The organism is Streptomyces sp. bgisy130, assembly GCF_057708345.1.
Genome location: NZ_JBYISA010000004.1, coordinates 111234 through 168904, shown reverse-complemented (window position 1 = coordinate 168904; position 57671 = coordinate 111234). Strand labels below are relative to the sequence as shown.

General features: G+C 71.7%; 47 protein-coding genes, 1 tRNA gene and 1 pseudogene (2 of these 49 cut by a window edge). 22 read left to right on the top strand and 27 right to left on the bottom strand.

Annotation, left to right across the window (positions count from 1 at the left end):
• On the bottom strand, nt 1-1643 hold the beginning of the coding sequence (gene tmk / locus AC3EUV_RS08130) for a dTMP kinase (protein WP_435602523.1). 1738 nt of this gene lie to the left of the window's left edge; the window shows 1643 of its 3381 coding nt (coding positions 1-1643); it begins with the start codon at nt 1641-1643; its stop codon lies off the left edge, out of view.
• Nucleotides 1644-1774: 131 nt separating this feature from the next.
• Nucleotides 1775-4642 carry a type I DNA topoisomerase gene (gene topA, locus AC3EUV_RS08125; protein ID WP_435602522.1) on the bottom strand — a complete coding sequence of 956 codons (2868 nt, stop codon included), beginning with the start codon at nt 4640-4642 and terminating at the stop codon, nt 1775-1777.
• Between the two features lie 507 nt (nt 4643-5149).
• Between topA and AC3EUV_RS08120 the strand changes: the two genes are divergently transcribed.
• Nucleotides 5150-5785 (top strand): hypothetical protein, encoded by a 636-nt coding sequence (locus AC3EUV_RS08120; RefSeq protein ID WP_435602521.1) that lies wholly within the window; start codon nt 5150-5152, stop codon nt 5783-5785.
• Nucleotides 5782-6222, top strand: coding sequence for a DUF2752 domain-containing protein (locus AC3EUV_RS08115; protein ID WP_435602520.1), 441 nt, complete (start codon nt 5782-5784; stop codon nt 6220-6222). Before AC3EUV_RS08120 ends, AC3EUV_RS08115 begins: the two co-directional genes overlap by 4 nt.
• A 140-nt stretch (nt 6223-6362) precedes the next feature.
• Here AC3EUV_RS08115 and AC3EUV_RS08110 read toward each other — a convergent pair whose 3' ends face one another.
• From AC3EUV_RS08110 to bldG, 7 genes are all read right to left on the bottom strand, one after another.
• Entirely contained in the window at nt 6363-6767 is a 405-nt protein-coding gene (locus AC3EUV_RS08110) for a hypothetical protein (RefSeq protein ID WP_432140296.1), read from the bottom strand.
• Between the two features lie 243 nt (nt 6768-7010).
• The gene (locus tag AC3EUV_RS08105) at nt 7011-7208 is read right to left on the bottom strand and encodes a hypothetical protein (RefSeq protein WP_432140297.1); all 198 of its coding nucleotides are present in this window, start codon (nt 7206-7208) and stop codon (nt 7011-7013) included.
• A gap of 125 nt (nt 7209-7333) precedes the next feature.
• Nucleotides 7334-8881 (bottom strand): DUF7059 domain-containing protein, encoded by a 1548-nt coding sequence (locus tag AC3EUV_RS08100; protein WP_432140463.1) that lies wholly within the window; start codon nt 8879-8881, stop codon nt 7334-7336.
• A 130-nt stretch (nt 8882-9011) separates the two neighbouring features.
• Nucleotides 9012-9596, bottom strand: a complete 585-nt coding sequence (locus AC3EUV_RS08095; protein WP_432140298.1) for a small secreted protein — start codon at nt 9594-9596, stop codon at nt 9012-9014.
• A gap of 218 nt (nt 9597-9814) precedes the next feature.
• The gene (locus AC3EUV_RS08090; RefSeq protein ID WP_432140299.1) at nt 9815-12220 is read right to left on the bottom strand and encodes a sodium-translocating pyrophosphatase; all 2406 of its coding nucleotides are present in this window, start codon (nt 12218-12220) and stop codon (nt 9815-9817) included.
• A gap of 954 nt (nt 12221-13174) precedes the next feature.
• Nucleotides 13175-13612, bottom strand: a complete 438-nt coding sequence (locus AC3EUV_RS08085) for an ATP-binding protein (protein WP_432140300.1) — start codon at nt 13610-13612, stop codon at nt 13175-13177.
• A 109-nt stretch (nt 13613-13721) separates the two neighbouring features.
• A complete protein-coding gene (bldG, locus tag AC3EUV_RS08080) occupies nt 13722-14063 on the bottom strand; it encodes an anti-sigma factor antagonist BldG (RefSeq protein WP_018089983.1) in 342 nt (113 codons plus the stop codon).
• An 81-nt stretch (nt 14064-14144) separates the two neighbouring features.
• Between bldG and AC3EUV_RS08075 the strand changes: the two genes are divergently transcribed.
• Nucleotides 14145-16589: a DEAD/DEAH box helicase gene (locus AC3EUV_RS08075; RefSeq protein WP_435602519.1), complete on the top strand. Its 2445-nt coding sequence runs from the start codon at nt 14145-14147 to the stop codon at nt 16587-16589.
• Between the two features lie 228 nt (nt 16590-16817).
• On the opposite strand, the pseudogene AC3EUV_RS08070 reads toward AC3EUV_RS08075, so the two are convergent.
• The 7 genes and pseudogenes from AC3EUV_RS08070 to ssd all read right to left on the bottom strand — a co-directional run.
• A pseudogene (locus tag AC3EUV_RS08070) lies at nt 16818-17090 on the bottom strand (Rv3654c family TadE-like protein); the annotation flags it as partial.
• The gene (locus AC3EUV_RS08065) at nt 17065-17460 is read right to left on the bottom strand and encodes a TadE family type IV pilus minor pilin (RefSeq protein ID WP_432140302.1); all 396 of its coding nucleotides are present in this window, start codon (nt 17458-17460) and stop codon (nt 17065-17067) included. The pseudogene AC3EUV_RS08070 and the gene AC3EUV_RS08065, both read right to left, overlap by 26 nt.
• Nucleotides 17447-17638: a DUF4244 domain-containing protein gene (locus AC3EUV_RS08060; RefSeq protein ID WP_435602518.1), complete on the bottom strand. Its 192-nt coding sequence runs from the start codon at nt 17636-17638 to the stop codon at nt 17447-17449. Before AC3EUV_RS08060 ends, AC3EUV_RS08065 begins: the two co-directional genes overlap by 14 nt.
• A 137-nt stretch (nt 17639-17775) precedes the next feature.
• Nucleotides 17776-18618, bottom strand: a complete 843-nt coding sequence (locus AC3EUV_RS08055) for a type II secretion system F family protein (RefSeq protein ID WP_435602517.1) — start codon at nt 18616-18618, stop codon at nt 17776-17778.
• Nucleotides 18615-19553, bottom strand: a complete 939-nt coding sequence (locus AC3EUV_RS08050) for a type II secretion system F family protein (RefSeq protein WP_435602516.1) — start codon at nt 19551-19553, stop codon at nt 18615-18617. Before AC3EUV_RS08050 ends, AC3EUV_RS08055 begins: the two co-directional genes overlap by 4 nt.
• The gene (locus AC3EUV_RS08045; RefSeq protein ID WP_432140306.1) at nt 19550-20716 is read right to left on the bottom strand and encodes a TadA family conjugal transfer-associated ATPase; all 1167 of its coding nucleotides are present in this window, start codon (nt 20714-20716) and stop codon (nt 19550-19552) included. The genes AC3EUV_RS08050 and AC3EUV_RS08045 overlap by 4 nt, the downstream gene beginning before the upstream one ends.
• Nucleotides 20713-21960 (bottom strand): septum site-determining protein Ssd, encoded by a 1248-nt coding sequence (gene ssd, locus AC3EUV_RS08040; protein ID WP_435602515.1) that lies wholly within the window; start codon nt 21958-21960, stop codon nt 20713-20715. The genes AC3EUV_RS08045 and ssd overlap by 4 nt, the downstream gene beginning before the upstream one ends.
• Before the next feature lie 470 nt (nt 21961-22430).
• Between ssd and AC3EUV_RS08035 the strand changes: the two genes are divergently transcribed.
• Nucleotides 22431-23339, top strand: a complete 909-nt coding sequence (locus tag AC3EUV_RS08035) for an HAD family hydrolase (protein ID WP_435602514.1) — start codon at nt 22431-22433, stop codon at nt 23337-23339.
• 371 nt (nt 23340-23710) lie between these two features.
• Here AC3EUV_RS08035 and AC3EUV_RS08030 read toward each other — a convergent pair whose 3' ends face one another.
• Complete coding sequence (locus AC3EUV_RS08030; protein WP_432140309.1) at nt 23711-24595, bottom strand: Fic family protein; 885 nt, start codon at nt 24593-24595, stop codon at nt 23711-23713.
• Nucleotides 24596-24696: 101 nt separating this feature from the next.
• Here AC3EUV_RS08030 and AC3EUV_RS08025 point away from each other — a divergent pair, with 101 nt between their 5' ends.
• From AC3EUV_RS08025 to AC3EUV_RS07995, 7 genes are all read left to right on the top strand, one after another.
• Nucleotides 24697-25683 (top strand): ATP-binding protein, encoded by a 987-nt coding sequence (locus AC3EUV_RS08025; protein ID WP_432140310.1) that lies wholly within the window; start codon nt 24697-24699, stop codon nt 25681-25683.
• A 429-nt stretch (nt 25684-26112) separates the two neighbouring features.
• Nucleotides 26113-28443 (top strand): bifunctional SulP family inorganic anion transporter/carbonic anhydrase, encoded by a 2331-nt coding sequence (locus tag AC3EUV_RS08020; protein WP_435602513.1) that lies wholly within the window; start codon nt 26113-26115, stop codon nt 28441-28443.
• 148 nt (nt 28444-28591) lie between these two features.
• Complete coding sequence (gene acs, locus AC3EUV_RS08015; protein ID WP_432140312.1) at nt 28592-30556, top strand: acetate--CoA ligase; 1965 nt, start codon at nt 28592-28594, stop codon at nt 30554-30556.
• A gap of 379 nt (nt 30557-30935) precedes the next feature.
• Nucleotides 30936-32330 carry a Na+/H+ antiporter NhaA gene (gene nhaA, locus AC3EUV_RS08010; protein WP_435602512.1) on the top strand — a complete coding sequence of 465 codons (1395 nt, stop codon included), beginning with the start codon at nt 30936-30938 and terminating at the stop codon, nt 32328-32330.
• A 44-nt stretch (nt 32331-32374) separates the two neighbouring features.
• A complete protein-coding gene (locus tag AC3EUV_RS08005) occupies nt 32375-32833 on the top strand; it encodes a phage holin family protein (RefSeq protein ID WP_018089969.1) in 459 nt (152 codons plus the stop codon).
• On the top strand, nt 32830-33768 hold the full coding sequence (locus AC3EUV_RS08000) for an alpha/beta fold hydrolase (RefSeq protein ID WP_432140314.1): 939 nt from the start codon (nt 32830-32832) through the stop codon (nt 33766-33768). Before AC3EUV_RS08005 ends, AC3EUV_RS08000 begins: the two co-directional genes overlap by 4 nt.
• A 248-nt stretch (nt 33769-34016) precedes the next feature.
• The gene (locus tag AC3EUV_RS07995; RefSeq protein ID WP_388189431.1) at nt 34017-34214 is read left to right on the top strand and encodes a hypothetical protein; all 198 of its coding nucleotides are present in this window, start codon (nt 34017-34019) and stop codon (nt 34212-34214) included.
• A gap of 120 nt (nt 34215-34334) precedes the next feature.
• On the opposite strand, the gene AC3EUV_RS07990 is transcribed toward AC3EUV_RS07995, so the two are convergent.
• From AC3EUV_RS07990 to nth, 3 genes are read right to left on the bottom strand one after another with little or no spacing between them, the layout of a single operon-like run.
• On the bottom strand, nt 34335-35534 hold the full coding sequence (locus AC3EUV_RS07990) for a MarP family serine protease (RefSeq protein WP_432140315.1): 1200 nt from the start codon (nt 35532-35534) through the stop codon (nt 34335-34337).
• 13 nt (nt 35535-35547) lie between these two features.
• A complete protein-coding gene (locus AC3EUV_RS07985) occupies nt 35548-36270 on the bottom strand; it encodes an NUDIX hydrolase (RefSeq protein WP_432140316.1) in 723 nt (240 codons plus the stop codon).
• A 53-nt stretch (nt 36271-36323) separates the two neighbouring features.
• Nucleotides 36324-37358, bottom strand: coding sequence for an endonuclease III (nth, locus tag AC3EUV_RS07980; RefSeq protein WP_435602511.1), 1035 nt, complete (start codon nt 37356-37358; stop codon nt 36324-36326).
• A 443-nt stretch (nt 37359-37801) separates the two neighbouring features.
• Here nth and AC3EUV_RS07975 point away from each other — a divergent pair, with 443 nt between their 5' ends.
• Both AC3EUV_RS07975 and AC3EUV_RS07970 read left to right on the top strand, forming a co-directional pair.
• Nucleotides 37802-38476: a Crp/Fnr family transcriptional regulator gene (locus AC3EUV_RS07975; RefSeq protein ID WP_006604164.1), complete on the top strand. Its 675-nt coding sequence runs from the start codon at nt 37802-37804 to the stop codon at nt 38474-38476.
• Nucleotides 38477-38615: 139 nt separating this feature from the next.
• A complete protein-coding gene (locus AC3EUV_RS07970; RefSeq protein ID WP_432140318.1) occupies nt 38616-39425 on the top strand; it encodes a nucleotidyltransferase in 810 nt (269 codons plus the stop codon).
• Nucleotides 39426-39481: 56 nt separating this feature from the next.
• Here the strand turns inward: AC3EUV_RS07970 and AC3EUV_RS07965 are convergent, their stop codons facing one another.
• The 4 genes from AC3EUV_RS07965 to sp36 all read right to left on the bottom strand — a co-directional run bounded on the left by AC3EUV_RS07965 (nt 39482) and on the right by sp36 (nt 42049).
• Complete coding sequence (locus tag AC3EUV_RS07965) at nt 39482-40318, bottom strand: MBL fold metallo-hydrolase (RefSeq protein ID WP_387239970.1); 837 nt, start codon at nt 40316-40318, stop codon at nt 39482-39484.
• On the bottom strand, nt 40315-41304 hold the full coding sequence (locus tag AC3EUV_RS07960) for an NUDIX hydrolase (protein ID WP_432140319.1): 990 nt from the start codon (nt 41302-41304) through the stop codon (nt 40315-40317). The genes AC3EUV_RS07965 and AC3EUV_RS07960 overlap by 4 nt, the downstream gene beginning before the upstream one ends.
• Nucleotides 41305-41426: 122 nt before the next feature.
• The gene (locus tag AC3EUV_RS07955) at nt 41427-41891 is read right to left on the bottom strand and encodes a RidA family protein (protein WP_432140320.1); all 465 of its coding nucleotides are present in this window, start codon (nt 41889-41891) and stop codon (nt 41427-41429) included.
• On the bottom strand, nt 41888-42049 hold the full coding sequence (sp36, locus tag AC3EUV_RS07950; protein WP_003975360.1) for a Sp36 family protein: 162 nt from the start codon (nt 42047-42049) through the stop codon (nt 41888-41890). The genes AC3EUV_RS07955 and sp36 overlap by 4 nt, the downstream gene beginning before the upstream one ends.
• Before the next feature lie 209 nt (nt 42050-42258).
• On the opposite strand from sp36, the gene bagA reads away from it, so the two are divergent.
• Entirely contained in the window at nt 42259-43317 is a 1059-nt protein-coding gene (gene bagA, locus AC3EUV_RS07945) for an ATPase BagA (RefSeq protein WP_432140321.1), read from the top strand.
• Nucleotides 43314-44717, top strand: a complete 1404-nt coding sequence (gene bagB / locus AC3EUV_RS07940; protein WP_435602510.1) for an ATPase BagB — start codon at nt 43314-43316, stop codon at nt 44715-44717. Before bagA ends, bagB begins: the two co-directional genes overlap by 4 nt.
• A gap of 224 nt (nt 44718-44941) precedes the next feature.
• On the opposite strand, the gene AC3EUV_RS07935 is transcribed toward bagB, so the two are convergent.
• The gene (locus tag AC3EUV_RS07935) at nt 44942-45283 is read right to left on the bottom strand and encodes a WhiB family transcriptional regulator (protein WP_388189456.1); all 342 of its coding nucleotides are present in this window, start codon (nt 45281-45283) and stop codon (nt 44942-44944) included.
• A 382-nt stretch (nt 45284-45665) separates the two neighbouring features.
• On the opposite strand from AC3EUV_RS07935, the gene AC3EUV_RS07930 reads away from it, so the two are divergent.
• Nucleotides 45666-47855 (top strand): transglycosylase domain-containing protein, encoded by a 2190-nt coding sequence (locus AC3EUV_RS07930; RefSeq protein ID WP_432140323.1) that lies wholly within the window; start codon nt 45666-45668, stop codon nt 47853-47855.
• A gap of 89 nt (nt 47856-47944) precedes the next feature.
• Here AC3EUV_RS07930 and AC3EUV_RS07925 read toward each other — a convergent pair whose 3' ends face one another.
• Nucleotides 47945-48409: a GatB/YqeY domain-containing protein gene (locus AC3EUV_RS07925; protein ID WP_432140324.1), complete on the bottom strand. Its 465-nt coding sequence runs from the start codon at nt 48407-48409 to the stop codon at nt 47945-47947.
• A 126-nt stretch (nt 48410-48535) separates the two neighbouring features.
• Here AC3EUV_RS07925 and AC3EUV_RS07920 point away from each other — a divergent pair, with 126 nt between their 5' ends.
• From AC3EUV_RS07920 to AC3EUV_RS07895, 6 genes are all read left to right on the top strand, one after another.
• Nucleotides 48536-49462 (top strand): metallophosphoesterase, encoded by a 927-nt coding sequence (locus AC3EUV_RS07920; RefSeq protein WP_435602509.1) that lies wholly within the window; start codon nt 48536-48538, stop codon nt 49460-49462.
• A gap of 142 nt (nt 49463-49604) precedes the next feature.
• The gene (locus tag AC3EUV_RS07915; RefSeq protein WP_432140326.1) at nt 49605-50333 is read left to right on the top strand and encodes a Pr6Pr family membrane protein; all 729 of its coding nucleotides are present in this window, start codon (nt 49605-49607) and stop codon (nt 50331-50333) included.
• A 12-nt stretch (nt 50334-50345) separates the two neighbouring features.
• Nucleotides 50346-50419, top strand: a tRNA-Pro gene (locus AC3EUV_RS07910).
• A gap of 710 nt (nt 50420-51129) precedes the next feature.
• Entirely contained in the window at nt 51130-55137 is a 4008-nt protein-coding gene (locus AC3EUV_RS07905) for an nSTAND1 domain-containing NTPase (protein WP_432140327.1), read from the top strand.
• A gap of 545 nt (nt 55138-55682) precedes the next feature.
• Nucleotides 55683-56471 carry a GntR family transcriptional regulator gene (locus AC3EUV_RS07900; protein WP_432140328.1) on the top strand — a complete coding sequence of 263 codons (789 nt, stop codon included), beginning with the start codon at nt 55683-55685 and terminating at the stop codon, nt 56469-56471.
• Between the two features lie 5 nt (nt 56472-56476).
• Nucleotides 56477-57235 (top strand): glycosyltransferase family 2 protein, encoded by a 759-nt coding sequence (locus AC3EUV_RS07895; RefSeq protein ID WP_432140329.1) that lies wholly within the window; start codon nt 56477-56479, stop codon nt 57233-57235.
• Nucleotides 57236-57328: 93 nt separating this feature from the next.
• Here AC3EUV_RS07895 and AC3EUV_RS07890 read toward each other — a convergent pair whose 3' ends face one another.
• Nucleotides 57329-57671, bottom strand: the final stretch of a protein-coding gene (locus AC3EUV_RS07890) for an FkbM family methyltransferase (protein ID WP_432140330.1). 605 nt of this gene lie beyond the right edge of the window; only the last 343 of its 948 coding nucleotides appear in the window; the start codon falls outside the window, past its right edge; its stop codon occupies nt 57329-57331.

Here is a 57671-nt window from a genome sequence, read left to right as displayed (position 1 = left end):
ACCTGAGTGGACTTACCGGCGCCGTCGCCGCCTTCCAGGGCGATGAAGAAACCGGTGGGGGCGGGCGCCTGCGCCGGTTCGCCGCCGCGCAGCGCCTCCCACAGATCGCTCCGCAGCGGTACGCCCTGCCGGTCGTCGGCCTTGCCGAGCACCAGCGCGGCGACCGGCAGCAACAGCGCCCCGGCCAGCATCAGGGTGTAGGCGGCGCCGCCGTACGCGAAGTTGAAGGCACCGTCGCCGAGGTGGTGCGGGCCGATGACGGCCGCCAGAAGCGGCGCGACGATGGCGGCCACGGCGATGGAGAGCCGGACGACGGCATGCAGATGCTCGGTCGTACGGGCGGCACGGAATTCCTCGGACTCCTGGTCCAGCAGCACATGCCCCGTATTGGCCGCGATCCCGGCACTGATGCCGGCCAGCAGGGCCAGGACCAGCACCGTCGTCTGGTCCGGGACCAGGCCCATGGCCAGCAGCGCGAGGCCGGTGGCGGCCACCGCGAGGGCGAGCAGCCGGCGCCGGGAGAGCGTGGGCAGCACCCGGTGGGCGCCACGGATGCCGACGGCCGCACCGCCGGTCAGCGCGAGCACCAGCAGCGCGTAGGCGGCCGGGCCGCCGCTCAGGTCGTAGCCGTGCAGGACGGCGAGCGAGACGGCCGCGGCGAGGGCCGCCGCCACCGCGGCGCAGGCGGTCACCAGCAGCGGGATCGCGCCCGTGCGGCCCTTGTCGGCGGCCGGCCGGGCGGGGCCGCCGTCCGCCTTCTCGCCCTGGGCGGGCTGCCCGGCGGCCGCGCCCGCGGCCTTGGGGCGGCGCAGTCCCTCCAGGGGGGAGCGCGGCCGCGGCGTCGGCACACCGGGGAACTCGATGAAGTAGAGGATCGATACGGAGGCGGCGAAGAGCCCGGCGGCGACATAGGAGCCGAGCGCGGCCTGGTGCAGACGGAACCAGTCGATACCGGTGCCCAGCAGCTTGCTGACGAGCGTGCCGACCACCAGGACGGCGGCCGCGACCGGCAGCGAGACGAAGGTGGTGCGCAGCGAGAGGCGGCGCAGGGCGTCCATGTTGTCGGGCAGCGGGCGGACCGCGGCGCCCTCGGGGGGCGGGGTGGGCAGCAGCCCGGGTGCGGCGCTCTCCCGTGCGACGGTCCAGAAGCGTTCGGCGACGCCGGTGACGAAGACCGTGACCAGCAGCCAGGCCAGTGCGTTGTCCGGCGTCCAGTCGATCCAGAGGGGGGCGATGACCAGCAGCGCGAGCCGCAGCACATCCGCGCCGATCATCGTCCAGCGCCGGTCCAGCGGTCCGGCGGGTGCGGTGAGCGCGGACAGCGGGCCCAGCAGGACGGCTCCGAAGAGCAGCATCGCCAGCATCCGGGCCGCGAAGACCACGGTGACCGCGAGGGCGGCTCCCCGATAACCGCCGCCGAAGGCGGCCTCGCCGCCCAGGGGGACGTACAGCGCCGCCTGTAGGGCGAGCAGTACGAGGACAAGCATGGACAGGGCATCGCCGATGCCCCCGACAAATTGGGCGCTCCACAGTCGCTTCAGTGGGGGGAAGCGGAGCAGGGCCCGCACGGCGCGCTCGCGGGAATCCGCCGCTAGGGCGCCTGAAGTGGGGGTCACGACCGTTGGCTGCTCGGCACGCGTCATCTCGCCAGCCTATCGATACGGTGCGGCGCGTCGAGCGCCTGCCCGAACAAATGGGCGGGCACGACGGAATGTGTCCGCCTTGCCCGCCCGTGTCCTGCGGTTTCGCCGACCGGGACCGGCCGGCGGAGGCCTCAGTCCTCGGCCGACACCGCCGTCTTCTTTGCCGCCGCCGTCTTCGCGGTGGCCTTCTTGGCGGTCGTCTTCTTGGCCGTGGTCGTCTTCTTCGCCGCGGTCTTCTTGGCGGCCGTCTTCTTGGCGACCGTCTTCTTCGCGGCGGTCTTCTTGGCCGCCGTCTTCTTGGCCGGCGCCTTCTTGGCCGCCTTCTTCGCGGTCTTCTTCGCCGGCCCCTTGGCGCGCTTCTCCGCCAGCAGCTCGTAGCCCCGCTCGGCGGTGATCGTCTCGACCTCGTCGTCCCGCCGCAGCGTCGCGTTGGTCTCGCCGTCGGTGACATACGCACCGAAGCGGCCGTCCTTGACCACCACCGGCTTACCGCTCACCGGGTCCGTACCCAGCTCCTTCAGCGGCGGCTTGGCGGCGGCCCGCCCGCGCTGCTTGGGCTGGGCGTAGATCGCCAGCGCCTCCTCGACGGTGATCGAGAAGAGCTGCTCCTCGGTCTCCAGGGAGCGCGAGTCGGTGCCCTTCTTCAGATACGGGCCGTAGCGGCCGTTCTGCGCGGTGATCTCCACGCCCTCGGCATCGGTGCCGACGACGCGCGGCAGCGACATCAGCTTGAGCGCGTCCGCCAGCGTCACCGTGTCCAGGGCCATCGACTTGAAGAGCGAGGCGGTACGCGGCTTGACCGCGTTCTTGCCGGTCTTCGGGGTGCCCTCGGGCAGGATCTCGGTGACGTACGGGCCGTAGCGGCCGTCCTTGGCGACGATCTGGTGGCCGCTGTCCGGGTCCATCCCCAGCTCGAAGTCGCCGCTCGGCTTGGCCAGCAGCTCCTCCGCGTAGTCCACGGTCAGCTCGTCGGGCGCCAGGTCGTCGGGGACGTCGGCGCGCTGGTGGCCCTCGGCGTCCTTCTCGCCGCGCTCCACATACGGGCCGTAGCGGCCGACCCGCAGCTTGATGTCGTCGCTGACCGGGAAGGACGAGATCTCCCGGGCGTCGATCGCGCCGAGGTCGGTGACCAGCTCCTTGAGCCCGCCGAGGTGGTCGCCGTCGCCGTTGCCGGCGTCCGCGGCACCGCCCTCGCCGTGGCCCTCGCCGAAGTAGAAGCGCCGCAGCCACGGCACGGACTGCGCCTCACCACGGGCGATGCGGTCGAGGTCGTCCTCCATCTTGGCGGTGAAGCTGTAGTCGACCAGCCGGCCGAAGTGCTTCTCCAGGAGGTTGACCACCGCGAACGACAGGAAGGAGGGGACGAGCGCGGTGCCCTTCTTGAAGACATAGCCGCGGTCGAGGATCGTGCCGATGATCGACGCATAGGTCGACGGTCGCCCGATCTCCCGCTCTTCCAGCTCCTTGACCAGCGTGGCCTCGGTGTAGCGGGCGGGCGGCTTGGTGGCGTGCCCGTCGGCGGTGATCTCCCGCGCGGCCAGCGCATCGCCCTCGGCGACCTGCGGCAGCCGGCGCTCGCGGTCGTCGAGCTCGGCGTTCGGGTCGTCGGCGCCCTCCACGTAGGCCTTCAGGAAGCCGTGGAAGGTGATGGTCTTGCCGGACGCGCTGAACTCGGCGTCCCGGCCGTCGCTGGCTCGGCCACCGATCTTGACCGTGACGGAGTTACCGGTCGCGTCCTTCATCTGGGAGGCGACGGTCCGCTTCCAGATCAGCTCGTAGAGCCTGAACTGGTCGCCGGTCAGCCCCGTCTCCGCCGGGGTGCGGAAGCGGTCGCCGGACGGGCGGATCGCCTCGTGCGCCTCCTGGGCGTTCTTGACCTTGCCGGCGTAGGTGCGCGGCTTGTCCGGCAGGTAGTTCGCGCCGTACAGATGCGTCACCTGCGCCCGGGCCGCGGCGACCGCGGTGTCCGAGAGCGTGGTGGAGTCCGTACGCATATAGGTGATGAAGCCGTTCTCGTACAGCTTCTGCGCCACCTGCATGGTGGCCTTGGCGCCGAAGCCGAGCTTGCGGCTGGCCTCCTGCTGGAGGGTGGTCGTACGGAACGGGGCGTACGGGGAGCGGCGGTAGGGCTTGGACTCGACCGAGCGCACCGCGAAGTCGGTGTTCTCCAGGGCGGCGGCGAGCGCGCGGGCGTTCGCCTCGTCCAGATGGAGCACATCGTTCTTGAGCTGCCCGTTGGAACCGAAGTCACGGCCCTGGGCGATACGGCGGCCGTCGACGGTGTTCAGCCGCGCGGTCAGCGTCGAGGGGTCGCTGGCGTCCCCGGCCCGGCCGGTGGCGAAGGTGCCGGTCAGGTCCCAGTACTCGGCGGAGCGGAAGGCGATGCGCTCGCGCTCCCGCTCGACGACGAGACGGGTCGCGACGGACTGCACCCGGCCGGCCGACAGCCGCGGCATGACCTTCTTCCACAGGACCGGCGAGACCTCGTAGCCGTAGAGGCGGTCGAGGATACGGCGGGTCTCCTGGGCGTCGACCAGCTTCTGGTTCAGATCGCGCGGATTGGCCACGGCCTCGCGGATCGCGTCCTTGGTGATCTCGTGGAAGACCATCCGGTGGACGGGGACCTTGGGCTTGAGGATCTCCTGGAGGTGCCAGGCGATGGCCTCGCCCTCGCGGTCCTCATCTGTGGCGAGATAGAGCTCATCGGACTCGGCCAGCAGCTCCTTGAGCTTCTTGACCTGGTCCTTCTTGTCACTGTTGACGACGTAGATCGGCTGGAACTCGGCGTCGACATTCACGCCGAGGCGGGCCCAGGGCTCGCCCTTGTACTTCGCCGGGACCTCTGCGGCGCCGTTCGGCAGGTCGCGGATGTGTCCGACGCTGGCCTCGACCACGTAGCCAGGGCCGAGGTAGCCCTTGATCGTCTTCGCCTTGGCAGGCGACTCGACGATGACGAGTCGGCGGCCGCCGCCGTCTGTGGTCTCGCTGGTCGGGGACAACTTCGCTCTTCTCTCCGGTCGACGCTGGGACTGCTCCCCGGCCGGACGCCGGGACGCACTGCGGTGACGCTTGACGCTGCGGAGTGTGACGGTACCTCCCGGCCCCGTGTCAAACGGAAAAACCCCGCAACGCCACTCGAACGGTAACCCGACTACATGCCTTCATGCCGCCCGGACCGCATCAGGCGCCCGCCACGGGCCCCGGGGACGGCCCTATGGATCATGACGGGGCCGTTCTGTTCCCCGGTGTCCACGCCGGCCGTTCCCCGCGCGCCGCAGCCCCGGCACCTTCGGTGATTCCACACAGTGACGGACCCCCGACAGTTCCTCGCCCGCCCGGGGCCGCACACCGCGCCGTCCGCCGGCCGGCGACTGTCACAAGGCTTCGCCGGATGCTGTCATTGCCTTGATACAGCACGTGAGCGGGCTGGCAGGATGGACACGGCACGGCTCGCCGTTCGAGCCGGGTACTGCCGTCGTCACGCACACTCGGGGGGAACACCACCCATGGCCAACCAGCACCCCGGACCGCCTCCGGAACAGCCGCCCGGCCAGCCCGGTCAGAACCCTTACGCCACGCCGGAGAGCGGCCGGCCCGCCGACCCCGGTTACGGCTATCCGCAGGGCGGCCGTCCCGGGGAGCCCGGATACGGCTATCCCCAGCCGCCCGCGCCGCCGCAGCCGCAGCCTGGTTACGGCTTTCCGCAGGACGCCGCCCAGCCGGCGCAGCCGCCCGGATTCCCGCCGGGTGTGCCGCCGCAGCCGGCGCCCGGCGGCTTCCAGCCCGGGGCCCAGCCCGGCGGGATGGCGCTGTCGCTCGGCGATATCGCGGTGACCGGCGACACGGTCATGACGCCGGCCGGGCCGATGCCGCTCCGGGGCGCGGTGTGGACGGCGACCGATATGTCGCGGACGGAGGAGAAGATTCCGGCACATGCGGTCGTCCTCGCCATCGTCTTCTTCCTCTTCTGCCTGCTCGGGCTGCTCTTCCTCATGATGAAGGAGCGGGTGACGACCGGGTTCGTACAGGTCACGGTGAACAGCGGCGGCCGGCACCACTCCACGATGATCCCGGTGCAGTCCCGCGAGCAGGTGATGTTCGTGCTCAACCAGGTCAACTACGCCCGCTCGCTGAGCGTGTGAGCACCGGGGAGTCCTGGGGCCCCGCCGAACCCGTGGGCCCCTCCGGGACGGCGGTCCGGACGCGCACCCTCCGCCGGGCCGCGGTCACGCTCGGCATCGGCGCGGCGGCCGCCGTCTATCTCTGGCACACAAATCCGCACCAGCCGGGGCAGCTGCTGATCCCCTGCCCCTTCAAATGGGCCACCGGGCTGCTGTGCCCGCTGTGCGGCGGGACCCGGATGGCGTATGACCTGATGCACGGCGAGGTGGTGACGGCCTTCCACGACAACGCCGTGCTGCTCACGCTGGGCGGGCCGGTGGTGGCCTACGCCGTCGGGCGCTGGCTGGTCGCCGGCCTCCGCGGCCGGGTGTACCGGCCCCGGCTGTCGGGCCGCGGCAACGCCGTGGTGCTCGGCATCGCCGCCGTATGGATGCTCGCCCGCAATCTCGTCGGCTGAGGCTCGAAGGTGACACGCCACAGGGCGGCCTGACGGTCCGGACCGCGGCCGGACCGTCAGGCGCCCGTGCGTCGTGTCAGGGCGTCAGCACCTCGACGCGTCAGTGCCTCGACGCGTCAGCACCTCAACCCGTCAGCGCCTCAGCGCACGGTGACCGTGACCACCGGCGAGACGGTGCTGCCGGTGGCCATGCGGAGCTGGTTGACGCCCTTGATGCCGAGCTTGACCCGCACCGCGTACGCACCGCTGGAGTTGACCGGCGTCTGCGCGGGCAGCGAGACCCACTTCGTGCCCTGCTTCTGCTGGACGGTGAGCTTGGTGCCGGCCTTGATGCCCTTGGCGACGCCGGTGATCCGGAACTGCTCCCAGGCCTTGACCGTGGTCACGCTGGCCTTGGCCGTCAGGCTGGCGGCGGCCGGAGCGGTGGCCACGGTCGGCGCGGACGTGTGCAGGTCCTGCGGTGCGGCGAAGGCCGCGGCGGAGCCGCCGGCGAGCAGGGAGACGGCGATGACGCCGACGGTGGCGAAGCGGAGTGCACGGTTCATTGGGTTCCTCCCCGAGGGGCCGGCCCAGGGGCCGACCGGCCTGTTGGTGACCTTCACTGAGGGAGATGCCCCGATGGCACCGAAAAGTTCCCGCGTACCGGCACACACCGGCCATTTATGACAGAACTGGCCGGAAGTGAACGGAACGCCTTCCGGCGGCAGTTGAGGACGGTCCCGCCACGAGGGTGCCGAAACGGCGGGCGGCAGGCCGACGGGGGATGGGGCGATGGGCAGCGCGGGCGGCTACAACGCCATCAGCAGCCAACAGCCGGTGGCCAGGAACACCACCCCGGACAGCAGCGCCGTCACCGCGGCGACCGGACGGCTGACACCTTCGGCGACCGGGGAACCGGTCCGCGCGCACACGCCCGTCCACACCAGAAGTCCGGCGCCGAACAGCGCGAACGCCACACCGGCGAATGCCTCGGGTCCACTCTCCATGCGGGCAGCGTGGCACCCCGGGGCGGCATCCCGGCGAACGCCGGATGAACGACGCCGGTATGTCGCCCGCCGCTCCCCCGTCCGCATCAGCCGCCCGTATCAGCCGTCCACGTCAGCCACCCGCGTCAGCCGTGCACGGCCACCGGCTCCAGGAACCCCTGCTCGACCAGCATCCGGATCGAGGCCGGGGTACGGTCCCGCAGCAGGACCGGGTCCTCGCCGACGAGTTGGGCAATGGCGTCCAGAATCCGCCCGGCAGGCAGGGTGCCGTCACACACCCCGGCGAAGCCCGCGCCGACCGTGTCGACCTTCGTGGCGCGCCGCATACCGCGGTTCTGACGCAGCACCACATGCTCCGGGTCCTCCGCCCCGGGCAGCCCGACCTGCTCCTGGACCACCTCGTCGGCGAGCCTGAAGTGGCCGGCCAGCAGCGCCGCGTCGTCCGTGGTCCGCAGATAGTCCTGGCGGTCGAAGTGCGCCACGACCGCCTCCCCCAGCGGCTGCTCGACCGGATGCGGCCATTCCTCGACGGTGACGGAGGAGGTCTCCGAACCGGACTTGCGCAGCGTGATCCAGCCGAAGCCGATGGCCTTGGTCCCGCGCGCCTCGAACTCGTCGAGCCAGGCGTCGTAGCGCGCGGCGTATTCCTCCTCGCCCGCCCGGTGGTCGCCCGCGTCGCGCAGCCACAGCTCGGCGTACTGGGTGATGTCCTGCACCTCGCGCTGCACGATCCAGGCATCACAGCCACGCGGCACCCAGGACCGCAGCCGGTCCTGCCACTCCTCGCCGGCCACATGCTGCCAATTGGCCAGCAGCTGGCAGTAGCCGCCGTCGTTGAGATACGCGGCGGACTGCTGGACCAGCGTCCGGCAGAGGTCGTCGCCGCCCATGCCGCCGTCCCGGTAGGTGAGTCGGGCGCCGGGGGAGATCACGAACGGCGGGTTGGACACGATCAGGTCGTACGTCTCGTCACCGACCGGCTCAAACAGCGAGCCCTCCCGCAGGTCCGCCGCCTCCGCCCCGGAGAGCGCCAGCGTCAGCGCGGTGATCCGCAGCGCCCGGGGGTTGAGGTCGGTGGCCGTGACGCGGGTGGCGTACTGGGCGGCGTGCAGCGCCTGGATGCCGGAGCCGGTGCCGAGGTCGAGCGCCCTGCCGACCGGGCGGCGCACGGTGATCCCGGCCAGGGTCGTGGACGCCCCGCCGACGCCGAGCACCAGCTCCGCGCGGTCCGCCTCCCCGACGCCCCGGATACCGCCGGCCCCGCCGACCGCACAGCCCAGGTCGGAGACGATCCACCAGTCCTGCCCCTCGGGGCCGCCGTACGGCCGCACGTCCACACTGGCGCGCAGCTCGTCGCCGTCCTCCACCAGCCAGCCGTCGGCGAGACAGTCCGCGACCGGCAGCGCGGCCTGCGCGCGCCGCCGCTCCACCGGGCGCTGGAGCAGGAACAGCCGCACCAGGGTCTCCAGCGGGCTGTCACCGCGCGTCGCCCGCAGGGCGGGGACGGTCTCGCTGCGGGCCAGCGCGGCATAGGCGGGTGCGCCGAGCAGCTCCAGCAGCCCGTCGGCGGTGAAGGCGGCGGCCAGCAGCGCCTCGCGCAGCCGGGCGGTACGGGCGTTGCTCTCGGGGTCCTGGGCATCTGCGGTGGGGAGGTGCGTACTCACGCCCACCATTGTCGGCCCTGCCACTGACAAACGGCGACGGCCCGGCGCCACGCCCGCTCCGGGCGCGTCGCCGGGCCGTCCGAGCCGTTGCCGGTCCGCGGCCACCGCGGCTGCCCGGCCCGTCCGACTCCCGTGCCCGCTACGACTTCTTGGACTGTGTCGGCGCCGGGGAACCGGACGCGGCGGGGTTCTGACAGCCCTTCTGGGCGGCCATCGCCGTGCCGACCTCACCGGCCTCCAGGTTCTTGAAGGCGGCCTCGCTCTGCTTGTTGAGCTTGTTGATGCCGCTGGACAGGTCGCGCAGACCGTCCGCGAACTTCAGCTTGTCCGAGGTGTCGAGGCTGTCGACCTGCTTCTGGAGGTCCGCGTAGCCCTTGGACAGCGAGTTGAGCTCCTTGACGGCGTTCTGCTGGGCCTGCTTGCCCTGGTCGGTCGGCGGGGGCCCGGCCTTCTCCAGGGACTTGGCCAGCGAGGCGTAGGCGCCGGAAATCTTCTGGAAGGCGGCAGAGTCGGTCTGCTGGACCTTCTTGGAGTCCGTGCTGCCGTTGTCGGCCGTCTGCATGGCGCCGTTGGCATCCTGGATCTTCTTGAACTGGGCCTGCGCAGGGTCGCAGAAACTCTTCGCCCAGTCATTGAGCTTCTTGTTGCTGTCGTCGCTGCAACCGGTCAGCGCGAGCACCAGTGCGGCACCGCCGGACAGTGCAGCCACAAGCTTCTTGTTCACCGGATTGGTCCCTTCCATGGCTCTCGGCCCCGGAACATACACGCCGAAACGGCCTGGCCCACCGGTCGGGCATCCCGCCCTGCCCTCATTGCAGCCATTTGCACCAAGGACCGCAGGGCCACCCGGGCAAGCGGAAGGCGGGTGGCCGGCGTCTGCAAAAAACGCCGTCCACCCGCCCAGTTGAGCGGTCCGCGCGCCCTGTTGGTACTCCTCGGCGGCTAGGACGCCACCGCCGTCTTGGCCGACTTGGCGATGCTTTCCGGATCTTCGGAGTTGTCTTCGTCACCCACGGCGATTCCGCGCCGCTTCGAGACGTAGACCGCGCCGACGATGACGGCGATCGCCAGCAGCGCGACCACGAGCCGGACGCCGGTGCTCTTGTCCTGGCCGTAGGAGAACTTGACCACCGCGGGGGCGATCAGCAGCGCCACCAGGTTCATGACCTTCAGCAGCGGGTTGATGGCCGGGCCCGCGGTGTCCTTGAACGGGTCACCGACCGTGTCACCGATGACCGTCGCGGCATGCGCCTCGCTGCCCTTGCCGCCGTGGTGCCCGTCCTCGACCAGCTTCTTGGCGTTGTCCCACGCGCCACCGGAGTTGGCGAGAAAGACCGCCATCAGGGTGCCGGTGCCGATCGCACCCGCCAGGAACGAGCCGAGCGCGCCGACGCCGAGCGAGAAGCCGACCGCGATCGGGGTGAGCACGGCCAGCAGCCCGGGAGTGGCCAGCTCACGCAGCGCGTCCTTGGTGCAGATGTCCACGACCCGCCCGTACTCGGGCTTCTCGCTGTAGTCCATGATCCCGGGGTGCTCCCGGAACTGCCGGCGCACCTCGAAGACCACCGCTCCCGCAGAGCGCGACACCGCGTTGATCGCCAGCCCGGAGAACAGGAAGACGACCGAGGCGCCGAGGACCAGCCCGACGAGGTTGTTGGGCTGCGAGATGTCCAGGCTGAGCCCCATGCCGGTGGCGGCGCTGCCGACGCCCTGTACGGCGGTGGCGATCGCGTCCCGGTACGAGCCGAAGAGCGCGGCCGCGGCCAGTACGGCCGTCGCGATGGCGATGCCCTTGGTGATGGCCTTGGTCGTGTTGCCGACCGCGTCCAGGTCGGTCAGCACCTGCGCGCCGTCACCGGTGACATCACCGGACATCTCGGCGATGCCCTGCGCGTTGTCGGAGACCGGGCCGAAGGTGTCCATCGCCACGATCACGCCGACAGTGGTCAGCAGGCCGGTGCCGGCCAGCGCCACCGCGAACAGCGCCAGCATGATCGAGGCGCCGCCCAGCAGGAACGCTCCGTAGACGGCCAGCCCGATCAGCACCGCCGAGTAGACGGCCGACTCCAGACCGATCGAGATACCGGAGAGGATGACCGTGGCCGGACCGGTCAGCGAGGTCTTCCCGATGTCCCGCACGGGCCGCCGGGTGGTCTCGGTGAAGTAGCCGGTCAGCTGCTGGATCAGCGCGGCCAGCACGATGCCGATGGCGACCGCCACCAGCGCCAGCATCCGCGGGTCGCCGCTGGTGCTCAGGATCTCGACGTCGGTGACGCCCTTCAGGCCCTGGTAGCTGGACGGCAGGTAGGTGAACACCGCGGCGGCCACCAGAACCAGCGAGATACCCGCGGAGATGAAGAAGCCGCGGTTGATGGCCGTCATGCCGCTGCGGTCACTGCGCCGGGGCGCGACCACGAAGATGCCGATCATCGCGGTGAGCACACCGATGGCCGGGACCAGCAGCGGGAAGGCGAGCCCGGCGTCGCCGAAGGCCGCCATGCCCAGGATGAGCGCGGCGACCAGGGTCACCGCGTACGACTCGAAGAGGTCGGCGGCCATACCGGCGCAGTCACCGACGTTGTCGCCCACGTTGTCCGCGATGGTCGCGGCGTTGCGCGGGTCGTCCTCGGGGATGCCCTGCTCGACCTTCCCGACGAGGTCGGCGCCGACGTCCGCGGCCTTGGTGAAGATGCCGCCGCCGACCCTCATGAACATCGCGATCAGCGCGGCGCCGAGACCGAAGCCCTCCAGCACCTTGGGCGCGTCGACCGCGTACACGAGCACCACGCAGGAGGCACCGAGCAGGCCCAGCCCCACGGTGAACATTCCGACGACGCCACCGGTACGGAAAGCGATCTTCATCGCCTTGTGCGAAACGGCCGTAAGATCCTTTTCCCGGGTTTCACCCTCGGCCGGAGTGGCTTCCCGGGCGGCCGCCGCAACGCGCACATTGCTGCGTACGGCGAGCCACATGCCGATATAGCCGGTGGCCGCCGAGAATCCGGCGCCGATCAAGAAGAAGGCGCTGCGTCCGGCGCGCTGCGTCCAATTGTCCGCAGGCAGCAGCATGAGCAGGAAGAACACCACGACGGCGAATACACCGAGGGTCCGCAACTGCCGGGCCAGGTAGGCATTTGCACCTTCCTGCACGGCCGCCGCGATCTTCTTCATACTGTCGGTTCCCTCACCGGCCGCGAGCACTTGGCGGACCAGCACCGCCGCGACAGCCAGCGCCGCCAGGGCGACCACGGCGATCACCAGCACGATGCCGCGGTTGCCCGCCGTGAGTGACGGCCCGGCCAGAAAAGTGGGGGTGTCAAGCAACTGAGGGGTGTAAGGCCCCGCCATTCGTCCTCCTTGACGTTTGGCACATGGGCGCGCGGAAGCACGCTCAGGCGTCCTGAGCAAGATGTGGACGGATTGTAGGGAGCCGCGGTTGATCAAAACAGTGCGCGTCAAAGGGAATTCGCCGGTAGCGGCGAAGATCAAAAGGCCGACGCGGTACGGAATTCGCCCGGACGAAGGAAAGCCGCGAATTCGCTGACCACTGCCCGATGATCTCTCTGTCGTACTGATCGCTTGCGGATCGCCCACTGATCGCCGCTGCTCAAAGACGCGGCCTCGGCGACTGGGCCGATTGAGGTCCGCGTGACACCGGAGAGAATTGATCCACCCGGCTACGGCCGAACGGGTGACCCGACCCGCGCGACCCCCTCCCCGGCACCCCATGAAGAGCCGTCAGATCGAGTCCGGATCGCAACGCATGAGACGGGAGCGGAGGGCGGGGAGGGGAGGGCCGGGGCGGGGAGGGCCAGGGCGGGGCGGGGAGAGCCGAGGCAGGGCGGGCCGCACGCGGGAGACTGTGGCGGGGGCTGCGGGGCGGCGGGGGCGGTCCGGGGGTGTGTCGGGGGGCGGTCCGGGGCTGGCGCGGGGTCGGCAGCGCCCCGGGACCTCAGGCGTACGGGGCAGAGCCCGCACCGGGCCGGAGCCATAAGGGGACGGCAGAGGACCGGGCGGCATTCAGAGGGCCGGGGGCCTTCATGAGAACCGGAGGCATTCATGAGGCCCCGGCGGCATCATGGGTCAGAGCGCGACAGAAGGCCGTCTGGGCGCCTCTCCGGCGATCTCGTGGCGACGGGGACACCGCCCTCGTGAGCGAGCCCGCCACAGCCGCCGTCTCGCCCTCGGGGCGTCGGCGCGTGGATGAACTGCGGACTGCGGACTGCGGACGTAACGGCTCGTGCCTCGTCACCTACGGACAGCGCGGCTCGGAGACCTCCCGCGGACCGGGCCGCCCAAGCCCTATGGCAGGGCCGCGGTCGTCGTGGTGGGCCAGGTCATGCGGATCAGCCCGCCGTCCTTGCCGGCGGTCACCTCGACATCGTCGACCAGCCCGCTGATCACGGCAAGGCCCATTTCGTCCTCGCCCTCGGCATCGCCCTCCGCGACGCTCTCGGCCTCATCCCCGCCCCGCGCCGTACCGGAGTCGCCGGTCACCCCGTCGCCCACCTCGATCGAGAACTTCTTCTCGTCCTCGATCAGCAGGACCCGCACGGGCGCGGCGATGTCATGGCTCTCGTGCAGGCCCACGGCCCGGCTGCACGCCTCACCGACGGCGAGCCGCACCTCGTCCAGCACGGCCTCGTCCACTCCCGCGCGCCGTGCCACAGCAGCCGCGACCAGACGCGCGGTGCGGACATGCTCGGGAAGGGCGCTGAAGCGAAGTTCGACGGTGGCCATGCCATCCCCCTCGATATGCGGGCGTGCGACGCAGGGGGCCGGACCTCCGTCCGGTACCCCCCACTTCTTCCTCCCCCGCGCCTGGTGGCGCGGGGGACCGGCAAAACCGTCAGTCAGTCGCCGAGACGGCTTCCTCGACCGAGGTGTGAATCGGGAACACCTTGGTCAGTCCGGTGATACGGAAGATCTTGAGAATGCGCTCCTGGTTGCAGACCAGGCGCAGCGAGCCCTCATGGGCACGCACCCGCTTGAGCCCGCCGACCAGCACGCCGAGCCCAGTGGAGTCCAGGAAGTCGACACGTTCCATGTCCACCACGAGGTGGTAGCTTCCGTCGTTCACAAGCTCGACCAGCTGCTCCCGCAGCTTGGGCGCGGTGTATACATCAATCTCGCCACCGACCTCGACGACCGTACGGTCGCCAACGGTCCGGGTCGACAGGGACAGGTCCACGGATCCTCCAGCACCTTGCTATCGAGCGGTCGCCCCCCTGGGGCCTCCCCACCGAAGGTAGGGGCGGATCTGGCAGCCGCCATGGCATTCAATCACTTACCGGCGGGCGTGCACGACGCCCTTTCAGCATTGTCCGTCACTCCGGTGACACACTCGGTGCCGATGGCCTCCAATCCACTCCCGCCGGATGCGGGCGCACGTCCGTCCCCAGGCATGATTCTCGAACGTCTCGCCCGGGGCGCGACCCGCGCTGCGCGCATCACTCATACGGAGCACTTGCCCCCGCGCATCGGCAGCCATGCCGACTGGCCGGAACAGATCCGACCGGAAGTGACCGATGCCATCCGGGCGGCCGGAATCGATCGTCCCTGGGCCCACCAGGCACGGACGTCCGAACACGCACTGCGCGGCGAATCGGTCGTCGTCGCCACCGGCACCGCCTCGGGGAAGTCCCTGGCGTATCTGACGCCGGTCCTCTCCACGCTCCTGGACGGCTCCGAGGCCCCGAACGGGAGAGGGGCCACGGCCCTGTATCTGGCCCCCACGAAGGCGCTGGCAGCCGATCAGCGGCGCGCCGTGCGCGAGCTGGCCGCCCCACTGGGCCCGGCGGTCCGGCCAGCGGTCTACGACGGCGACACCCCCGTCGAGGAGCGCGAATGGGTCCGCCAATACGGCAACTACGTCCTGACCAACCCCGACATGCTGCATCGCGGCATCCTGCCGTCGCACCCCCGCTGGTCCTCCTTCCTGCGGGCGCTGCGCTATGTCGTCATCGATGAATGCCACAGCTACCGCGGCGTCTTCGGCTCCCATGTCGCGCAGGTCGTCCGCCGACTGCGCCGTATCTGCGCCCGTTACGGCTCCGAGCCGGTCTTTCTGCTCGCCTCCGCCACGGCCGCGGAACCGGGCCGGGCCGCGACCCGGCTCACCGGACTGCCCGTAGTGGAAATCACCGAGGACACCTCGCCGCGCGGCGAGTTGGTCTTCGCGCTGTGGGAACCGCCGCTGACCGAACTCCACGGCGAGCAGGGCGCCCCGGTCCGCCGGACCGCCACCGCCGAGAGCGCGGATCTGCTCACCGACCTCGCCGTCCAGGGCGTCCGCACCGTCGCCTTCGTCCGCTCCCGACGCGGCGCCGAACTGATCGCCCTCATCGCCCAGGAACGGCTCGCGGAGGTGGACCGCTCGCTGCCCGGCCGGGTCGCCGCCTACCGGGGCGGCTATCTGCCCGAGGAACGCCGCGCCCTGGAACGCGCCCTGCACAGCGGTGAGCTGCTCGGTCTGGCCGCCACCACCGCGCTCGAACTGGGCGTGGACGTCTCCGGTCTGGATGCCGTGGTCATCGCCGGATATCCGGGGACCCGGGCGTCCTTGTGGCAGCAGGCCGGGCGGGCGGGCCGCTCCGGGCAGGGCGCGCTCGCCGTGCTCGTGGCCCGCGACGACCCGCTGGACACCTATCTCGTCCACCATCCCGAGGCGCTCTTCGACCAGCCCGTCGAGTCCACCGTCCTGGACCCCGACAACCCCTACGTGCTCGCCCCGCACCTGTGCGCGGCCGCCGCCGAACTCCCGCTCACCGAATCCGACTTCCCGCTCTTCGGGCCCGCGGCCGGCGGGCTGATGCCGCAGCTGGAGGCCGCGAGCCTGCTGCGCCGACGGGCCAAAGCCTGGCACTGGACGCGCCGCGAGCGCGCCGCCGACCTCACCGACATCCGCGGGCAGGGCGGCTCGCCGGTGCAGATCGTGGAGGCCGGCACCGGGCGGCTGCTGGGCACCGTGGACGCCGCCGCCGCGCACACCACCGTCCACGACGGCGCGGTGCACCTCCACCAGGGCCGTACCTACGTCGTGCAGCAGCTCGACCTCGCCGACGACGTGGCGCTCGTCGAGGAGGCCAGCCCGCCCTATTCCACGACCGCCCGGGACACCACCGCGATCGCCATTCTCGAGACCGACACCGAGATCCCCTGGGGCGACGCCCGGCTGTGTTTCGGTTCCGTCGAGGTCACCAACCAGGTCGTCTCCTTCCTGCGCCGCAAGCTGATCACCGGCGAGGTCCTGGGCGAGACCAAGCTCGATCTGCCGCCCCGTACGCTGCGCACCCGCGCGGTGTGGTGGACGGTCACCGAGGACCAACTCGACGCCGCCCGCGTCAATCCCGAGCAGCTGGGCGGCGCCCTGCACGCCGCGGAGCACGCCTCCATCGGCATGCTGCCGCTCTTCGCCACCTGCGACCGCTGGGACATCGGCGGCGTCTCCGTGCCGCTCCACCCGGACACCCTCCTGCCGACCGTCTTCGTCTACGACGGCCACCCGGGCGGCGCCGGATTCGCCGAGCGCGCCTTCCACACGGCCGCCGACTGGCTCACCGCCACCCGCCACGCCATCGCCTCCTGCGAATGCGAGGCCGGCTGCCCTTCCTGCATCCAGTCGCCCAAGTGCGGCAACGGCAACGACCCGCTCCACAAGCGAGGAGCCATCCGGTTGCTGGGCGAGCTGCTGCGGGGGGCGCGGGAGGGGGCGTAGGTGGGGTGGCGCCGTGGCGGGGCGTCGCCGGGGTGCCGGCACGGCGGTGACACGTAACCGGGGCGCCGGCACAGCAGGACGTAACTGGGGCGCCGGTGTGGCCCGGGCGCGGACCGTGGTGGCCGGGGCCGGTTCGGTTCGGGGCCGCTCCGGGCCGCCGTGCCCAGGTGGCCCGGCCCGAGCCCGTACCCGGGAGGTGAACGGGCGGCTGCCCGCCTCGGCCGAGACATCGGCGATCTGCCCGGTCACCGCGCAGCGCACCAGGCGGGTGTGCTGCGCGGCCGCCACCCGGCGGGCCGCCGCACAGGCCACGGCCGGGCCCTGAAGGGCGTGATCCGCGGCGGCCAGCGCCGCCAGGTCCGCGGCGCCACCCGCCCGGTGCCGCGCCGTGACGGCCTGGCCCACGCCGATCAGGGCCACAAAGACCGCGCAGAGCGCCGCCGCGGCGAAGACCGTCCAGACCGTCGCCGAGCCCTCATCGCCGTACCGTCTCCTCCGCAAGAGCCACCGCCTCCCCCGTGACCTGCGCCGTCAGCCGCCACACACCAGGCAGCCCGGCAGCGACCCGTACGCGCACCAGAGCGCCCTCCCGTGCCAGCGAGATCCGCGCGCCCCGTGGAGCCGCGCTCCGGGCCGCCGAGATCACCGCCGCCCGTGGTTCCGACCGCGCCGCGGCACGCGCCCCGGCCCGCGCCGCGTCCACGCACTCGATACGGGCGCAGACCGCCATCAGCCCCCAGATGAGCGCCGCCACCACCGCCACCAGGACGGGTATGACCACGGCCGTCTCCGCCGTCACGAATCCGGCGTCGCGAGTCCGCGGGACGCCCCGGGCCCGCAGGCCCGGGGCGCCGCCGTCAGAACTGCACATTGATCGCCCTCTCGAGCGTCGACCGCAGCAACGCCTGGACCGGTCCGCTCGTCACGACCTTGTAGAGCACCGCGGCCAGGGCACACGCCGCGAGCGTCCCGACGGCGTACTCCGCCGTGGTCATCCCCCGGTCGTCGCCCCCGATCGCGCGCAGCCGCGCCCACCACCGTCGCAACATTCCGCCCCGAAACATTCGAACCCCCTTTGAACGGCCCCTAGGGAGGGCCTCTGATCCATGACTTCTGGTGAATGGCTTTTTCTGATGAGTGACTTCGCGATCGCCGCACCGTCCCGCGAACGCAGCACCCCCGCCGCTCAGTTGCCTCCCAGCAGGCCGTCTGCCAGGCCGATCAGCACGGGTACCACCCCGAGCGTCAGGAACGCCGGCAGGAAGCACGCCGATAGCGGCAGGGTGACCAGCACCCCGGCCCGTCGGGCCTGTGCAGTCGCCGTCCGGGCCTGCTCCGCCCGGAGTTCGGCGGCGATCCGGGACGCGGACTCGACGGCCGGTGCCCCGGATATCCCGGCGCGCTCCATACAACGCGCCAGCCCTTCGGCGCCGGGGAGCGCGGCCAACCGTGGCCATACGACCGCCGGTTCGCCGCCGAGGCGCAGTTCCGCCGCCACCTGGCGCAGCCGTTCGGCGACCGGCCCGTCGAGCGACCGGCCCACCGCCTCGGCCGATTCCCGTGGTCCGGCCCCGGCCGCGAGGCAGGCCGCCAGCAGATCGCCGGCCGGCGCCAGCTCGGCCCGTACCTCCGCGGCCGCCGACCGAACCTCCTCCGCGCCCCGTTGCCGGACCAGGTGACGATGCGCCCCGTAGCCCACGGCCAGTCCCACCAGGACTCCCGGCATGCCACCGATGAGGAGGAACGCGAGTCCGGCCGCCCCCAGGGGCCCGGCCCAGTCCAGTGGTCGGCCGTTCCGTGGCGCGCTGTTCCTCACTGTGGCTGTGCGCCGCCGCCACCGGTTGCGGACGGACGGTTCGGTCCCGGGCCCGTCCCTGCCGCTCCGGTCCGGTCCGCCGGCCCACACCGCCGAGAGCCGTCTCCGTACGGCGTGTCCGGCGCGCGCCTCCCGCACCAGCGCCAGGGCGCACCACACCGCAACCATGGCGGTGACCGCCATCCCCACCCTGTGGACAACTTCCACACTCACACCGAATCCCCTCCCCGCGCGCCTTCCGCGACCGCGATGATCCGGGCCGTCCAGGCCACCCCGCCCCACTCCAGGAGCCCCCCGACCACCAGGCAGCCCCATCCGGCCGGGGTGTGCAGCAGCACCCGCAGTGGATCGGCGCCCAGTGCGCTGCCCATCAGGAGCCCGGCCGCCGGCAGCAGGGCGAGCATCAGCGCGGTGGCTCGTGGCCCGGCCAACTGGGCGCGCAGCTCATCGCGTTGATCCCGCTGTGCCCTGAGCCCGGCCGCGATCCGCTCCAGCCCCGAGGCCAACCCCGCGCCGCCCTCCACGGCCACCTGCCAGCACGCGGCCATACCGGTCAGCCCCGCGGCTCCCGGCTGCCGCGCCGCCACCCGCAGCGCCTGGGGGACGTCCCCGCCGTACCGCGCGGCCGCCAGCACCGCCGAGCCCGCCGCTCCGAGTCCCGGCGTCCCCGCGGCGAGCAGGGCCTGCGCGGGCTGCCGCCCGGCCCGCAGATCCCCCGCCACGGCCGCGCACAACCCGATCACCGCGGCGGCCCGCTCGTCGCGCACCCGCCCCGCGCCACGGGTGACCAGCCACCGGCGGACGAGGAACACCGCGACGACGGATGCGGCCACCGGGACCACGGATTCGCCGAGCACCCCCAGCGCCAGCCCCGCCGGCAGACACCAGATCTCCTGCCCGATGTTCCCCCAGCGGCCGAGCCGCCAGCGGCGCCCCGCGTCCCCCTCGACCAGCCGCCCCGCGCACCACTTCCGCACGCCCTCGCCGCGTAACCGGGCCGCCCATCCCCCTTCCGGGTCCGCTGCTCCGCTCCCGCCGAGCAGCGCCCGGGCCCGCCGCCGTACGTCGTCCGGCCGGCCACCGGCCGACCGGAGGGCGGCGCCCGCGCAGAGCACCGCGACCACCAGCGCCACCCCGGCCACCGTCATCCGGACACACCCCCGCCCCGCTCACACAGCTCCCGCAACCGCTCCCATCCGCGCCCTTCTTGGAAGCCGGCCGGGCCCCAGACAGCGGCTGGCACGGTCACCACAAAGCCCTCGCGGTCCCGCTCCAGGACATGGACCTCGGCGATCCGGCGCCGCCCGTTCCGGTCGCGTACGAGATGCAGCACGACCGAGAGCGCGGCCGCCAGCTGGCTGTGCAGCGCGGCACGGTCCAGGCCCGCGGTCGAACCGAGGGCCTCCAGGCGCGCAGGCACATCGCAGGCGGCGTTGGCATGGACCGTGCCGCAGCCGCCCTCATGGCCCGTATTCAGAGCCGCCAGCAGGTCCGTCACCTCGGCACCGCGCACCTCCCCGACCACCAGACGGTCCGGGCGCATCCGCAGCGCCTGCCGTACGAGGTCCCGCAGCGTCACCCGGCCGACGCCCTCCTGGTTGGCCGGCCGGCTCTCCAGCCGCACCACATGGGGATGGTCCGGCCGCAGCTCCGCCGAGTCCTCGGCCAGGACGATCCGCTCGGCGGGGCCCACCAAGCCGAGCAGCGTGCTGAGCAGAGTGGTCTTGCCGCTGCCCGTACCGCCGCTGATCAGGAAAGACAGCCGGGCCGCCAGCAGCGCCCGGAGCAGGCGGTCGCCGCCCGGCGGGACCGTGCCGGCCGCCACCAGCTCCGCGAGGCTGAAGGCCCGCGGCCGCAGTACCCGCAGGGACAGACAGGTGCCGCCGACGGCCACCGGGGGCAGCACGGCATGCAGCCGGGTGCCGTCCGGGAGGCGGGCGTCCACCCATGGCCGGGCATCGTCGAGCCGCCGGCCGGCCACCGCCGCCAGCCGCTGGGCGAGTCCGCGCACCTGCGCCGCGTCCCGGAAGCGGACGTCCGTACGCTCCAGGCCGCCACCGCGGTCCACCCACACCTCGTCCGGCGCGGTGACCAGGACGTCCGTGACATCGGGCGCAGCCAGCAGCGGTTCCAGCGGCCCGCTGCCCACCATCTCGGACCGCAACGCGGCCACCACGCCCAGCACTTCGGCGTCGCCCAGCAGCCGCCCCTGCTCGCGCAAGGCCACGGCCACCCGGGCGGGCGTCGGCTCCGCCCCGGCCTCGGCGAGCCTCCGGCGCACCACCTCCAGCAGATCCGGTCCGTGGCTCATACCCGGCCTCCGCCCGGGCCGACCGCACGGGAAGCCACCGGGGCGACCGCAGACCTCTTCGCGCCGGCCCCACGCTCCGTGCTCCACTCCGGACCACCGGGCGGGCCGCCGCCCGGACCCGTCCCCAGAGCGGACCCCGAGCCGCCGTCGCCCCCGCTCTCCGTCAGCCGCTCCCAGAACGCCGTGCAGAACCTCGCCAGCGGTCCGCGCGCCTGCGCCCCCGGCGGCACTCCCCGCGACAGATCGGCCAATAAACCGGCCTCCCAGGGCACTTCACCGGCCAAGGGCAGCTCCATGAGACGGGCGATCTCGTCCGGCGGCAAACCGTGTCCATGACGTCCGGGCGCCCCGCGCGCCACCACGCGCAGATCGCCGAGCACCTTCTGCACCCCGGCGGCCACCCGCTGCGCCGCCGCGACCGCGCGCAGCTCCGTAGGGACGAGCAGCAGGCCCATGTCCACCTGGGCCAGGGCCTCCATCACGGCTGCGTCGACCCTGCGTGGCAGGTCCACCACCACGACACCGCCCCGCCGCCGCGCCGCGGCCATCACCGCACGCATGGCCGGGGGCGGGATGCTGACATCGGAGCCCCGGTCCCAGCTGAGGACCCGGAACGAGTGGAGCCGGGGCAGCGACTCGGCCAGGGCACCGCAGGCGACCCGGCCCCGTGATTCGGCGAACGCGGGCCAGCGCAGGCCCTTTTCCTTCTCGCCGCCCAGCAGGACGTCCAGCCCACCGCCCAGCGGGTCTCCGTCGACGAGCAGCGTGCGCCGTCCCGTACGGGCCGCGGTGACGGCCAGCGCGCCGGCCAGGGTGCTCGCTCCGGCGCCGCCGCAGCCGCCGATGACGCCGACCGTCAAGGCCGACGGCCCGACGCCCTCGACCGCGTCGGCGATCCGGTCCGCCAGCCAGCGCTCGCCGTCGGGGAGGGCCAGCACCCGCTCGGCGCCGAGGGCGACGGCCAGCCGCAGGACGGCCGGATCGTCCGCGTCCTGCCCCGTGAGAATGACGCCCTCCCGGCGTGCGGCCCCACGCATCCGGGGCGCGCAGTCAGCGCCGACGATCACCAGAGACGGCGCTTCCCAGTCCCCTTTACGGGCCGGCAGGCCGTGCGCCACTTCGGGCAGCGCCCCGGCCGCCGCACACAGCCGCAGAAGATCGTCGAGGAGTCTTTCGTCCTCGGTGATGATCAGCGGCCCGCCCCGCTCCTCGCCGGTATGGACCGGCCCTTCCGATGGCGTCATTCCGGCCACGTTCCGTCCCCCTATCGCTACACAACTCGCGCATCCGCGAACTCGCGGACTTTTACGCTGCACCGATCGGGAAAATCTTGGGGATCTTGACCCAAAATTGTGGACAACTCCGGGGCTGTGAATATCCCTGTCACCTATTCCAGCGACGGGCGGCTACTTCTGGGGCTCAAGAGAGCCTTCCTTCCGCAGAGCAGTGCGCTGACTACGGTGCGTAATGACCCGGAAGCGGAGAGGCCGCAGGGGCGGAGCAGGCAAGGAGAAGTGCGGATCAGCGTCCGACGGCGGAAAATGCGTCCGGACATGCGACGACCCCCGCCGGGGGGGAGAGCGGGGGTCGTCCCCACGGCCGACTCGGGGGGGGAGGAGCCGGACCGGGTTAGCACGGTCGCGAACGATCCGTGACTTCCATGGTGTACCCGAGAGCCTTCTCAGGCAAACCCACGCGCCACACCTTACGCCGAATGGTGGGCGCCTATGCTCGCCCCGTGGAAAACCACTCCGTGCCTCACTCGACTCCCCGTACTGCCGCGTTCTTCGACTTGGACAAGACCGTCATTGCTAAGTCAAGCACGCTGACCTTCAGCAAGTCGTTCTACCAAGGCGGCCTGATCAATCGGCGGGCCGTACTGCGCACCGCGTACGCCCAGTTCGTGTTCCTGGCGGGCGGCGCCGACCACGATCAGATGGAGCGGATGCGGGAATATCTCTCCTCACTGTGCCGCGGCTGGGACGTGGCACAGGTGCGGGAGATCGTCGCCGAGACGCTGCACGATCTGATCGACCCCATCATTTACGACGAGGCGGCCTCGCTCATCGAGGAACATCATGCCGCGGGGCGGGACGTCGTGATCGTCTCCACCTCGGGTGCCGAGGTCGTCGAACCGATCGGTGAACTCCTGGGCGCGGACCGGGTGGTGGCCACCCGCATGGTCGTCGGCGAGGACGGCCGCTTCACCGGCGAGGTGGAGTACTACGCCTATGGCCCGACCAAGGAAGAAGCCGTGCGGGAGCTCGCCGCGTCCGAGGGCTACGACCTCGAGCGCTGCTACGCCTACAGCGATTCGGCCACCGATGTCCCGATGCTCTCGGCGGTCGGCCACCCCTTCGCCGTCAACCCGGACCGGGCGCTGCGCCGCGAGGCGGTAGCGCGGGGTTGGCCGGTTCTCTCCTTCAATCGGCCGGTCCCGCTCAAGCAGCGGCTGCCCACGCTGTCGATGCCCTCGCGACCGGCGCTCGCCGCCATGGTCGCGGTGGGCGCGGCCATGGCGACCGCGACGCTGGTCTGGTACGCGAGCCGGCGGAAAACCTCAAAGCCACGCCTCGGTCTTATTGGCCGGAGCGGCCGCGTCGCCCGTAATGCCCGCGTTTGAAGTCAAACGTAAAGATCTGATGCACGGGGTTCCGCTTCCCTCCCCCAAGGAGTACAAAGGACTTAACGGCCCGCGAGACCAAGGACATCCGAGAGGAACACCTTTAACGCAGGAAGTGGCCCACGGACCGATGCATGAATGTCAGGCACCCACGCGACGCCGACCCGTCGATTACGGGCCAGCCGCACCAGGTAACCGGACAAAGATTCCGGCCTGATGGGCAAATATTCGAGCACGCTTGGTAACCCGGCAGACATGCCAGCGGCGGTACCACCGATTGGTACCGCCGCAACCCTTGTTCAGGGGCGAATGAAGCAATCCTTCCGGAATTCTTCGAGCGCCGCGCCCAAAGGGTTTCGCCCGGGCGCCCGTTATGCCGCGCCGCGCTGGAGCGCCTCACAGACGGCAGTGCTCTCCCGCACGCCGAGTTCCACCGCACGTCCACAGTGCGCGATCCAGGCCGCGACTCCCTCCGGAGTGCCCGACACATAGCCCTCCAGGGCCGCGACGTACGCCGCGCGCCCCAGTTCGGCGTGCCCGACCTCGGCGGGGCAGATGGACTTCGGGTCCAGTCCGCTGCCGATCAGCACGATCCGCTGGGCGGCCCGCGCGACCAGCCCGTTGCACGTGGCGAACGGCCGCAGGGCGAGCAGCTCGCCGTGCACCACCGCCGCGGTCACCAGCGCCGGCGCCTCGCTGCCCGCGAGGAGCAGCCGCGCCAGCCCGTCCAGCCGCCCGGCGACCTCGCCGGCATCCGGCAGCGGCAGCTCGATGAGCGGTTCGTCCACCGGCTCGGCGCCCAGCCGGGGCCGCCCCACCGTCTCGTCGGCCGCCCGGCCGGCCTCATCGGCACTACGCCCGCCACCTGACGCGGCCACCAGATGGAGCCGCGCCAGCACCCGCAGCGGCGACTGCCGCCACACGCTGAGCAGCTGCCCGGCCTCCGCGGTCAGCCGCAGGGCCGCGCCGACCGTGCGCGGCTCGCCCTCGACGCCGAAGTCGGTGCGGCGCCGGACCTCTTCGAGCGCCCAGTCGGCCCCGGAAAGAGCCGCGGAACCACGCGCTCCGCGCAGCGCCGCCTCGGACGTCACCTCGTTGCTGCGGCGTCGCATGACCCGATGCCCGTAGACCCGGTCGACGCCCTTGCGTACGGAGTCCACGGAGTCGGCGACTCCCGGGAGCGAGGCCAGGGTCACGAGCGGGTCGGCGCTCGCCTGTGGGGGTTCGGGGGGCGTCCCCCGGGAGATTCCAGCCATGGGTACGACCCTACGCACCACCAGGCCGGACCCCTCGAAGGAGTGGTCTTCCTCACGCAGCCCTCTCACCCTGAGCGAGATCAAGATTACCCTTGGTGAACATGAAGATCGCTTTCGTAGGCAAGGGCGGCAGCGGCAAAACCACCCTGTCCTCCCTGTTCATCCGCCATCTCGCCGCTTCCCGGATCCCCGTGATCGCCGTGGACGCCGATATCAACCAGCATCTGGGCGCCGCGCTCGGCCTCGACGAGGCGGAGGCCGCGGCGCTGCCCGCGATGGGTGCCCAGCTGCCACTGATCAAGGACTACTTGCGCGGCAGCAATCCCCGGATCCCGTCCGCCGAATCAATGATCAAGACCACCCCTCCCGGCGAGGGCTCGCGGCTGCTGCGGGTCGGCGAGGACAACCCCGTCTACGACGCCTGCGTCCGGCCGGTGGAGCTCGACGGGTCCGCCGTGCGGCTGATGGCGACCGGGCCGTTCACCGAGTCCGATCTCGGCGTGGCCTGTTACCACTCCAAGGTCGGTGCCGTGGAGCTGTGCCTGAACCACCTCGTGGACGGCCGGGAGGAGTATGTCGTCGTCGACATGACGGCCGGTTCCGACTCCTTCGCCTCCGGGATGTTCACCCGCTTCGACATGACCTTCCTGGTGGCCGAGCCGACCCGTAAGGGCGTCGCCGTCTACCGCCAGTACAAGGAGTACGCACGGGACTTCGGCGTCCCCTTGAAGGTCGTGGGCAACAAGGTGCAGGGCCCGGAGGACTTGGCGTTCCTACGCGACGAGACCGGCGACGATCTGCTGGTCACCGTCGGCCACTCCGATTGGGTGCGCGCCATGGAGAAGGGCCGCCCGGCCCGCTTCGACCAGCTGGAGGAGGCCAACCGGCGCGCCCTGGAAACACTGCACCACACCGCCGATGCCGCCTATGGGCGCCGCGACTGGGAGCGCTACACCCGGCAGATGGTGCACTTCCACCTGAAGAACGCGGAGAGCTGGGGCAATGCGAAGACCGGAGTCGATCTCGCCGCTCAGGTCGACCCCGCCTTCGTGCTCTCCGAGGGAGCGGCCACCCCACAGCCCGCCTGACCCGCCGGACGACGCGGGCGGGCGGCACCGGCCCGGCCGGTTCGCCCGGGCGGCAGCCCGTTCCGCGTCGCGCCTCAGCAGCCGGCGACGCCCTTCGCGGCGCCGGTGAGCGCCATCCCGATGAGGGACCGGAATCACCGCGCACAGCCTTCACGTGCCAAGACGCATCACCTTCACCCGCCAGGAAAAGGACGGAAATCCACAAGACGAAAGGCGCCGCGTTCACCGGATAGGGGGATGAATTGCGGCGAATGACCGCAAAAGCTTCTTCTTACCTTTACCTCTCATTACGGTTCATTTACCGATGCTTGAGAGTCACCGGACCATCACCCAACGGTGATCCCCGCCGGCCGGCTCACGTCCCGCCGCAGTACACCGCCGCCCCACGATCGCGCCCCGCGCGACCGCGTCGCCCCGGAGGAGACGGGAATGTCGCAGACCGAGAAGTTGCCGCCGCAGCCGCCGCACACATCGCACCGCACCGAGATCCCTCCCGAGCCCCGTACGCCGTCCGATCCCGGCTCCCCGGTGAAGAAGGGCCGGGCCGCCCGCCGGGACCTCTCCGCCTCGGTCGTCGTCTTCCTGCTCGCCGTCCCGCTGTCCCTGGGCCTCGCCCTGGCCACCGGCGCCCCGCTCCAGGCCGGTCTGGTCTCCGCGGTCGTCGGCGGCATCGTCGCCGGTCTCCTCGGGGGCGCTCCGCTCCAGGTGAGCGGCGCGGCAACCGGCCTCCTGGTGGTCACCGCCGATCTGGTCCAGCGCTACGGCTGGCGCGCCACCTGCGCCCTCACGATCCTGGCCGGCCTCACCCAACTCGCCCTCGGTGCCCTGCGCGTGGCCCGTGCGGCGCTCGCCATCAGCCCGGCGATCGTGCACGGCATGCTGGCCGGCATCGGGGCCACCATCGCCCTCGGCCAGCTCCATGTGGTGCTCGGCGGCAGTCCGGACAGCTCGGCGCTCGACAACGCCGCCGCGCTGCCGGGCCAGTTGGCGCACCCGCACGCCGTCGCGCTGCTGATCGGCGCCGTCACCGTCGCCGTGCTTCTCGGCTGGGGACGGCTGCCGGGCCGCGCCGGGCGCTGGGCGCGGGTGCTGCCCGCCCCGTTGGCCGCCGTGCTCGCCGCGACGGCCGTCAGCGCGGGGACGGAGGTGGCGCGGGTGGAGCTGCCGTCCTGGCGGATGCCCCAGCTGCCGGTGTTTCCGGACGACTCCCTTCCGGCCCTGGCCGCCGCGGTGCTCACCGTCACCCTCGTCGCCAGCATGGAGTCGCTGTTGTCGGCGGTGGCCGTGGACCGGCTGGCGGCCGACCGTCCGGGCGCGCCCACGGGGCGCGCGCAGCTCAACCGTGAGCTGGCCGGCCAGGGCGTGGCCAATACGGTCTCCGGGCTGCTGGGCGGGCTGCCGATCTCCGGGGGAGCGATCCGCGGCTCGGCCAATGTGCGGGCCGGCGCGGTCACCCGCCGCGCCACCGTGCTGCACGGCGTATGGGTGCTGCTGTGCGCGGGCCTGCTGGCCACGGCGCTGGAGCTGATTCCGCTGGCCGCGCTCGCCGCGCTGGTGATGGTCGTCGGCGTACGGATGGTGAGCTTCGCGCACATCCGGCATGTCCAGCGGCACCGCGAATTCCCGGTGTACGCGGCCACGTTGGGCGGCGTCGTCCTCTTCGGGGTGCTCCAGGGGGTGGCGACGGGCATCGCGGTCGCGGTCTTCCTGGCACTGCGCCGGCTGACGCACACCCGTGTCACGGTCACGAAGGAGGCGGACGGCCACCGGGTGCGGGTCAGCGGGCAGTTGACGTTCTTGGCGGTGCCGCGGCTGAGCCGGGCGCTGGCGCAGGTGCCGGCGCACACCGATGTCGTCGTCGAGCTGTGCGGTTCGTTCATGGATCATGCCGCCTACGAGGCGCTTCAGTCCTGGTCGGCCACCCACCGGGCGCACGGCGGCCGGGTGACGCTCGGCGGCCGCTCGGGCCGGCCGCTCGCCGCGCAGGCCGGTGCGCACTCCTGCCGGCCGTGGACGCCCTGGCGCAATCATCACTGCACCCGGCCCACCCCGGACCCGGCGGCGGTGCCGGAGAGCAGCGGAAGCCAACTACTGGGCGGAGTCTCCGCATTCCAGCGCCATACGGCTCCGCTGGTGCGCGAGGAACTGTCCCGGCTGGCGCGCGAGGGTCAGCGGCCCACCCAGCTGTTCCTGACCTGTGCCGACTCCCGGCTGGTCACGAGCATGATCACGTCCAGCGGGCCGGGCGATCTGTTCACCGTGCGCAACGTCGGGAATCTGGTGCCGCCGCCCGGCTCGGACGCCTCCTGCGACTCCGTGGGCGCGGCGATCGAGTACGCGGTGGAGGTGCTGCGGGTCGGCTCGATCACGGTGTGCGGTCATTCGGGGTGCGGTGCCATGGGGGCGCTGCTGGGCGCGGCCGCACCGGAAGACGCCGAGCCGACCCCGCTCGCCCGCTGGCTGCGGCACGGCCGGCCGAGCCTGGCCCGTATGCAGCGCATCGGACGGCTGGGGCGGGGCGAAGTCGCCCTCAGCGGACGGCCGGTGAATGATGACCAGGAACGGCTGGCGCTCGTCAACGTCATGCAACAGCTCGACCACCTCCGGGCCCACCCGTGTGTGGCCCGCCGGGCGGCCGAGGGCACACTGACCTTGCACGGCATGTATTTCCATGTCGGCGAGGCCCAGGCATATGTGCTCGACGAGGCCGCCGGGCGGTTCTGCGCGGTGCGCGGCGAACCTGCGCCGGTCACGGTCTGACCTGCGCGGCGCCTCCTCAACAGCCCTTGAACGCGCCCGGAACGAAAGGTCTACACCAATAATTGTCCACAGCCCTTGTCAGGGCCGGGCGCGGGCTGATGAGCTATGACCTGGGGACACATCGGACGCCCTGGGATTGGGAGATGTCGTGAGCAACGAAAGCCTGGCCAACCTGCTCAAGGAGGAGCGGCGGTTCCCGCCGCCCGCCGATCTGGCCGCGAACGCCAACGTCACGGCTGCCGCGTATGAGCAGGCCGCGGCAGACCGGCTGGGCTTCTGGGCCGAGCAGGCCGGACGCCTGTCCTGGGAGACCGCGCCCACCCAGACCCTCGACTGGTCCAACGCACCCTTCGCGAAGTGGTTCGCCGACGGCAAGCTCAATGTCGCGTACAACTGCGTGGACCGGCATGTGGAGAACGGCCTGGGTGACCGGGTCGCCATCCACTTCGAGGGCGAGCCCGGCGACACCCGCGCGATCACCTACGCCGAGCTCCAGCGCGAGGTCTCCAAGGCCGCCCATGCGCTGACCGAGCTGGGCGTGCGCAGCGGCGACCGGGTCGCCATCTACCTGCCGATGATCCCGGAAGCGGTCATCGCCATGCTGGCCTGTGCGCGGCTGGGCGCTCCGCACTCGGTCGTCTTCGGCGGCTTCTCCGCGGACGCGCTGGCGACCCGTATCAACGACGCGGACGCCCGCGTGGTGATCACCGCCGACGGTGGTTACCGCCGCGGCAAGCCCTCCGCCCTCAAGCCCGCCGTCGACGCCGCACTGACCAAGCCCGGCACGGAGAACGTCCGCAGCGTCCTCGTCGTACGCCGCACCGGCCAGGAGGACATCGACTGGCACGAGGGCCGCGACGTGTGGTGGCACGAGATCGTCGACCGGCAGAGCGACCAGCACACGCCCGAGGCCTTCGACGCCGAGCACCCGCTGTTCATCCTCTACACCTCCGGCACGACGGGTAAGCCCAAGGGCATCCTGCACACCACCGGCGGCTACCTCACCCAGGTGTCGTACACCCACCACGCCGTCTTCGACCTCAAGCCGGAGACCGACGTCTTCTGGTGCACCGCCGACGTCGGCTGGGTGACCGGCCACTCGTACATCACCTACGGCCCGCTCTCCAACGGCGCGACCGAGGTGCTCTACGAGGGCACGCCCGACTCCCCGCACCAGGGCCGCTGGTGGGAGATCGTGCAGAAGTACGGCGTGACGATCCTCTACACCGCGCCGACCGCGATCCGCGCCTGCATGAAGTGGGGCGACGACATCCCGGCGAAGTTCGATCTGTCGTCGCTGCGCGTCCTCGGGTCGGTGGGCGAGCCCATCAACCCCGAGGCGTGGATCTGGTACCGCAAGCACATCGGGGCCGACAAGACACCGATCGTCGACACCTGGTGGCAGACCGAGACCGGCGGGATGATGCTGAGCCCACTGCCGGGCGTCACGGCGACCAAGCCCGGCTCGGCCCAGATGGCGCTGCCCGGTATCGCCGCGACGGTCGTGGACGACGACGCGCGTGAGGTCCCCGACGGCGCCGGCGGCTACCTCGTCCTGACCGAGCCCTGGCCGGCCATGCTCCGCACGATCTGGGGCGACGACCAGCGCTATCTCGACACGTACTGGTCGCGCTTCGAGGGCAAGTACTTCGCCGGTGACGGCGCCAAGAAGGACGACGACGGCGACATCTGGCTGCTCGGCCGGGTGGACGACGTGATGCTGGTGTCCGGCCACAACATCTCCACCACCGAGGTGGAGTCGGCACTGGTCTCGCATCCGAAGGTGGCCGAGGCCGCGGTCGTCGGCGCCGCCGACCCGCAGACCACCCAGGCCATCTGTGCCTTTGTCATCCTGCGCGGCGGTGCGGCGGAGGACGAGGGCCTGGTCGAGGAACTGCGCGCCCATGTCGCCCAGCAGCTCGGCCCGATCGCCAAGCCCAAGCGGATCCTGCCGGTCGCGGAGCTGCCCAAGACCCGGTCCGGCAAGATCATGCGGCGGCTGCTGCGCGATGTCGCCGAGAACCGCGACCTCGGTGATGTCACCACCCTCACCGACTCCTCGGTGATGGACCTGATCCAGGCGAAGCTGCCGAGCGCGGCCAGCGAGGACTGAGCGGGACGGCACACGAAGGGGGCATCCGGCCGACGCGGCCGGGTGCCCCCTTGCCATGGCCCCAGCGACCCGCCTTCCCGTCGGTCGCCGCGAAGGCGCGGAGCACCCCGGCGGCGGCCCGTCCCTCCGGCGGCCCGGCGCCCGAATTGACCGTAAAGTGAGACCACCGGATAGCCGCTCGCGCCCGCCAGGTACAGTGGGACACGCGTCAATGACACGCTAAAACTCTGGGTGCGCCGGGAAGTCTGGTCGGCAACTGCAACAGCCGTACACAGCTGCCGAAAGCCGGAGGTCACCCAGTGAGCGCGCGAAGCAAGCAAACGATCAAGAAGTGCGCACCGCGCGCCCACCGTCCCGCCGAGCGCGGCGAGGCCCGCATATGAGCGCCCCCCGGAACCGCCGCGCCCCCTTCCTGGGGCGGATGTCGCTGCCCGAGCGGAACTTCATCGCGGAGGCGCTGCGCGCCGAAACCGTCGGCGGCATCCTCCTCCTCGCCGCCGCCGTAGCCGCTCTGATCTGGGCAAACACCCTCGGCAAGAGCTACGAGACGGTCCGCGGCTTCCATCTGGGACCGGCCGCGCTGGGCCTGGACCTGTCCCTCCAGCACTGGGCCGCCAACGGGCTGCTCGCGATCTTCTTCTTCGTCGCCGGTATCGAGCTGAAGCGCGAACTGGTCGCCGGCGAGCTCCGTGACCCCAAGGCCGCCGCACTCCCCGTGGTCGCCGCGGTCTGCGGGATGGCGATGCCGGCGGTCGTCTACTTCGCGGTCAACAGCATCGGCGGCGGCTCGCTCCAGGGCTGGGCGGTCCCCACCGCCACCGACATCGCCTTCGCGCTCGCCGTACTCGCCGTCATCGGCACGTCCCTGCCCGCCGCGCTGCGCGCCTTCCTGCTCACCCTCGCCGTCGTCGACGACCTCTTCGCGATCCTGATCATCGCGATCTTCTTCACCTCGAAGATCAACTTTCTGGCGCTCGGCCTCGCCCTCGCCGGCCTGGTGCTCTTCTATCTGCTACTGCGCAAGGGTGTCCGCGGCTGGTACGTCTACGTCCCGCTCGCCCTGGTCATCTGGGGCCTGATGGAGAACAGCGGGGTGCACGCCACCATCGCCGGCGTCGCCATGGGCCTGATGCTGCGCTGTACCCGGCGCGACGGCGAGAAGCAGTCCCCGGGCGAACACATCGAGCATCTGGTCCGCCCGCTCTCGGCCGGCTTCGCCGTACCGCTGTTCGCCCTGTTCTCCGCGGGCGTGTCCATATCCGGCGGTGCGGTGCACGAGGTCTTCACCCGGCCGGAGACGCTCGGGGTCGTGCTCGGCCTGGTGGTGGGCAAGGCGCTCGGCATCTTCGGCGGCACCTGGTGCACCGCCCGCTTCACCAAGGCCGAGCTCAACCCCGACCTCAAGTGGCCGGATGTCTTCGCCGTCGCCTCCCTGGCCGGCATCGGCTTCACAGTCTCCCTGCTCATCGGTGAACTCGCCTTCGCCGGAGACCTGGTGCTGACCGACGAGATCAAGGCGTCGGTGCTGATCGGCTCGCTGCTGGCGGCCGTGTTCGCCGGCATCCTCCTCAAGGTCCGCAACACCAAGTACAAGCAGCTGTGCGAGGACGAGGAGCGGGACGAGGACCAAGACGGCATCCCCGACATCTACGAACTCGACAAGCCGGAGTACCACCTGCGGATGGCGGCGATCCACGAAGCCAAGGCCGCCGAGCACCGGCGGCTTGCCGAAGTGGCCTCCGACTCGCATGCCGGAGACGATGGTCCGGCATGATCTGAGAGGCTTTGCATCCGGGTGAAGAGATGAGGGAGACGGCGATGAGCGCAGTGCACGACGGCACGGACCGCAGCCTCGGACAGCTGGTGGCCACGGCCACGGCCGAAATGTCCGCGCTGGTGCACGACGAGATCGCGCTGGCCAAGGCGGAGTTCCGGCAGGACGCCAAGCGCGCGGGCATCGGCAGTGCCGCGTTCATGGTGGCCGGCGCGCTGGCGCTGTTCGCGCTGCCGGTGCTGAGCTTCGCGGCGGCGTATGGCATCCACAACCTCGGCCTCGGCCTCGCCTGGTCCTTCCTGATCGTCGGGGGCGCCTTCCTGGTCCTCGCCGGACTGCTGGCCCTGATCGCGATGGCCAAGATGAAGAAGATCAAGAAGCCTGAGAAGTCGATCAACTCCGCCAAGGAGACCGCGGCCGTACTCCAGAAGGCCAAGCCGCACCCGCGCGTGGCGCCCGTGGAGCACCCGGTGCTGGAGTCTGTGACACGCTCATCGGTATGACAGCCCCTGACAGCACCGCCTCGGTCGTACGGATCGGCATCCCCAGCGGGGAAGAGGTCTCGCACCGCGACGTCGCGGCCAACGGCGCCCGCTTCCACATCGCGGAGATGGGTGACGGCCCCCTGGTGCTGCTGCTGCACGGCTTTCCACAGTTCTGGTGGACCTGGCGGCACCAGATGCCGGCACTCGCCGCGGCGGGCTTCCGGGCGGTCGCGATGGATCTGCGGGGCGTCGGCGGCAGCGACCGCACCCCGCGCGGCTACGACCCGGCGAACCTCGCCCTGGACATCACCGGCGTCATCCGGTCCCTGGGAGAGCCGGACGCCGCGCTCGTCGGGCACGATCTGGGCGGCTATCTCGCCTGGACGGCGGCGGTGATGCGGCCCAAGCTGGTGCGCCGGCTGGCGGTGTCCTCGATGCCGCACCCACGGCGCTGGCGCTCGGCGATGCTCGCCGACGTCCGGCAGAGCGCCCGGAGTTCGCACATCTGGAACTTCCAGCGCCCCTGGCTGCCGGAGCGCGCGCTGACGGCGGACGACGCGGCCCTGGTGGGCCGGATGATCCACGACTGGTCCGGCCCCCGGCTGCCGGACGACGACGCGCTGGCGGTCTACCGGCGGGCGATGAGCATCCCCTCGACGGCGCACTGCTCGATCGAGCCGTACCGCTGGATGGTCCGCTCGATGGCCCGCCCCGACGGCCTCCAGTTCGGCCGCCGGATGAAGATGCCCGTACGGGTCCCGACGCTGCATCTGCACGGCTCGCTCGACCCGGTGATGCGCACCCGCAGCGCGGCCGGCTCCGGCGAGTACGTCGAGGCGCCGTACCGCTGGCGGCTCTTCGACGGCCTGGGGCACTTCCCGCACGAGGAGGACCCGGTGGCGTTCTCCACGGAGCTGATCAACTGGCTGAAGGACCCGGAACCGGACCGGTGACGAGCCGCCGTCCTAGGGGCGGGCAGGGAGCAACGACGCCCCCGGGACGGACTGTTGAACCCACCCGCGTGCACCGGTTCGTCCACGCCCTCCGCGGACCGCTGAGCGGGCTTTCCACACCGCTCGGCGGAGCGGCCGCACACCGGGCTCGAACGTGCGTATGACGAACAGCCACTTGCCCGGCGCATAGGCCAATTGGCGGTCCCCGGGGCGGTTACGGACCTTGGGCCACGGGCAGAGTCGAGGGTATGGGCTGGACGCACGACTACCGTGACGTGGCACGCAACCGCCGCAGCAGTACCGTTGCCGTGGGTACTCAGGAAAGGGGAACCCCGGACCTCAGGTCCGGCGCATCCCCCGACCCGGCGCACCCGATGGGGATCCCGCGCATCCTGCGCCGCAGAGCGCGCTGGATGAGCGCGCGACTACGCCATCCCCGCACCTGACTCCTCCGCCCGCCGACGGCGCGCGACTTCCCGCGCCGGACGCCGGCCGACGGCAGTGATCCTCCGGGCCTCCAGGGCCTCTCCGGTGGCCGGGCCCACGCCCGCCCACCGGAAGTGCCCCTAGATCGCGCAGCCCTGGCTGTCGACCTGCTGCTGGGCCGTGCGCCCCCTGGTGACGTCCTCGCGGACCTCGTCGGCGGTCAGCGCGTAGCCGGTGCGGGAGTCGTCCCGGGACTTCGCGAAGACGACGCCGTAGACCTTGCCCTGCGGGGTGAGCAGCGGGCCGCCGGAGTTGCCCTGCCGGACCGTGGTGTAGAGCGAGTAGACATCGCGGCCGACCGTGCCGCGCTTGTAGATGTCCGCGCCGTTGGCCTGGACGCGGCCGCGCACCCGGGCCGCGCGGACGTCGTAGCCGCCGTTCTCCGGGAAGCCGGCGACGATGGCACTGTTGCCGCTCTCCGCGTCCGCGTTGGTGAACTGGAGCGCCGGGGCCTTGAGCGAGGGCACGTCCAGGACCGCGATATCGCGTCGCCAATCGAAGAGCACGACCTTGGCGTCGTAGGTACGGCCCTCGCCGCCCACCTGGACGGTGGGCTCGCGCACGCCGCCGACGACATGGGCGTTGGTCATCACGCGGTGCCGGCCGAAGACGAAACCGCTGCCTTCCACGACCTTGCCGCAGCTGGGGGCCGTGCCGACGACCTTGACGATGCTGCGCTTGGCCTGTGCCGCGACCGGGCTGGTGGCCAGCCGGGGATCGGGCGCCGGGACGTTGTTGATCGGCTCGTTGGAGAACGGCGTGAAGACCTGCGGGAAGCCGTTCTGGGCGAGGACCGAGGAGAAGTCCGCGAACCACGTGCCTGCCTGCGGGGGCAGCACCCGGGACACCCCGAGCAGCACCTTGGAGTTACGGACCTCCTTGCCGAGCGTCGGCAGGGAGGTGCCGGCCAGCGCCGAGCCGATCAGCCAGGCGACCAGCAGCATCGCCAGGACGTTGACCAGCGCGCCGCCGGTGGCGTCCAGCGCTCTCGCCGGTGACCACGTGATGTGGCGGCGCAGTTTGTTGCCCAGATGGGTGGTGAGCGCCTGGCCCACGGATGCGCACACGATCACGATGGCTACCGCCGCGATGGCCGCGAAGGTGCCGGGGGTCGCCTCCCCGGTGATCTCGTTCCAGATCACCGGCAGCAGATAGACCGCGATCAGGCCGCCCCCGAGGAAGCCGATCACGGAAAGGATGCCGACGACGAAGCCTTGCCGATAACCGATGATGGCGAACCACACGGCCGCGACCAGCAGCAAAATGTCCAGGACGTTCACGCCGGACACCGTCTCACGAGCGCCAGTCGAGCGGGACGGCCTTGTCACGGTCCCACGGAATCTCCCAGCCCGCGTAGTGCAGGATCCGGTCGATGACTCCGGCCGTAAACCCCCAGACCAGGGCGTTCTCGACAAGGAAGGCAGGCCCGATGTGGCCGCTGGGATGGCGCGTTGTCACACGATGGGACGGGTCAGTGAGATCCGCCACGGGAACCGTGAACACCCGGGCGGTCTCCGCCTGGTCGACCGCGCCGACGGGGCTGGGCCGGCGCCACCACCCCAGAACGGGCGTCACCACGAAGCCGCTGACGGGGATGTAGAGCCGCGGCAGCACACCGAAGACCTGCACACCGGAGGGATCGAGGCCGGTCTCCTCCTCGGCCTCGCGCAGCGCCGCCCGGACCGGACCGGAGCCCTCCGGATCGCCGTCCTCCGGGTCGAGGGCGCCACCGGGGAAGGAGGGCTGGCCGGCGTGTGAGCGCAGGGTGCCGGCGCGCTCCATCAGGAGCAGCTCGGGGCCGCGGGGGCCGTGGCCGAAGAGGATCAGTACCGCGGACTGCCGGCCACCACTCTCGGGCGGCAGAAAGCGGCTGAGCTGGGGCGGCTCGATCGTGGCAGCCACCCGGGCCACCGGGGCCAGCCACTCGGGCAGGCCCTCGGCCGTGACCGCCGCCTCCCGGCCGGACGCCTCCCCGGCGTCCTCCTTGCCGTACTGCTGCTCCCGTGCACTCCGCATCCGCGCCCCCTCAGGCCTGGCATCGATCGTCGGTCACCTCTGGGCGGCGGGCGTCAGGAAGCGGCCACCGGGGGCGCCATCGGCGGCGCGGGCCGCCCCGGATAGCCGGCCGGTGGCTTCAGCCGCTGGCCCGGCTGGCCGCCCAGCTCGTACTTCAGCAGCTTCTTGGCCTTCTCCGGGTCCGTCTCGCCCTCGCCGTACGCGGGGCAGAGCGGGGCGATGGCGCAGGCTCCGCAGGCGGGCTTACGGGAGTGGCAGACGCGGCGGCCGTGGAAGACGACCCGGTGCGAGAGCATCGTCCACTCGCTCTTGGGGAAGATCTCGGCGACATCCGCCTCGACCTTCTCGGCGTCCTCCGCGGTGGTCCAGCCGAAGCGGCGCGCCAGCCGGCCGAAGTGCGTGTCGACGGTGATGCCCGGGACGCCGAAGGCGTTGCCCAGCACCACATTGGCGGTCTTGCGGCCGACTCCGGGGAGGGTGACGAGGTCCTCCAGGCGGCCCGGGACCTCCCCGCCGAAGCGGTCGCGGAGCGCCGCCGACAGGCCGATCAGCGACTTCGTCTTGGCCCGGAAGAAGCCGGTCGGCCGGATCAGCTCCTCCAGCTTCTCCGGGGGCATCGCGGCCACGTCCTCGGGCGTGGGGCAGACCGCGAAGAGGTGCGGGGTGGTCTGGTTGACCCTCAGGTCGGTGGTCTGCGCGGACAGGACCGTCGCGACCAGCAGTTCGAAGGGGTTGGTGAAGTCCAGCTCGGGGTGGGCGTACGGATACAGCTCGGCCAGCTCGCGGTTGATCCGGCGGGCCCGCCGCACCATGGCGACCCGGGACTCGGGCTTGCGCGCGGGCGCCTTCTTGGCGGGGGCGGTGGTCCCGGCGGCCGTCTTGGCGGTCGCCTTCTTCGCCGTCGCCTTCTTCGCCGTCGCCTTCTTCGTCGTCGCCTTCTTCGCCGGGGCGGCCTTCCCGGCGGCCGTCTTCTTGGCGGGGGCCTGCTCGGCGGCCGCGGTGGCCTTCTTCGAGACGGCCTTCTTGGCGGTGGCCTTCTTCGTGACGGCCTTCTTGGCCGCCGCCGGCTTCTCGGGGGTTGCGTTCACGGGGCGGCCTTCTTCCCTGCCGAGGTCTTGCCTGCCGGAGTCATCCTCGCGGCGGTCTGCACGGTCGTGTCCTGCGTCGACGGTCGCGACGCGCCGGGTTTCCGGACGGGCGGCTTCCGGTGGGGTGCCGCCCGAGAGGGATTTGTTACCTTTATCCGAATCCGATGCGCGGCCGGACGGCTGTTCGCCCACAGCGGAATCCTGCCCTGCGCTCACTCTTCCGGCCCCCCAGTCCTCTGCTCTCACCGGCGTATTGGACACTCGGCCAGACTAAGGCCAGCCACTGACATCCGGCTTGATCGCTGTGATTCCTGACCCCAATCGGCCCCCTGCCTTATGGCTCGGGGCACCGGTCCGGCAAACTTGTGATTGATCGCACTGTTTTGCATTCCGGCATGATGGGGACCACAGTCCCCCGGAGCATGTCGACAAGGAGAGATCTCGTGGACGACGTTCTGCGGCGCGCACCGCTCTTCGCGGCGCTCGATGACGAGCAGGCGGCCGAGCTGCGCGCCTCTATGGGAGAGGTCACGCTCGCCCGCGGCGACGCCCTGTTCCACGAAGGGGACCCCGGCGACCGCCTCTACGTGGTCACCGAGGGCAAGGTGAAGCTGCACCGCACTTCCCCCGACGGGCGGGAGAACATGCTCGCCGTCCTCGGCCCCGGAGAGCTGATCGGTGAGCTCTCGCTCTTCGACCCCGGCCCCCGTACGGCCACGGCTTCCGCCCTCACCGAGGTCAAGCTCCTCGGTCTGGGGCACGGCGACCTCCAGCCCTGGCTGAACGCCCGCCCCGAGGTGGCCACGGCCCTGCTGAGGGCGGTCGCGCGCCGGCTGCGCAAGACCAACGACCAGATGTCCGACCTGGTCTTCTCGGACGTACCGGGCCGTGTGGCCCGCGCGCTGCTCGACCTGTCGCGCCGCTTCGGCGTGCAGTCCGAGGAGGGCATCCACGTCGTCCACGACCTCACGCAGGAAGAGCTGGCCCAGCTGGTCGGCGCCTCCCGCGAGACGGTCAACAAGGCGCTCGCGGACTTCGCGGGCCGCGGCTGGCTGCGCCTGGAGGCGCGCGCCGTGATCCTGCTGGACGTCGAGCGGCTGGCGAAGCGCTCGCGCTGACCCCCGCAGACAGCCTGGAAGGGCCCCGCTCCGGCGGGGCCCTTCGTCATGGGCGCCGCGGGACCGCCGGCCGGCCCCGCTCGCCCCGCGGCCCGTTATTGGCTCGCCGGACCACCGCAGGCCCCGCCAGAGTGAGGCCATGACCCACCGCACGGGACTGGACCGGGACGGCTGCTTCCTACGGGAGGGGGCCCTGGACCGGGTGTCCGCGCGGTTCGCGCCCGTGGTGGCGGAGCTGGGCGCCCGGCTCGGCGACCCTTTCGGCCCCGCCAGGCTGCACAGCAGCTATCTCTACGGCAGCGTCCCCCGTGGCACCGCCGTCCCCGGCGTCTCCGACCTCGATGTGCTGCTCGCCCTGCGGGACGCGCCCACACGGGCCGACCGGGCCGCCGCCCGCGCCCTGGAGGACCGCCTCGATACGGCCTTCCCCCAGGTCAACGGCGTCGGGATCCTGCTGTTCGGCGTGCCGCGCCTGCTGAGCGAGCCGGAGCGGTACGACCTGGGGTGGTTCGTGGCCTGCCTGTGCACCCCGCTCGGCGGCCCGGATCTCGCCGCTCGGCTGCCCCGCTACCGCCCCACCTCGCTCCTCGCCCGCGAGACCAACGGTGACCTCTTCCGCGACCTGCCCGGACTGCGCACACAGGCCGCGGCGGCCACTACGGAAGCCGAGCGCACCCGGCTGACCCGGGGTGTGGCGCGCCGGCTCGTCCGTACCGGATTCACCCTGGTCATGCCGCGCTGGGGCGGCTGGACCAGCGACCTCACCGAGTCCGCCGAGGTGTTCGGCCGCTATTACCCGGCGTACGCCGAGCAGATGCGCGCCGCGGTACGCGCCGCCCGGACGCCCGTCGCGTACCCGGAGCTGCTGGACGAGCTGCTGTCCGGCCTCGCCCCCTGGCTGGCCGGTGAGTATCTGGCCGTCCACGGGGCGAAGGCTCCCCGCCCGTAAGCGCCCTGACGGGGCCTCTCGGCGACCGGGAGCAGCCCGGCGGCCTTCCCGCCGCGTCAGTCCTCGATCAGCCCGTGCTCGCCCAGGTAGTCCAGCTGCGCCCGCACCGACAGCTCGGCGGCCGGCCACAGGGAGCGGTCGACATCGGCGTACACGCTCGCGACGACCTCGCCGGGCGTCCGGTGGCCGGCCTCGACCGCGGTCTCCACCTGGGCGAGCCGGTGCGCCCGGTGCGCCAGATAGAACTCCACCATCCCCTGGGCGTCGTTCAGCACCGGCCCGTGGCCCGGCAGGACCGTCGCCACCCCGTCGTCGACCGTGAGGGAGCGCAGCCGGCGCAGCGAGTCCAGGTAGTCGCCCAGCCGCCCGTCGGGGTGGGCGACCACGGTGGTGCCCCGCCCCAGGATCGTGTCGCCGGTGAGCACCGCACGGTCGGCCGGGAGGTGGAAGGAGAGCGAGTCCGCGGTGTGGCCCGGTGTGGGCACCACCCGCAGTTCCAGGCCCCCGGTGGTGATGACATCGCCCGCTTCGAGCCCCTCGTCCCCCAGGCGCAGCGCCGGATCCAGCGCCCGTACGGAGGAGCCGGTCAGCTCGGCGAAGCGGACGGCGCCGTCGGAGTGGTCCGGGTGACCGTGGGTCAGCAGCGTCAGCGCGATGCGCTTGCCGGCCCGCTCGGCGGTGTCGATGACGGCGCGCAGATGGCTCTCGTCGAGCGGCCCGGGATCGATGACGACGGCGAGGTCGGAGTCCGGTTCGGCGACGATCCAGGTGTTGGTGCCGTCCAGCGTCATCGGCGACGGGTTCGGCGCCAGCACGCAATGGGCGCGCGCGGTCGCGGGTCCCGAGAGCACTCCGCCGCGGGGCTGTCCGGGGAGGGCGGCTGCGTCGGTCATGCGGGGGTCCCTCCCGAGGGGCCGGTGCCGTCCGCGGGCCCATCGGGCGCGTCGCCCCCGGGGGCACCGGCAGCGGCGTCCGTCCGTGTGATGTGCTTGGTGAACTCGTCGTGGCCCGGCCAGCTCAGCTCGATCTCGCCGCCCACGAGGCGGGCCCTGGCCAGTACGGGCGTCAGGTCCTGGGCCTCCGCGGCAGCCAGCGCGTCCGCGGCGGTGGCGTACGGCTGGAGCCCGCGCAGGGTCGCGATGGTCGGCGGCATCATCAGCAGCTCGCCGCGGTCGTAGCCGGCCGCCGCCTCCTCGGGCCGGATCCACACCGCGAGGTCCGCCTCCGTGGTGGCAAGGCGGGACCCCTCCGGACCGGAGCCGGCCGACGGCTCCTGGGGGAGGGTGCGCTGCCCCTCGGGCAGTGAGGCAACGAAGAACCAGGTGTCGTAGCGCCGTGGTTCGAACTCCGGGGTGATCCAGCGGGCCCAGGCGCCCAGCAGGTCGGAGCGCAGCATCAGGCCGCGGCGGCCCAGGAAGTCGGCGAAGGACAGCTCATGGGCCACCAGGGCGGCGCGGTCCGCCTCCCAGTCCTCGCCCGTGGTGTCCGCGACGACCGTGTCGGCCGAGGCGCCGGCGAGCAGCACCCCCGCCTCCTCGAACGTCTCGCGGACCGCCGCGCAGACGATGGCCTGCGCGGTGGCCGGATCGACGCCCATACGGACCGCCCACTGGGCGCGGGACGGACCGGCCCAGGCGACCGGCCGCTCGTCACGGGGATCGACGGAGCCGCCCGGATAGGCGTACGCGCCTCCGGCGAAGGCCATGGAGGTGCGTCGGCGCAGCATGTGGACGGCGGGGCCGCCTGCGGCGGAGTCCCGCAGCAGCAGGACGGTCGCGGCCCGCCGGGGCTCGGCAGGGGTCAGCTCGCCGTTCGCGAGCGCCCGGATACGGTCCGGCCACTCCGGCGGGTACCACTGGCCATTGGTCGTGGACGACATGGCCGGATGCTATGCGCTCGCGCGCGGATGTTCGAGGGCGTCTTCGCGCCGGAGGGCCCCTCTCCGTGAGGGGCCCTCCGGCGCGGGGCACGCACTACAGGTGCCGATGTCCCTGCGGGTGCCTATTCGGCGATCTCGACCTGGATCTCGACCTCGACCGGCGCGTCGAGCGGCAGCACCGCCACGCCCACCGCGGACCGGGCGTGCACGCCCTTGTCGCCGAGGATCTCGCCCAGCAGCTCGCTGGCGCCGTTGAGGACGCCCGGCTGGCCGGTGAAGTCCGGCGCGGAGGCCACGAAGCCGACGACCTTCACGACCCGCTGGAGCTTGTCGAGGTCGCCGATGACGGACTTCACGGCGGCCAGCGCGTTGAGCGCGCAGGTCGCGGCGAGTTCCTTGGCCTGCTCCGCGCTGACCTCGGCGCCGACCTTGCCGGTGGCCGGCAGTGCGCCGTCCACCATCGGCAGCTGGCCGGAGGTGTACACATAGGCGCCGGAGCGCACCGCGGGCTGGTAGGCGGCCAGCGGCGGCACGACCTGGGGCAGCTTCAGCCCTAGCGCCGCGATCTTGTCCTCCACCGCGCTCATGCCTGCTTCTCCCGCTTCAGGTAGGCCACCAGCTGCTCGGGGTTGTTCGGGCCCGGAACGACCTGGACCAGCTCCCAGCCGTCCTCGCCCCAGGTGTCCAGAATCTGCTTCGTCGCGTGCACGAGGAGCGGCACGGTCGCGTATTCCCACTTGGTCATGGGCCGAGCGTAATGCCTGTCCACGGCCGCGCCGGACGCCGTCCTCCCCGGCCCGCCCGCACCGGCCCCGGACGGCGTTCAGCGGCCCGGGACGCCGGGCCCCTACGGATCATCCCTGACCCGTCCCGGACGGACCGCGGGCAGATATCCGGGGCTTCCCAGGTGTATCCCGTGCGTAGCCGGGACGCGGACTGGTTAGGCTCCTTGGCGTGAGCAGGCTCCATGTCGTCAGCGGCAAGGGCGGCACCGGCAAGACCACGGTCGCCGCTGCCCTCGCCCTCGCCCTGGCCACCGAGGGTCGCCGTACCCTCCTGGTCGAGGTCGAGGGCCGGCAGGGCATTGCCCAGTTGTTCGAGACCGAAGCGCTTCCCTACGAGGAACGCAAGATCGCGGTGGGTCCGGCGTCGGAAGGTGCCACGCCGTGGGGTGCGTCCGGCGGGCCGTCCGGCGGGGATCCCGCGCGCGGCGGTGGCGGGAGACGGGCGGGCGGCGAGGTCCACGCCCTCGCCATCGACGCCGAACGCGCCCTTCTGGACTACCTCCAGATGTTCTACAAGCTGGGCAGCGCGGGCCGGGCGCTGAAGAAGCTCGGCGCGATCGACTTCGCCACGACCATCGCACCGGGCCTGCGGGACGTCCTGCTGACCGGCAAGGCGTGCGAGGCGGTCCGCCGCAAGGACAAGAACGGCAAGTTCGTCTACGACGCCGTCGTGATGGACGCCCCGCCGACCGGCCGCATCACCCGCTTTCTGAACGTCAATGACGAGGTGGCCGGGCTGGCGAAGATCGGCCCGATCCACAATCAGGCGCAGGCCGTGATGCGGGTCCTCAAGTCGCCCGAGACCGCGGTGCACCTGGTGACGCTCCTGGAGGAGATGCCCGTCCAGGAGACCGCCGACGGGGTCGAGGAGCTGCGCGCCGCCGGCATCCCGGTGGGCGGCATCGTCATCAACATGACCCGCCCGGCGCTACTGGACAACGGCGATCTCGACATCGCCGCCCGGGACGCCCGTGGGGGCGTCGCCAAGGCGCTCTCCCAGGCCGGTCTGGGCGGCGCACGCCGCGGCGGTCTCGCGGAACGGCTGATCGACCCCTTGCTGGAGCAGGCCCGCGAACACGCCGAGCGGGTCGAGCTGGAGCGCGCCGAGCACGCCGAGCTGACCGCCCTCGGCCTGCCCACCTACGAGTTGGAGCTGCTCCCCGAGGGAGTGGACCTCGCCGGGCTCTACCACCTGGCGAGAGACCTGCGGAAACAGGGGCCCATATGACCTCGGACAACACGACGCTGGACGCCTCGGCCCCGCGGCTCGAGGTCGATACGCTGCTCGACGACCCGCACACCCGCATCGTGGTGTGCTGCGGCTCGGGCGGCGTCGGCAAGACCACGACCGCCGCGGCGCTGGGTGTGCGCGCCGCCGAGCGCGGCCGCAAGGTCGTGGTGCTCACCATCGACCCGGCCCGCCGGCTGGCGCAGTCCATGGGCATCTCCGAGCTCGACAACGTCCCGCGTCAGGTCAAGGGCGTCGACGAGAGTTCGGGCGGCGAACTGCACGCGATGATGCTGGACATGAAGCGCACCTTCGACGAGATCGTCGAGGGACATGCAGACGCCGACCGGGCCCGCGCGATCCTGGAGAACCCCTTCTACCAGTCCCTGTCGGCCGGTTTCGCGGGCACCCAGGAGTACATGGCCATGGAGAAGCTGGGCCAGCTCCGCGCGAACGACGAGTGGGACCTGATCATCGTCGACACCCCGCCGAGCCGCTCCGCGCTGGACTTCCTGGACGCGCCCAAGCGCCTGGGCTCCTTCCTGGACGGCAAGTTCATCCGGGTGCTGATGGCGCCGGCGAAGGTCGGCGGCCGGGCCGGCATGAAGTTCCTGAACGTCGGCATGTCGATGATGACCGGCACCCTCAGCAAGCTCATGGGCGGTCAACTGCTGCGCGATGTGCAGACGTTCGTGGCCGCGATGGACACCATGTTCGGCGGCTTCCGCACCCGCGCGGACGCCACCTACCGCCTGCTTCAGGCGCCCGGTACGGCGTTCCTCGTGGTGGCCGCGCCGGAGCGGGACGCCCTGCGCGAGGCGGCGTACTTCGTCGAGCGGCTGGCCGCCGAGGAGATGCCGCTGGCCGGCCTGGTGCTGAACCGCGTCCACGGCAGCGGCGCCGCCCAACTGAGCGCCGAGCGCGCGCTGGCCGCCGCGGAGGCCCTCACGGACCGTATGGCGGAGGACACCCACGCGGACCCGCCCGCGGACGCCGACGCGGAGGCCGGGGCGCCGGACAGCGCGGCCGCTCCCGCCTCCGACCGCACAGAAAATAATCTTGAAGCCAACGGCATTGTGGATCTCGACGGCGGGAAGGCTGGATCACGTACCGCCGGCGGCCTCTCCCCCGCTGCCGCGGCGGAGCATGTGGCACCCACCTCGGCCTCAGCGGCGCAACTGGCCGCCGGGCTGCTACGACTGCACGCGGAACGGATGCAGGTCCTCGCGCGCGAAAGGCGCACGCGGGACCGCTTCACCGCGCTACACCCCGAGGTTCCGGTGACGGAGGTCGCCGCGCTGCCCGGCGATGTCCATGACCTCGCGGGACTGCGCGCCATCGGCGACCGCCTGGCGCTGAACCCCTCGGACACCGACGGCCCCTCGGACACCGACGCCTGAGCCGTACGCACACCCGGCCCAGCCCTCCACGCACCGAGCGCTCCACACACCGACGACGCACCATCTCTTCACCGGGCGCGCCGGATCAGCGCGCCCACCCCCATCCATGCCTCCAACTCCGGTGCCTCGCACCGTGACTGATGGCACGTCGCGTCTGTCGGACCGATCAGACCGCGCCATCAACCGAACCTTCTCGGCCGACTTCTCCCGGCCGGTCCCCGCGGCTACCCGACCGCGGCGAACTCGTCGAAGGCCTCGTCATCACAGTCCACCGGCAGGATGCCCGTGCTGTGCTCATATTCCGTACGTGCTGTCTCCAGCAGCCGGCGCCATGACGTCACGGTCGGGCGGCGACGCAGCAGCGCCCTCCGCTCGCGTTCGGTCATCCCGCCCCACACGCCGAACTCCACCCGGTTGTCCAGGGCGTCGGCCAGGCACTCCGTGCGCACCGGACATCCGGTGCACACCGCCTTGGCGCGGTTCTGAGCCGCCCCTTGAACGAACAGTTCATCCGGATCGGTAGTGCGGCAGGCTGCCTGTGCACTCCAGTCGGTTACCCAGCTCATGCTGGCGCCGTCCTCTCCCGAATCGAGGCTCCCCCACGGCGGCAAGCGGCATATTCACCGTTGCCAGTTGAGGACGTTACGGAAAGCAGGCAGGGCGCAACACCCCCTTCGGGCCCAATCTTGGATGGCCCGAACGGACTATGCGTATGCGGCAGATCACCCAACGGAGTGACCGCAGGACATACCTCACTTTGCGCGCAAGACGGGACAGTCCACCGTCCTGACACGGGGTTTTCTTCGGCGCCTGCGGTCACGTGGGGGTGCGTACCGCGGGGAGTGGGGGTTGACGAACTCGGGCGTAACCGTTCGGCTGTGGAGCTGAGGACAGGCTAAACGAACACGTGCGCCCCTGTCCGGCGGATTGAGAACGTAGGCTGCCCTCATGCCTAAGAAGCGCGATGGCGGAGGTCTGTCCAAGACGCAGCAGGCCGCCAAGTTCCTCGGTGTCAGCGTCCTGGCCGGAGCGGTACTCGCCGGTCTTGCGCTCCCTGCGGCCGGGGCACTCGGTCTGACCGCCAAGGGATCGGTCGAGGGCTTCGACGACATCCCCGCGAACCTCAAGACCCCGCCGCTCAGTCAGCGGACCAGGATTCTGGACGCGAAGGGCGGCGAGATCGCCAAGGTCTACTCCCGTGACCGCACGGTCGTCGGCCTCAAGGACATGTCGCCGTACATCCGGAAGGCGATCGTCGCGATCGAGGACGCGCGCTTCTACGAGCACGGCGCGATCGACATGAAGGGCATCCTGCGGGCGGTCAACAAGAACGCCCAGTCGGGCGGCGTCTCCCAGGGCGCCTCGACGCTGACCCAGCAGTATGTGAAGAACGTCTTCATCGAGGAGGCCGGCGACAACGCGGACAAGGTCGCGCAGGCCACCCAGCAGACCCTCGGCCGCAAGGTCAGGGAGCTGAAGTACGCGATCCAGGTCGAGAAGGAACTGGGCAAGCGCAAGATCCTTCAGAACTACCTCAACATCACGTTCTTCGGGCAGCAGGCCTACGGCGTCGAGGCGGCCGCCCAGCGCTACTTCAGCAAGCCCGCCAAGGACCTGAATCTGGAGGAGTCGGCGCTGCTGGCCGGCATCGTCCAGTCGCCCACCCGCTACGACCCGGTCAACGCCCCGCAGGAGGCCACCCGGCGGCGTAACACCGTCCTCCAGCGGATGGCCGATCTGAAGGACGTCACCCAGGCGCAGGCCGACGCGGCCGCCAAGAAGCCGATCAAGCTGGCGGTCAGCCGCCCCAAGAACGGCTGCATCACCGCCACCGACGGCGCCGGCTTCTTCTGCGACTACATCCGCAAGGTCTTCCTCAACGACAAGCACTTCGGCAAGAGCCGGAAGGCCCGCCTGCAACGCTGGGACGAGGGCGGGATGACCATCCGCACCACCCTCGATCCGCAGTCCCAGAAGTCGGTCCAGGCCTCGCTGAAGGACCATGTCTACGAGGACGACCCGGTCGCCGGTGCCGCCACCATCGTCGAGCCCGGCACCGGCAAGATCCTCGGCATGGGCCAGTCGCGCCCGTACGGCTTCGGCGAGAACCAGACCGTGATCAACCTCTCGGTCGACAACGACATGGGCGGCGGCGCCGGCTACCAGCCCGGGTCGACCTTCAAGCCGGTGATCGCGGCGGCCGCGCTGGAGCAGGGGACGAACCCGGAGCAGGAGTACCCCTCGCCGTACCGGATGCCGTACCCGAGCCCGGTGCAGACCTGCGACGGCGAGTGGCAGGGCAGCGCCATGACGCAGAACGAGAACCGGGAAGAGGTCGGCCCGTACGCCATGAAGGAGGCGACCGCGAAGTCGGTCAACACCTACTTCGTACAGCTGATCAGCGATATGGGCATCTGCCCCGCGGTGAAGATGGCCCAGAAGATGGGCATCGAGCGGGCGGACGGCAAGCCGTTGCAGGAGGTCCCGTCGATGACGCTCGGTGTGCAGGAGATGTCGCCGCTGACCATGGCGGCCGGGTACGCCGCCTTCGCCAACGGCGGCGAGTACTGCTCCCCCGTCGCCATCGAGTCGATCACCGACGCCCGGGGCCGGGCGCTGAAGGTCCCGCAGACCAGCTGCCGCAGCGCGATGTCCAAGAGGACCGCCGACACGATCAACACCCTCCTCAAGGGCGTGGTCGAGGACGGCACCGGCAGGGAAGCCGGTCTCCAGGGCCGGGACAGCGCCGGCAAGACGGGCACCAGTGACAGCCGCTACGCCGCCTGGTTCGTCGGCTACACCCCGAACGCGGCCGGCGCGGTCTGGGTCGGTGACCCGATGCACAAGCGCAAGATGTACGACATCAGCATCGGCGGGGTCACGCACGACAAGGTCTACGGCGCCGACACCCCCGGCCCCATCTGGCGCGATGCGATGTCCGGCGCCCTCGCCGACCGGCCCGCGCCCGAGCTGCCCACCGTCCCGATCGACGACCCCGCCAAGGACCGGCCCCAGGGCGACGACAAGGGCGGCGGCAAGCACAAGCCCGGCCGGGGCCACGGCGGCGCCAACAAGCCGGGCGGCGGCTGGCACATTCCGGGCTTCCCCGACATCCTGGGCGGCGGCAACGGCGGCTGACAGGCGGCCGGTTGGCTCGTAGGACAACGGCTGAGGGGCGCCCCACGGGGGCGCCCCTCAGCCGTCTTTCCGGGACTCGGTCCGGCCGCTCAGCCGGCCAGCAGCTTCTTCACCACCGCGGCCACCCGGCCGCCCTCGGCGCGGCCCGCCACCTGAGGGTTGACGATCTTCATGACGGCGCCCATCGCCCGCGGGCCCTCGGCGCCGGCGCCCTTGGCCTCCGCCACGGCCGCCGCGACCAGCTGCTCCAGCTCGTCATCGGTCAGCTGCTTGGGCAGATAGTCCGCGAGCACCTCGCCCTCGGCGCGCTCCCGCTCGGCCTGCTCGGCACGGCCGCCCTGCTCGAAGGCTTCCGCGGCCTCCCGGCGCTTCTTCGCCTCCCGCGCGATGATCTTCTCGACCTCGCCGTCGGACAGCTCACGCGCCTCGGTGCCCGCGACCTCCTCCTTCTGGATGGCGGTCAGCGTGAGACGGAGGGTGGAGGAGCGCAGCTCGTCGCGCGCCTTGATCGCGACGGTGAGGTCGTCCTTGAGCTTGGACTTGAGCGTGGTCATGCCGTCGAGTATGCCCCCACCCACCGACAACCGCCGCGCCTTTTCCCCCGGGCCTCGCCACACCGGCCGCGCGACGGGCCGCTCCGCCGCTGCATCCACCCCCCGCACTCTGCGACGATGGGACGCATGCGCGCGCGATACGGAGTACCCCTGACCCTGACGGCAGTCGGCGCGGCCGGCCTGGCCTACGCCGCCGGCTTCGAAGTCCGCTCCTTCCGCCTCCGGCGCGTCACCGTGCCCGTACTGCCCCGCGGAATGCGGCCGTTGCGGGTCCTCCAGGTCTCCGACATCCACATGGTCAGCGGGCAGCGCAAGAAGCAGCGCTGGCTCCAGTCGCTCGCCGGGCTGCGCCCCGACTTCGTCATCAACACCGGCGACAACCTCTCCGACACCGAGGGCGTCCCCGAGACCCTGGACGCGCTCGGCCCGCTGATGGAGTTCCCCGGCGCCTACGTCTTCGGCTCCAACGACTACTACGGTCCCAAGCTCCGCAACCCTGCCCGCTACCTCATCGAGCGGGCCCAGGGCCGGCACGGTCTCAACGGCAACGCGCCCGCGGTGGGCGTCGTCCACAACCCGTGGGAAGAACTGCGGGACGCGTTCGACGCGGCCGGCTGGGTCGGGCTGTCCAATTCCCGCGGCCGCCTGAAGCTGGAGGGCATCGAGATCGCCCTGACCGGCCTGGACGACCCGCACATCAAGCGGGACCGGTACGCCGAGGTCGCCGGCGGCCCGGAATCCGGCGCGGATCTCTCGCTGGCCGTCGTCCACGCCCCCTACCTGCGCTCGCTGGACGCCTTCGCCGCCGACGGCTATCCGCTGATCCTGGCCGGGCACACCCATGGGGGCCAGCTCTGCATCCCCTTCTACGGCGCCCTCGTCACCAACTGCGACATCGACACCGACCGTGTGAAGGGCCTGTCCACCCACACCGCCGACGGCCACACCTCCTACCTCCATGTCTCCGCCGGCTGCGGCACCAACCGCTACACCCCGGTCCGCTTCGCCTGCCCCCCGGAGGCGACGCTGCTGACCCTGACGGCGCGGGACTGACGGGGCGGGCTTACGGGGCGGGACCGACAGGGCGGGACTGACGGGGCCCGGGGCCGAACTGCGGGGCGGGGCCCGGCGGCGACGCGCGGATTTGCCGGATCGGGTCTCCCCGCCCGCTGATCATCCCCCCTAACGTGGAGGAATGTCCGACCCCACCCGGACCTCGCAGTCCACGCGCCATGCCACCGACCCGGCCGCTGCCGCCGCCCGCACCCCGGCGGCGGCCGTCGCCCCCGCGATCCGCCGCCCCCTGGCGGCCGCCTTCCGCGCCGTCCTCACCGCGGCCGCCCTGACGGGCCTGCTCCTCGCCGCCCTCGGCGACCCCGCCCCGGCCCACCTCCTCACCCGCTTCGCCGTGCAGGCCAACCTCGCCGTGGCGCTGGTCTCCGCCTGCTCCGCGCACCGCGCCTGGACCGGCCGCCGCCCCGTGAGCCCCCGCCTCACCGGCGCGCTCCTCTGTTTCCTCGCCCTCCCCGCCCTCGTCCACTACGCCCTGCCCGCCGCCGACGCCACCGCCTTCACCCTGCCGGGCACCGGCACCCCCACCGCCGCCCAGGCCCTCGCCCCCCACCTCCTCTGCGGCCTCACCCCGCTCGCCGCCCTCGCCGACTGGCTGCTGCTCACCGCCCCCCGCGGCTTCCGCCTGCCCTGCGCCTGGCAGTGGCCGGCCTACCCGCTCCTCTACCTCGCGTTCGCCCTCGCCTTCCCCACCACGGCCGGCGCCCCGCCCCCCACCGTCACCACCGCTCTCACCCTCGCCGTGGCCATCTGCCTGCTCCCCTTGATCGCCGTCGGGATCGACCAGGTCAGGCCCGCTCCCCGGCTCCGCAGGAACCGGATTTCACCTACAGGGATCAGTCCGCTAAAGTAGAGCTCGTTGCTTCGGGGTGTAGCGCAGCTTGGCAGCGCGCTTCGTTCGGGACGAAGAGGTCGTGGGTTCAAATCCCGCCACCCCGACTGAAGAAACAACAGGTCAGGCCCGGCCTTCCGTCAAGGAAGACCGGGCCTGAGGTGTTTTCCGGGGCAGCTCGCGGGCGAGCGGGAGCGGGGCGTGAAGGCGCGCGGGCCCGGGTGCCGTCCGCTGACGCCCCTTCAGGGGCTTTTCCCTGTCGGGCAGACGCGGCATCGGGTGTGATTCGGGCCACAGGCGGCGGCGTTTCCGTGGTGGCGGTTGTCCCGGCGGGGCCGATCCCGGGGCTCCACTCCGCCTACTGGACGGGCCGGCGGCGGGGCCGTACGGCAGGAACTACGCCGCGCCGTTCGCCACCGGTCCCTCCCCTGTGAGGACCGGTGCCGAACGGCGCGGGCGGCGATGATCCGCGCCCCCCGTACCGGCGCGGATCCAGGAAGGGCCGGACCCGTGGTCGACGCGGCAGCAATCCGGTGGGGACCGTTTCCACAGTTCCCTCGCGTGAGCGCGCCAGGACCCTCACCACCGGCTCGTGACTCCGGCGGAGAATGACCGCGAACGTGCATCAGGAGTGGTCTCCGAGCGCTGTGCCGGTGAGCTGTCCGGGTGGGCCCGGTTGCTGCGCCGCTGCGACGGGATCCTGCCAGCTGGGGGTCCCGACGGGGAGGTTCCGGTCTCCGGACGGCGGTGTCTCCACAGGTCAGCCAGCTAAGGTGAGTTTTCCGGTCCGGATGTCCAAGTGCGGGGGACGTAGGGGGTGGAAGCCTTGAGTTCCGACTCAGGGGCACGTACAGCCTTCGCGGAACGTCTCGCGCTGCTGTACAAGGAAGCCGGCAATCCTCCGCTCAAGAAGGTGGCCGAGGCGGTCGTCCGGCTCCAGCGGGTCGACGAACGAGGGCGCCCCGTGCGGGTGTCCGTGCAGCGGATCAGCGACTGGCGGCGGGCCAAGAACGTACCCGCGCAGTTCGCCGCGCTTGCCGCGGTGCTGCACATCCTGATCCCGCAGGCACGGCGTCTGCGGGCCACGCCGGTGTCCCCGGGTCTGTACGACCTGGCGCAGTGGCAGCGGCTGTGGGAGCGGGCGGTCGCCGGGCCGGCCGGTGACCGTGCCGCGGGATCGGCACAAGAGGAGGAACGCCCTCCGGTCGACGCCGCGGCGGTGCCCGGAGTGTGCCCGTACCGGGGGCTGGCTTCGTATCGTCAGCAGGACGCCGGGTGGTTCTTCGGGCGGGAGCGGAGCACGGAGGCCCTCGTCGCGCAGCTGCACACGGCGGAGGAGACCGGCGGCCTGGTCATGCTGGTGGGCGCCTCGGGGGCGGGAAAGTCCTCGCTGCTGAACGCCGGCTTGGTGCCCGCGTTGCAGCACGGCGCACCGGGTGACGGGAGCGGCGCGAAGCGGGAGGTTCTTCAGTTCATGCCGGGCGGCGATCCGCTCGCGGAGCTGGCCCGCCGGATCCCCGGGCTGGCCGAGGTCCTCTCCGGCCCGGCGGCGGCGGAGCCCGGTACTCCGCGCTTCGCGCATGCGGTGCGGGAGGCCGTCGCGGCGTGGGCGGAACGCGGGACGGCGTCCGCCGCTGCCCGCCCGGTCGTGCTCGTGGATCAATTCGAGGAGTCCTTCACCCTCTGCTCCGACGAGGCGGTCAGGCGCGCCTTCATCCAGACCCTGCACGCCGCGTGCACGCCGGCCGATCCGGGCGGGCCCGCCCCCGTGCTCGTCGTCCTCGGCATACGGGCCGACTTCTACGAGCAGTGCCTCGGGCACCCCGAGCTGGCCGACGCGCTCCAGCACCGGCACATGGTGCTCGGGCCGCTGTCCACCACGGAGCTGCGTGAGGCGGTGACCGGGCCGGCCAAGGCCGTGGGCCTGGAACTCGAACCGGGACTGGCGGAGCTGATCGTCCGGGAGGTCAGCGCCGACGGCGCCGGCGGGGCGCACGACGCGGGGGTGCTGCCGCTCCTCTCGCACGCCCTGCTCGCCACCTGGCAGCGGCGGAAGGCGGGACGGCTGACGCTGTCCGGCTACCGCGCGGCGGGCGGAATCCAGGGCGCGGTGGCGGCGACCGCCGAGCGGGCCTGGTCCGGTCTCGACCCGACGGCACGTGCGGCCGCGCGGCTGCTGCTGCTCAGGCTGGTCCGGCTGGGAGAGGACACCCAGGCCACCCGCAGGCGGGGAAAGCGTCACCAACTGGCGGATGAATCCACGGACCCGGGCAAGACGGAGGAATCGCTCGAAGCGCTGGTGCACGCCCGGTTGGTGACCCTCGACGCGGAGGCGGTGGAGATCACCCATGAGGCGCTGCTGCACGCCTGGCCCCGCCTGCGCGACTGGATCGACGAGGACCGGAACGGCAATCTGCTGCGCCAGCGGCTGGAGGAGGACGGCCGGGCCTGGGAGGACTCGGACCGCGACACCTCCATGCTCTACCGGGGCTCCCGTCTGGAGCAGGCGCGCACCTGGGCCGACTCCGCCGGTGACACCTTTCTGACCCGCAGCGCGGTGGAATTCCTGGCCGCCTCGGTCCGGCTGCGCAAGCGCACCGTCCTGCTCAGCCGTGGTGCGGTGGCGGCGCTGGTCGTCATGACGCTGCTGGCGGTCGGTTCGGCGGTGATCGCGCGGCAGCAGCGGGACGACACCGTTTTCGAGCAGGTGCTCGCCCAGGCCGACCGCGCCCAGTACACGGATCCGTCCCTGTCGGCGCAACTCGATCTGGTGGCACACGGCTTGCGGCCGGACGACGAGGGCACGAACAACCGCCTGATCTCCATGGTGAACGCGCCGCTGGCCACCCCCCTGCTGGGCCACACCGGCGCCGTCTACCTCACCTCGTTCAGCCCGAACGGACGGATCCTGGCCACCGCCAGCTACGACCGGACCGTGCGCCTGTGGGACGTGGCCGACCCGACGCGTCCGAAACCCCTGGGCAAGCCCCTCACCGGCCACTCGAGTTGGGTGAGCACCGCGGTCTTCAGCCCGGACGGCCACACCCTCGCCAGCGCCGCGGACGACGGGACGGTCCGGCTGTGGGACGTACGGGATCCCGCCCGTCCGCGCCCGCTCGGGGCGCCGCTGTCCGGTCACAACGGCACCGTCTTCCTGCTCGCCTTCAGCCCCGACGGGCGGACGCTGGCCACCGCCAACGAGGATCACACCGTGCGCCTGTGGGACGTCCGTGATCCGCGGCGGCCCAAGACACTCGGCACCCTGACCGGCCCCACCGCCGCCGTACGCTCCGTGGCGTTCAGCCCCGACGGGCGGACGCTGGCGGCCGGCGGCGATGACAACACGGTCCGGCTGTGGGACCTGGCCGACCGGCGGCATCCGACGCGGATCGGCAAGGGGCTGACCGGGCACACGGACACCGTGCACTCCGTGGCCTTCAGCCCGGACGGCCACACGCTCGCCAGCGGCAGCTCGGACAACACCCTCCGGCTCTGGAACGTGTCCTCCCCCCGTCACGCGGCACCGCTCGGCGCGCCGCTCACCGGGCACACCGGCCCCCTGTGGTCGGTGGCCTTCAGCCCCGACGGCAACATGCTCGCCGCCGGCAGCGCGGACAGCACGGCGAGCCTGTGGAACGTCAGCGATCCGGCGTACCCGTCGCAGGTCGGCGAGCCCCTCGCGGGCAGCAGCGGGGAGATGTACGCGGTGGGCTTCAGCCCTGACGGGCGGACCCTGGCCACGGGCAGCGGCGACAGCAAGGTCCGGCTCTGGTCGATTCCGATGTCGAACATGGTCGGCCGGATCGGCGCGTTCCGCCCGGACGGGCGGGTGCTCGCCACCGGCGCCCGCGACCGAAGGGTGCGGCTGTGGAACGTGCAGCGTCCCCATCGGCCCGTGGTGCTGGGCAAGCCGTTCGTGCCGGGGAAGGGCGATGTGCGTTCCCTGGCGTTCTTCCCCGACGGCCGCACCCTCGCGGTGCTGATGGGAAGCCAGGCCGTGGAGCTGTGGAACGTCACCGACCCGGCGCACCCGGTCCGCTACGGGAAGCCCGCCACGCTGCGGACCCGGTTCGTGGGCCCCGACGCGCTGGCCATCAGCCCCGACGGGCGCACGCTGGCGACCGCCTACGAGGACCACACGATCCAGCTGTGGGACGTCACCGCCCCGTCCCGCGTCCGTCCGCTCGGCGGGCCGCTCACCGGGCACAAGGGGTATGTCAACTCCCTCGTGTTCAGCCCGGACGGGCGCACGCTCGCCAGCGGCAGCGCGGACGACACCGTGCGGCTCTGGAACGTCACCGACCCCCGTCACGCCGTCCTCTTCGGCGCGCCGCTCACCGGCCACCTGGGACCCGTCAACGCGCTCGCCTACAGCCCGGACGGCCATACGCTGGCCAGCGGCAGCGACGACGACACCGTACGGCTCTGGAACACCACCGACCCCCGTAAGGCGGCCCGGCTGGGCTCCCCGCTCATGGGGCACACCGAAGCGGTGGTGTCGCTGACGTTCAGCGGGAGCGGCCACACCCTGGCGAGTGGCGGCAACGACAACACGGTCCGGTTCTGGGACGTCACACGACCGTCCGGGGCCACGCCCATGGGGCAGTCGACGAGTCCCAACGCCAAGACCGGCAATTTCCTGTCGTTCAGCCCGCAGAGCAGCATGCTCGGGGTGTCGAGCGGCGCCGGCACCGTCCGGCTGTGGAACCTGGACGCCGACAAGGCCATTCGCCGTATTTGCTCGACCACCCGGGGCGTGCTGACACCGGAGAAATGGCGCGAGTATCTGCCCCATCTCGCGTACGCGCCCCCGTGCGACAAGTAACAGAGCCGGGTCCCTGTCGAACGGCGGGGGCTCGGCGCCGGACGGGGCGTCCCGGCTCGGCTCCACAACGCCCGCGGCTCCCGGTTTCCGGCCTCTGACGGCCCGCGCCACGTGACTCCAGCCACAACTCCGCGTTCCACTTCAGCAGTTATCTCCCACCGCGCGGCCAGCCTTGCTACTCTTGGCCATAGCCCGATCGCTGGTGCATCCCCCGTCGCCAGCGATCGGGCGCTTTCATGCCCTGTCCCCATTGCGAGGCGCTTTCCCCGGGGGGAACCGGAGACCCGAATTCAGGGCAATGGGCCGCTGGGGCGGAATGGCCGCGGGTTCACGCACCGTTGCCGTCGCTCAAGAAACCACGGCCGGGCCCGATTTCCCCGGCGCGGGAAACCGCGGCTGATGAACTTCCCGGTGGCCCTGAAGACGCTCTCCCTGGCGGCGCGTACGCCTCCTCACTCGTCAACACCTCTTAAGGAGTCGTAAGGTGGAGCCGTCCGGCGGGGACGAGCCGGCCAGGGCGCCAGGGAACGGAACGGTGAACACCCATGGCAGTGGCGTACGAGCGGATCGCGGACGAGCTCCGCGCGGCCATCCGTGCCGGTGAGCTGAAGCCCGGGGACAAACTGCCGGCCGAGTCGAAGCTCGCCGAGCGGTTCCGGCGCAGCGTGCCGACCATCCGCGAGGCACTCCGCGCCCTCCGGGACGAAGGGCTGATCGAGAAGCAGCACGGGCGCGGCAACTTCGTGCGCCGGCCACGCACCCCGGCACTGCGCTCGAACCTCCGCCACCAGTGGGAGAAGGGCCGGGCCCGCGAGCCGCTGGCGGAACGGGCGCAGACCGGCGCCACCGAACACGACACCGGCCTGACCGTCGGCGACCTGGTCTTCCACGCGTCGTACCGCACGGCCGAGGCGGACCACGATCTCGCCGAAGTTTTCGGCCTCCCCGAGGGCACCGCCCTCCTCGAACGCACCTACCGCACCCGGTACGCGGCCGAGAACGCGCCCTTCAGCCTGGTGACCTCGTACCTGGTCCACGACCTGATCGCGCACAACCCCGCCCTCCTGGACGAGTCGAACGAGCCGTGGCCCGGGGGCTCGCAGAGCCAGCTCTACAGCGTCGGGATCGAGCTCGACCGCGTCGAGGAGCGCGTCACCGCCCGCCCGCCGGCGCCGGAGGAAGCGGCGGAGCTGGAACTTCCGCCCGGCACCTCGGTCCTCGCCCTCCGCAAGACCTCGATCGACATCCACGACCGGGTCGTCGACGTCTCTGACGTCGTCCTGCCCGGCGACCGCACGGAACTGCTGTTCACCACTCCCCTGGAAAGGTGGTGAGTGCCGTGCGCCGGCGCATCATCATCGTCACCGCCGTCCATCCGCCCTCGGCACACTTCCTGCCGGACGCCTACCGGTCGCTGTGCCAACAGGAGCTCCCCGACGGGTGGGAATGGCACTGGGTCATCCAGGAGGACGGCACGAGCGACGCGGTCGCCCCCCATGTCCCCGACGACGCGCGGGTGACGTTCCGTCAGGGACGGGCCGGTGGTCCCGGCGTCGCCCGCACCATCGCCCTCGCGCACGCGGAGGGCGAGTACCTCAAGGTCCTGGACGCCGATGACCAGTTGGCGCCCGGCGCGCTGGCCCGTGACCTGGCGGCCCTCGAAGGCGACCGCAGCCTCGGCTGGGCGACGTCCCGCGTCCTCGACCTGCTGCCCGACGGCTCCACCGCCGGCTTCCCCGGCGACCCCGAGCCCGGACCGATCGAGCGCGGAGCCGTGCTCGACCACTGGACGGCGAACGGCTTCCGCGCCCAGGTCCACCCGGCGACGCTCTTCATGCGCCGCGACCTGGTGCTCGCCCTCGGCGGCTGGATGGCCCTGCCGGCCTCGGAGGACACCGGCCTGCTGCTCGCCCTCAACGCCACCAGCCGCGGCTGGTTCACCTCCGAGGTCGGCCTCCACTACCGCAAGTGGCCCGGCCAGGCCACCAGCCAGCCCTCCCACACCGAAACCGCCGAACGCGAAGCCCGCATGGCGGTCGTGGCGGCCCGAGCACGGGAGCTGGCGCGGCTGAACTGGGGGTATCCGGGGGTGGGTTGAGGGGGGCTGTGACCGGCTGAGCGGCACTGTCCCCTCCCCGGTCCCGGGGAAGTGGACTGGGCCGCCAACCGGTCGGGCCGCCCGTTGCGGCCCTCACGGCAGCGTTTCCGCATCGACCCGCGAAAAGATCAGATCGCTCTCCTCGGCCACCGGGTGCCGCCACCGCACCGCCACGCCCGCCGACCGGCGCATCGCCCTCGGATAGCTGCCCGGGGCATAGCTGTTGGGGAGGCGATAGACGTGGAACCCGTGCTCCTGCATGGTTTTGAGCAGTTCGTCGGGGGACTCCCCCAGGGCTTCCATCCGTTCCGGGGTCACTTCCACGGTGATCTCGGCGTCCGGCCGGAGGGTGTCGAGGAGGGGGGCCAGGCCGCGGATCACGGCGCCCTCAGCGCCCTCCACATCTATTTTGATCACGCGGGCGGACGCGACCTCG

Excerpts from the sequence above, each read along its gene's own strand:
- AC3EUV_RS08120 (WP_435602521.1), top strand. The coding sequence starts at position 5,150 with ATGGCCAACCAGCACCCCGGACCGCCTCCGGAACAGCCGCCCGGCCAG.
- AC3EUV_RS08110 (WP_432140296.1), bottom strand. The coding sequence starts at position 6,767 with ATGAACCGTGCACTCCGCTTCGCCACCGTCGGCGTCATCGCCGTCTCC.
- AC3EUV_RS08105 (WP_432140297.1), bottom strand. The coding sequence starts at position 7,208 with ATGGAGAGTGGACCCGAGGCATTCGCCGGTGTGGCGTTCGCGCTGTTC.
- AC3EUV_RS08100 (WP_432140463.1), bottom strand. The coding sequence starts at position 8,881 with ATGGTGGGCGTGAGTACGCACCTCCCCACCGCAGATGCCCAGGACCCC.
- AC3EUV_RS08090 (WP_432140299.1), bottom strand. The coding sequence starts at position 12,220 with ATGGCGGGGCCTTACACCCCTCAGTTGCTTGACACCCCCACTTTTCTG.
- AC3EUV_RS08085 (WP_432140300.1), bottom strand. The coding sequence starts at position 13,612 with ATGGCCACCGTCGAACTTCGCTTCAGCGCCCTTCCCGAGCATGTCCGC.
- AC3EUV_RS08075 (WP_435602519.1), top strand. The coding sequence starts at position 14,145 with ATGGCATTCAATCACTTACCGGCGGGCGTGCACGACGCCCTTTCAGCA.
- AC3EUV_RS08065 (WP_432140302.1), bottom strand. The coding sequence starts at position 17,460 with ATGTGCAGTTCTGACGGCGGCGCCCCGGGCCTGCGGGCCCGGGGCGTC.
- AC3EUV_RS08060 (WP_435602518.1), bottom strand. The coding sequence starts at position 17,638 with ATGTTGCGACGGTGGTGGGCGCGGCTGCGCGCGATCGGGGGCGACGAC.
- AC3EUV_RS08050 (WP_435602516.1), bottom strand. The coding sequence starts at position 19,553 with ATGACGGTGGCCGGGGTGGCGCTGGTGGTCGCGGTGCTCTGCGCGGGC.
- AC3EUV_RS08045 (WP_432140306.1), bottom strand. The coding sequence starts at position 20,716 with ATGAGCCACGGACCGGATCTGCTGGAGGTGGTGCGCCGGAGGCTCGCC.
- ssd (WP_435602515.1), bottom strand. The coding sequence starts at position 21,960 with ATGACGCCATCGGAAGGGCCGGTCCATACCGGCGAGGAGCGGGGCGGG.
- AC3EUV_RS08035 (WP_435602514.1), top strand. The coding sequence starts at position 22,431 with ATGGTGGGCGCCTATGCTCGCCCCGTGGAAAACCACTCCGTGCCTCAC.
- AC3EUV_RS08030 (WP_432140309.1), bottom strand. The coding sequence starts at position 24,595 with ATGGCTGGAATCTCCCGGGGGACGCCCCCCGAACCCCCACAGGCGAGC.
- AC3EUV_RS08025 (WP_432140310.1), top strand. The coding sequence starts at position 24,697 with ATGAAGATCGCTTTCGTAGGCAAGGGCGGCAGCGGCAAAACCACCCTG.
- AC3EUV_RS08020 (WP_435602513.1), top strand. The coding sequence starts at position 26,113 with ATGTCGCAGACCGAGAAGTTGCCGCCGCAGCCGCCGCACACATCGCAC.
- nhaA (WP_435602512.1), top strand. The coding sequence starts at position 30,936 with ATGAGCGCCCCCCGGAACCGCCGCGCCCCCTTCCTGGGGCGGATGTCG.
- AC3EUV_RS08005 (WP_018089969.1), top strand. The coding sequence starts at position 32,375 with ATGAGCGCAGTGCACGACGGCACGGACCGCAGCCTCGGACAGCTGGTG.
- AC3EUV_RS08000 (WP_432140314.1), top strand. The coding sequence starts at position 32,830 with ATGACAGCCCCTGACAGCACCGCCTCGGTCGTACGGATCGGCATCCCC.
- AC3EUV_RS07995 (WP_388189431.1), top strand. The coding sequence starts at position 34,017 with ATGGGCTGGACGCACGACTACCGTGACGTGGCACGCAACCGCCGCAGC.
- AC3EUV_RS07985 (WP_432140316.1), bottom strand. The coding sequence starts at position 36,270 with ATGCGGAGTGCACGGGAGCAGCAGTACGGCAAGGAGGACGCCGGGGAG.
- AC3EUV_RS07970 (WP_432140318.1), top strand. The coding sequence starts at position 38,616 with ATGACCCACCGCACGGGACTGGACCGGGACGGCTGCTTCCTACGGGAG.
- AC3EUV_RS07965 (WP_387239970.1), bottom strand. The coding sequence starts at position 40,318 with ATGACCGACGCAGCCGCCCTCCCCGGACAGCCCCGCGGCGGAGTGCTC.
- AC3EUV_RS07960 (WP_432140319.1), bottom strand. The coding sequence starts at position 41,304 with ATGTCGTCCACGACCAATGGCCAGTGGTACCCGCCGGAGTGGCCGGAC.
- AC3EUV_RS07955 (WP_432140320.1), bottom strand. The coding sequence starts at position 41,891 with ATGAGCGCGGTGGAGGACAAGATCGCGGCGCTAGGGCTGAAGCTGCCC.
- sp36 (WP_003975360.1), bottom strand. The coding sequence starts at position 42,049 with ATGACCAAGTGGGAATACGCGACCGTGCCGCTCCTCGTGCACGCGACG.
- bagB (WP_435602510.1), top strand. The coding sequence starts at position 43,314 with ATGACCTCGGACAACACGACGCTGGACGCCTCGGCCCCGCGGCTCGAG.
- AC3EUV_RS07935 (WP_388189456.1), bottom strand. The coding sequence starts at position 45,283 with ATGAGCTGGGTAACCGACTGGAGTGCACAGGCAGCCTGCCGCACTACC.
- AC3EUV_RS07930 (WP_432140323.1), top strand. The coding sequence starts at position 45,666 with ATGCCTAAGAAGCGCGATGGCGGAGGTCTGTCCAAGACGCAGCAGGCC.
- AC3EUV_RS07925 (WP_432140324.1), bottom strand. The coding sequence starts at position 48,409 with ATGACCACGCTCAAGTCCAAGCTCAAGGACGACCTCACCGTCGCGATC.
- AC3EUV_RS07920 (WP_435602509.1), top strand. The coding sequence starts at position 48,536 with ATGCGCGCGCGATACGGAGTACCCCTGACCCTGACGGCAGTCGGCGCG.
- AC3EUV_RS07915 (WP_432140326.1), top strand. The coding sequence starts at position 49,605 with ATGTCCGACCCCACCCGGACCTCGCAGTCCACGCGCCATGCCACCGAC.
- AC3EUV_RS07900 (WP_432140328.1), top strand. The coding sequence starts at position 55,683 with ATGGCAGTGGCGTACGAGCGGATCGCGGACGAGCTCCGCGCGGCCATC.